Origin of the sequence: Streptomyces sp. NPDC096323, from assembly GCF_040302845.1 — a bacterium.
Classification (GTDB): domain Bacteria; phylum Actinomycetota; class Actinomycetes; order Streptomycetales; family Streptomycetaceae; genus Streptomyces.
The window spans coordinates 502,294-558,595 of record NZ_JBEOSI010000005.1 but is presented as its reverse complement, the minus strand read 5'-3'; the positions used below and the strand labels follow the sequence as shown (position 1 = coordinate 558,595).

General features: G+C 72.0%; 49 protein-coding genes and 3 pseudogenes (2 of these 52 running past the window's edge). 29 read left to right on the top strand and 23 right to left on the bottom strand.

The genetic code is table 11. The features are described 5' to 3' along the window. A protein-coding gene (locus tag ABTX18_RS17490; protein WP_352123556.1) for a zf-HC2 domain-containing protein crosses the window boundary here: on the bottom strand, positions 1 to 1,260 show its 5' portion. 135 nt of this gene lie to the left of the window's left edge; 1,260 of the gene's 1,395 nt are visible here — the first part of the coding sequence; it begins with the start codon at positions 1,258 to 1,260; the stop codon falls past the left edge of the window. Further along, complete coding sequence (locus tag ABTX18_RS17485; RefSeq protein WP_352123555.1) at positions 1,257 to 1,826, bottom strand: RNA polymerase sigma factor; 570 nt, start codon at positions 1,824 to 1,826, stop codon at positions 1,257 to 1,259. Before ABTX18_RS17485 ends, ABTX18_RS17490 begins: the two co-directional genes overlap by 4 nt. 313 nt (positions 1,827 to 2,139) lie before the next feature. Between ABTX18_RS17485 and ABTX18_RS17480 the strand changes: the two genes are divergently transcribed. Next, the gene (locus tag ABTX18_RS17480) at positions 2,140 to 2,514 is read left to right on the top strand and encodes an STAS domain-containing protein (protein ID WP_352123554.1); all 375 of its coding nucleotides are present in this window, start codon (positions 2,140 to 2,142) and stop codon (positions 2,512 to 2,514) included. Between the two features lie 71 nt (positions 2,515 to 2,585). Continuing rightward, positions 2,586 to 3,110 carry an EF-hand domain-containing protein gene (locus ABTX18_RS17475; protein WP_352123553.1) on the top strand — a complete coding sequence of 175 codons (525 nt, stop codon included), beginning with the start codon at positions 2,586 to 2,588 and terminating at the stop codon, positions 3,108 to 3,110. Between the two features lie 509 nt (positions 3,111 to 3,619). Here ABTX18_RS17475 and ABTX18_RS17470 read toward each other — a convergent pair. Further along, on the bottom strand, positions 3,620 to 5,146 hold the full coding sequence (locus ABTX18_RS17470) for a class I adenylate-forming enzyme family protein (protein ID WP_352123552.1): 1,527 nt from the start codon (positions 5,144 to 5,146) through the stop codon (positions 3,620 to 3,622). Positions 5,147 to 5,281: 135 nt separating this feature from the next. Between ABTX18_RS17470 and ABTX18_RS17465 the strand changes: the two genes are divergently transcribed. The 4 genes from ABTX18_RS17465 to ABTX18_RS17450 all read left to right on the top strand — a co-directional run bounded on the left by ABTX18_RS17465 (position 5,282) and on the right by ABTX18_RS17450 (position 9,597). Further along, on the top strand, positions 5,282 to 6,475 hold the full coding sequence (locus tag ABTX18_RS17465) for an amidohydrolase family protein (protein WP_352123551.1): 1,194 nt from the start codon (positions 5,282 to 5,284) through the stop codon (positions 6,473 to 6,475). A gap of 11 nt (positions 6,476 to 6,486) precedes the next feature. Next, positions 6,487 to 7,644 carry an acyl-CoA dehydrogenase gene (locus tag ABTX18_RS17460; protein WP_352123550.1) on the top strand — a complete coding sequence of 386 codons (1,158 nt, stop codon included), beginning with the start codon at positions 6,487 to 6,489 and terminating at the stop codon, positions 7,642 to 7,644. Between the two features lie 7 nt (positions 7,645 to 7,651). Then, positions 7,652 to 8,599, top strand: coding sequence for an acyl-CoA dehydrogenase family protein (locus tag ABTX18_RS17455; RefSeq protein WP_352123549.1), 948 nt, complete (start codon positions 7,652 to 7,654; stop codon positions 8,597 to 8,599). Positions 8,600 to 9,084: 485 nt separating this feature from the next. Then, positions 9,085 to 9,597 (top strand): ATP-binding protein, encoded by a 513-nt coding sequence (locus ABTX18_RS17450; protein WP_352123548.1) that lies wholly within the window; start codon positions 9,085 to 9,087, stop codon positions 9,595 to 9,597. Positions 9,598 to 9,669: 72 nt separating this feature from the next. Here the strand turns inward: ABTX18_RS17450 and ABTX18_RS17445 are convergent, their stop codons facing one another. Beyond that, on the bottom strand, positions 9,670 to 10,596 hold the full coding sequence (locus ABTX18_RS17445; protein WP_352123547.1) for a cyclase family protein: 927 nt from the start codon (positions 10,594 to 10,596) through the stop codon (positions 9,670 to 9,672). Positions 10,597 to 10,679: 83 nt separating this feature from the next. Here ABTX18_RS17445 and ABTX18_RS17440 point away from each other — a divergent pair, with 83 nt between their 5' ends. Both ABTX18_RS17440 and ABTX18_RS17435 read left to right on the top strand, forming a co-directional pair. Next, complete coding sequence (locus tag ABTX18_RS17440; RefSeq protein WP_352123546.1) at positions 10,680 to 11,597, top strand: SDR family oxidoreductase; 918 nt, start codon at positions 10,680 to 10,682, stop codon at positions 11,595 to 11,597. A 197-nt stretch (positions 11,598 to 11,794) separates the two neighbouring features. Then, entirely contained in the window at positions 11,795 to 12,844 is a 1,050-nt protein-coding gene (locus ABTX18_RS17435) for a Zn-dependent alcohol dehydrogenase (RefSeq protein ID WP_352123545.1), read from the top strand. On the opposite strand, the gene ABTX18_RS17430 is transcribed toward ABTX18_RS17435, so the two are convergent. Further along, positions 12,841 to 13,839: a GlxA family transcriptional regulator gene (locus tag ABTX18_RS17430; protein ID WP_352123544.1), complete on the bottom strand. Its 999-nt coding sequence runs from the start codon at positions 13,837 to 13,839 to the stop codon at positions 12,841 to 12,843. The genes ABTX18_RS17435 and ABTX18_RS17430 overlap by 4 nt on opposite strands. 260 nt (positions 13,840 to 14,099) lie before the next feature. Between ABTX18_RS17430 and ABTX18_RS17425 the strand changes: the two genes are divergently transcribed. Further along, entirely contained in the window at positions 14,100 to 15,425 is a 1,326-nt protein-coding gene (locus ABTX18_RS17425) for an MFS transporter (RefSeq protein ID WP_352123543.1), read from the top strand. Between the two features lie 5 nt (positions 15,426 to 15,430). On the opposite strand, the gene ABTX18_RS17420 is transcribed toward ABTX18_RS17425, so the two are convergent. Next, positions 15,431 to 16,045, bottom strand: coding sequence for a flavin reductase family protein (locus ABTX18_RS17420; protein WP_352123542.1), 615 nt, complete (start codon positions 16,043 to 16,045; stop codon positions 15,431 to 15,433). A gap of 147 nt (positions 16,046 to 16,192) precedes the next feature. On the opposite strand from ABTX18_RS17420, the gene ABTX18_RS17415 reads away from it, so the two are divergent. After that, complete coding sequence (locus ABTX18_RS17415; RefSeq protein WP_503061161.1) at positions 16,193 to 16,954, top strand: phosphatase PAP2 family protein; 762 nt, start codon at positions 16,193 to 16,195, stop codon at positions 16,952 to 16,954. 53 nt (positions 16,955 to 17,007) lie between these two features. On the opposite strand, the gene ABTX18_RS17410 is transcribed toward ABTX18_RS17415, so the two are convergent. From ABTX18_RS17410 to ABTX18_RS17395, 4 genes are all read right to left on the bottom strand, one after another. Next, positions 17,008 to 17,538, bottom strand: a complete 531-nt coding sequence (locus ABTX18_RS17410) for a hypothetical protein (protein ID WP_352123540.1) — start codon at positions 17,536 to 17,538, stop codon at positions 17,008 to 17,010. A 183-nt stretch (positions 17,539 to 17,721) separates the two neighbouring features. Further along, positions 17,722 to 18,204, bottom strand: a complete 483-nt coding sequence (locus tag ABTX18_RS17405) for a DinB family protein (RefSeq protein ID WP_352123539.1) — start codon at positions 18,202 to 18,204, stop codon at positions 17,722 to 17,724. Positions 18,205 to 18,450: 246 nt separating this feature from the next. Continuing rightward, positions 18,451 to 19,134 carry a response regulator gene (locus tag ABTX18_RS17400; protein WP_352123538.1) on the bottom strand — a complete coding sequence of 228 codons (684 nt, stop codon included), beginning with the start codon at positions 19,132 to 19,134 and terminating at the stop codon, positions 18,451 to 18,453. A gap of 40 nt (positions 19,135 to 19,174) precedes the next feature. After that, a complete protein-coding gene (locus ABTX18_RS17395) occupies positions 19,175 to 20,623 on the bottom strand; it encodes a sensor histidine kinase (protein WP_352123537.1) in 1,449 nt (482 codons plus the stop codon). Positions 20,624 to 20,780: 157 nt separating this feature from the next. On the opposite strand from ABTX18_RS17395, the gene ABTX18_RS17390 reads away from it, so the two are divergent. Further along, positions 20,781 to 21,344, top strand: coding sequence for a Uma2 family endonuclease (locus ABTX18_RS17390; protein ID WP_352123536.1), 564 nt, complete (start codon positions 20,781 to 20,783; stop codon positions 21,342 to 21,344). Positions 21,345 to 21,353: 9 nt separating this feature from the next. Here ABTX18_RS17390 and ABTX18_RS17385 read toward each other — a convergent pair whose 3' ends face one another. From ABTX18_RS17385 to ABTX18_RS17375, 3 genes are all read right to left on the bottom strand, one after another. Further along, the gene (locus ABTX18_RS17385) at positions 21,354 to 22,184 is read right to left on the bottom strand and encodes an enoyl-CoA hydratase/isomerase family protein (RefSeq protein WP_352123535.1); all 831 of its coding nucleotides are present in this window, start codon (positions 22,182 to 22,184) and stop codon (positions 21,354 to 21,356) included. 58 nt (positions 22,185 to 22,242) lie between these two features. Continuing rightward, positions 22,243 to 24,471, bottom strand: a complete 2,229-nt coding sequence (locus tag ABTX18_RS17380) for an acetate--CoA ligase family protein (RefSeq protein WP_352123534.1) — start codon at positions 24,469 to 24,471, stop codon at positions 22,243 to 22,245. Positions 24,472 to 25,017: 546 nt separating this feature from the next. After that, entirely contained in the window at positions 25,018 to 26,208 is a 1,191-nt protein-coding gene (locus ABTX18_RS17375) for a flavin-containing monooxygenase (RefSeq protein WP_352123533.1), read from the bottom strand. 151 nt (positions 26,209 to 26,359) lie between these two features. Here ABTX18_RS17375 and ABTX18_RS17370 point away from each other — a divergent pair, with 151 nt between their 5' ends. Both ABTX18_RS17370 and ABTX18_RS17365 read left to right on the top strand, forming a co-directional pair. Next, positions 26,360 to 26,812 (top strand): DoxX family protein, encoded by a 453-nt coding sequence (locus ABTX18_RS17370; protein WP_352123532.1) that lies wholly within the window; start codon positions 26,360 to 26,362, stop codon positions 26,810 to 26,812. After that, entirely contained in the window at positions 26,809 to 27,252 is a 444-nt protein-coding gene (locus ABTX18_RS17365) for a Zn-ribbon domain-containing OB-fold protein (protein WP_352123531.1), read from the top strand. The genes ABTX18_RS17370 and ABTX18_RS17365 overlap by 4 nt, the downstream gene beginning before the upstream one ends. Before the next feature lie 64 nt (positions 27,253 to 27,316). Here the strand turns inward: ABTX18_RS17365 and ABTX18_RS17360 are convergent, their stop codons facing one another. The 6 genes from ABTX18_RS17360 to ABTX18_RS17335 all read right to left on the bottom strand — a co-directional run bounded on the left by ABTX18_RS17360 (position 27,317) and on the right by ABTX18_RS17335 (position 35,957). Then, positions 27,317 to 27,838 carry a hypothetical protein gene (locus ABTX18_RS17360; RefSeq protein WP_352123530.1) on the bottom strand — a complete coding sequence of 174 codons (522 nt, stop codon included), beginning with the start codon at positions 27,836 to 27,838 and terminating at the stop codon, positions 27,317 to 27,319. Positions 27,839 to 28,019: 181 nt separating this feature from the next. Further along, positions 28,020 to 28,610 (bottom strand): DUF1707 SHOCT-like domain-containing protein, encoded by a 591-nt coding sequence (locus ABTX18_RS17355; RefSeq protein WP_352123529.1) that lies wholly within the window; start codon positions 28,608 to 28,610, stop codon positions 28,020 to 28,022. Positions 28,611 to 28,671: 61 nt separating this feature from the next. Then, positions 28,672 to 30,939 (bottom strand): ATP-binding protein, encoded by a 2,268-nt coding sequence (locus tag ABTX18_RS17350; RefSeq protein ID WP_352123618.1) that lies wholly within the window; start codon positions 30,937 to 30,939, stop codon positions 28,672 to 28,674. A 5-nt stretch (positions 30,940 to 30,944) separates the two neighbouring features. Next, positions 30,945 to 31,703, bottom strand: coding sequence for a Pvc16 family protein (locus tag ABTX18_RS17345; RefSeq protein WP_352123528.1), 759 nt, complete (start codon positions 31,701 to 31,703; stop codon positions 30,945 to 30,947). Next, a complete protein-coding gene (locus ABTX18_RS17340; RefSeq protein ID WP_352123527.1) occupies positions 31,700 to 34,942 on the bottom strand; it encodes a hypothetical protein in 3,243 nt (1,080 codons plus the stop codon). Before ABTX18_RS17340 ends, ABTX18_RS17345 begins: the two co-directional genes overlap by 4 nt. Positions 34,943 to 35,225: 283 nt before the next feature. Then, complete coding sequence (locus tag ABTX18_RS17335) at positions 35,226 to 35,957, bottom strand: helix-turn-helix transcriptional regulator (protein ID WP_503061160.1); 732 nt, start codon at positions 35,955 to 35,957, stop codon at positions 35,226 to 35,228. A gap of 227 nt (positions 35,958 to 36,184) precedes the next feature. On the opposite strand from ABTX18_RS17335, the gene ABTX18_RS17330 reads away from it, so the two are divergent. The 5 genes from ABTX18_RS17330 to ABTX18_RS17310 all read left to right on the top strand — a co-directional run bounded on the left by ABTX18_RS17330 (position 36,185) and on the right by ABTX18_RS17310 (position 40,712). Further along, entirely contained in the window at positions 36,185 to 37,489 is a 1,305-nt protein-coding gene (locus ABTX18_RS17330; RefSeq protein WP_352123616.1) for a COG1470 family protein, read from the top strand. A 530-nt stretch (positions 37,490 to 38,019) separates the two neighbouring features. Beyond that, a complete protein-coding gene (locus tag ABTX18_RS17325) occupies positions 38,020 to 39,546 on the top strand; it encodes a phage tail sheath family protein (protein WP_352123526.1) in 1,527 nt (508 codons plus the stop codon). Positions 39,547 to 39,622: 76 nt separating this feature from the next. Continuing rightward, positions 39,623 to 40,063 carry a phage tail protein gene (locus tag ABTX18_RS17320; protein ID WP_124720830.1) on the top strand — a complete coding sequence of 147 codons (441 nt, stop codon included), beginning with the start codon at positions 39,623 to 39,625 and terminating at the stop codon, positions 40,061 to 40,063. Further along, positions 40,060 to 40,557 (top strand): hypothetical protein, encoded by a 498-nt coding sequence (locus tag ABTX18_RS17315; protein ID WP_352123525.1) that lies wholly within the window; start codon positions 40,060 to 40,062, stop codon positions 40,555 to 40,557. Before ABTX18_RS17320 ends, ABTX18_RS17315 begins: the two co-directional genes overlap by 4 nt. After that, the gene (locus ABTX18_RS17310; RefSeq protein ID WP_167535327.1) at positions 40,554 to 40,712 is read left to right on the top strand and encodes a DUF6760 family protein; all 159 of its coding nucleotides are present in this window, start codon (positions 40,554 to 40,556) and stop codon (positions 40,710 to 40,712) included. Before ABTX18_RS17315 ends, ABTX18_RS17310 begins: the two co-directional genes overlap by 4 nt. Positions 40,713 to 40,796: 84 nt before the next feature. Here the strand turns inward: ABTX18_RS17310 and ABTX18_RS17305 are convergent, their stop codons facing one another. After that, positions 40,797 to 41,030, bottom strand: a complete 234-nt coding sequence (locus tag ABTX18_RS17305; protein WP_352123524.1) for a hypothetical protein — start codon at positions 41,028 to 41,030, stop codon at positions 40,797 to 40,799. Positions 41,031 to 41,322: 292 nt separating this feature from the next. On the opposite strand from ABTX18_RS17305, the gene ABTX18_RS17300 reads away from it, so the two are divergent. The 10 genes and pseudogenes from ABTX18_RS17300 to ABTX18_RS17255 all read left to right on the top strand — a co-directional run. Next, entirely contained in the window at positions 41,323 to 43,683 is a 2,361-nt protein-coding gene (locus ABTX18_RS17300; protein ID WP_352123523.1) for a hypothetical protein, read from the top strand. Between the two features lie 55 nt (positions 43,684 to 43,738). After that, positions 43,739 to 44,164 (top strand): phage tail protein, encoded by a 426-nt coding sequence (locus tag ABTX18_RS17295; RefSeq protein WP_136328865.1) that lies wholly within the window; start codon positions 43,739 to 43,741, stop codon positions 44,162 to 44,164. A gap of 103 nt (positions 44,165 to 44,267) precedes the next feature. After that, entirely contained in the window at positions 44,268 to 44,942 is a 675-nt protein-coding gene (locus tag ABTX18_RS17290; RefSeq protein WP_503061164.1) for a CIS tube protein, read from the top strand. Then, the gene (locus ABTX18_RS17285; protein ID WP_352123521.1) at positions 44,939 to 46,711 is read left to right on the top strand and encodes a VgrG-related protein; all 1,773 of its coding nucleotides are present in this window, start codon (positions 44,939 to 44,941) and stop codon (positions 46,709 to 46,711) included. The genes ABTX18_RS17290 and ABTX18_RS17285 overlap by 4 nt, the downstream gene beginning before the upstream one ends. Before the next feature lie 58 nt (positions 46,712 to 46,769). Continuing rightward, the gene (locus ABTX18_RS17280; protein ID WP_352123520.1) at positions 46,770 to 47,087 is read left to right on the top strand and encodes a PAAR domain-containing protein; all 318 of its coding nucleotides are present in this window, start codon (positions 46,770 to 46,772) and stop codon (positions 47,085 to 47,087) included. Then, positions 47,084 to 47,524, top strand: a complete 441-nt coding sequence (locus tag ABTX18_RS17275; protein ID WP_352123519.1) for a GPW/gp25 family protein — start codon at positions 47,084 to 47,086, stop codon at positions 47,522 to 47,524. The genes ABTX18_RS17280 and ABTX18_RS17275 overlap by 4 nt, the downstream gene beginning before the upstream one ends. Next, positions 47,524 to 49,485, top strand: a complete 1,962-nt coding sequence (locus ABTX18_RS17270; protein WP_352123518.1) for a putative baseplate assembly protein — start codon at positions 47,524 to 47,526, stop codon at positions 49,483 to 49,485. The genes ABTX18_RS17275 and ABTX18_RS17270 overlap by 1 nt, the downstream gene beginning before the upstream one ends. Beyond that, positions 49,482 to 50,045 carry a phage tail protein gene (locus ABTX18_RS17265; RefSeq protein WP_352123517.1) on the top strand — a complete coding sequence of 188 codons (564 nt, stop codon included), beginning with the start codon at positions 49,482 to 49,484 and terminating at the stop codon, positions 50,043 to 50,045. Before ABTX18_RS17270 ends, ABTX18_RS17265 begins: the two co-directional genes overlap by 4 nt. Positions 50,046 to 50,433: 388 nt before the next feature. After that, positions 50,434 to 51,204: an NADase-type glycan-binding domain-containing protein gene (locus ABTX18_RS17260; protein WP_352123516.1), complete on the top strand. Its 771-nt coding sequence runs from the start codon at positions 50,434 to 50,436 to the stop codon at positions 51,202 to 51,204. Between the two features lie 70 nt (positions 51,205 to 51,274). Further along, positions 51,275 to 51,391, top strand: a pseudogene (locus tag ABTX18_RS17255) (glycosyltransferase family 2 protein); the annotation flags it as partial. A gap of 789 nt (positions 51,392 to 52,180) precedes the next feature. Here ABTX18_RS17255 and ABTX18_RS17250 read toward each other — a convergent pair. Continuing rightward, positions 52,181 to 52,276: pseudogene (locus ABTX18_RS17250) on the bottom strand (HNH endonuclease); the annotation flags it as partial. Positions 52,277 to 52,514: 238 nt separating this feature from the next. Here ABTX18_RS17250 and ABTX18_RS17245 point away from each other — a divergent pair. Next, a pseudogene (locus ABTX18_RS17245) lies at positions 52,515 to 53,352 on the top strand (tyrosine-type recombinase/integrase); the annotation flags it as partial. A gap of 177 nt (positions 53,353 to 53,529) precedes the next feature. On the opposite strand, the gene ABTX18_RS17240 reads toward ABTX18_RS17245, so the two are convergent. Further along, positions 53,530 to 54,051, bottom strand: coding sequence for a DUF4259 domain-containing protein (locus ABTX18_RS17240; protein WP_352123515.1), 522 nt, complete (start codon positions 54,049 to 54,051; stop codon positions 53,530 to 53,532). Between the two features lie 6 nt (positions 54,052 to 54,057). After that, a protein-coding gene (locus ABTX18_RS17235) for a polymorphic toxin-type HINT domain-containing protein (RefSeq protein ID WP_352123514.1) crosses the window boundary here: on the bottom strand, positions 54,058 to 56,302 show its end. 4,496 nt of this gene lie beyond the right edge of the window; the window shows 2,245 of its 6,741 coding nt (coding positions 4,497–6,741); the start codon falls outside the window, past its right edge; the stop codon is at positions 54,058 to 54,060.

The following is a 56,302-nucleotide window of genomic DNA, read 5'->3' as shown; positions in this document are numbered from 1 at the left end:
GACCTGCGCCACCGTGTGCTCGGCGGAGCCGAGAGCGGCGGGGGAGTCCAGCGCGATGTACCAGTTGCCGCCGCCCGAACCCTCGACCTCCAGATGGAGCGAACGCCCCGGGGACCCGGCCGTCACCAGCTGCCGGGCCGGACCGGCGAGCCCCGCCCGGCGGCGCACGGCCAGGGCGGCCGGCAGGAGGCGCGCGGCCAGGTCGATCATCCGGTGCAGATGGGCGGCGGAGGGCGGCTCGTACGGATAGTCGACCGCGTCGGCGATGTCACCGGCGTGCACCCAGCACTCGAAGGCGCGGTCCAGCAGCGCGTCCTGCAGCGGCAGGGCGAAGTCCCCGTAGGAGACGGACAGCTCCGAGACATCGCGCCCCGCGAAGGACACGGTCCGCACCAGGGTGTGGCTCTGGTCGCGCCACGGCTCGCGGATGCCGCGGGTCAGCGGACGCCGGGCGGCCGACCAGTACGTCTCGGTGCGCCGGGTGGGCGCGAGCGGCAGCCCGCAGCCCCGGCGCGGCGTGCCGGGAACGCTCTCGGCCAGCGGGTCGTCGAGCCCGAGCGCGGCGCTGACCAGGCCGTCCACGGTCATCAGATGACCGATGACGCCGGCGACCGTCGTCTTGCGGTTCACCCCGCGCTCGGCCTCGAACCACTTCAGCCGCACCGGCGCGTGCCACTCCGAGTCGCCGATGTCGCGCAGCAGCGCGTCCAGCCGCGCCGTCTCCGCGTCGTACGGGGCGGCCCACTCCGGAATCGGAATCCTGGCCGGCCGGCGGTTCAGGCAGTTCTCCAGCACCCGGGTCCTGAGCATCGGATCCAGGTCCAGGCTGCGGTCGGTGTGCAGCAGGCCCACCGCGTCGCGCAGCCGCAGCGCCTCGTCCGCGCAGGGGGCGCACTCCGTCAGGTGCGCCTCGACGGCCTCGGTCTCCGCGGCCGAGCACGCGGTCAGCGCCCAGGCGCCGAGAAGGGCCTTCAGCACGCGGTGCGGGAGGACGAGGGCGGGCGGGCCGTCCGCGTCGTCGGGCCGCGCCCGTTCCTGCCGTTCCGCCGTGGGCTCCGGCGCTTCCGCCGTGGGCTCCGGCGCTTCCTCCGCGCTCTCCGGCCCTTCCTCCGCGCTCTCCGGTTCCCGGACGGGCGGCATCACGAACCGGCTCGGGTCGAAGTCGTCCGCGGCGGCCCGTGGGCCCGGTATGCGCCGGGCGCCCCGCACCTCGTCGTCCCGTCCCTCGCCCTCGTCACGGCCGCTGGTGTCATCGCTCACAGCGGCCGCCCGTATCCGGGCGGCGGGGAGCCCTCCAGCGGGCGCGTGTGGGCCGTGGACAGCAACTGCAGCCCGAGCCGCAGCCGGCGCCGCGCCTCGTCCTCGGTGACACCGAGATCGGTCGCCGTCTGCCGGTAGTCCCGGCGCTGGATGTAGGCGAGCTCCAGCGCGGCCCGCAGTGGTGCGGGCATGGACGCGACGATGTAGTCGGCCCGCGCCGCGGCGGTCGCCCGCCGCACCCGCTCCTCCAGGCCGGTCCCCTCGCACCCCTCGTCCTCCCCGTGCGCCCTGCGCAGCCGCTGCACGGATTCGCGGTGCGTGAGCCGGGCGACCCAGGAGCGCATTGAGCCCTGCTTGGGGTCGTACGCGTCGGGGTTCTCCCACACGTAGCGGAACACCTCGCGGGTGACGAGGTCGGCGGCGCTCTCGTCGTCGAGCATCCGGTTGGCCTGGCTGTGCACGAGGGAGGCGAACCGGTCGTAGAGCTCGCCGAGGGCCGCCGCCTCGCCGCGCGCCAGCCGCTGCTGCATCCTGCGGTCCCAGCGGGGTGGTGCGTTTTTGGCCATCCGACCCCCAGCCCTGTGCTGTCAGGGCCGCTCGCCCTGTACCCCTCGTCACACCGAATGTAGTCGGCCGGGCTGACCGAGCACGCCCCTTTACAGCAAGTACGTCCCCGCGATCGCCCTGGATGGTAGGGAATGCGGCACCCCGCAGCAGCCGAATCGGACCTGAAGTGATCATTTCTGCCCGAAAGTGTTATGGGCCTTCCTGCGTGGGGCGGTGTTTCGTGGGCAGTACACCGGGGCAGCCGCGAGGAGGAACGCAAACTTCCGGATCACTGGAATCCCCCGGGATCCCCGGAGCGAGAGGCCCAGTCGCGTGACACTCAAAGTGGCCGAGACCGAACGGGGCGCCTGGACCGTTCTGCACATGCACGGCGAGCTGGACCTGGTGACCTCACCCGTCATCCGACAGTCCGTCCACGACGCGGTGGCCGTCGGCTGCCACGACGTCGTGCTCGACCTCTCCGAGGTCTTCTTCTGCGACTCCAGCGGCGTCAGCGTCCTGATCGCCTCCCGCCGTCTGATGCGTTCCTGCGGGGGCCGGCTGCGGCTGATCCTGCCCTCCCGCGGCGCCGAGGACGGCTCCCACGTCAACCGGGTGCTCGGCGCGCTCGGCGTCCGCCGCCTGTTCGAGGTGTACCCCGACTGGGACTCGGCCGTCGACGACGAGGCCCAGCCCCTCTCGGCCTGAGAGGCCACGTTGTCACACCGGTGACGCGCGTAAGTGACACGGGACGCCCGCAGGCGTCGTACGCTCCCCGCATGGACAGCGCAGAGTATGAGCGCAAGATCGCCTTCCGCTTCGCCGCCTTCGACCAGGACGGCAACGGATACATCGATCGCGCGGATTTCAACGCGGCCGCGGCCCGTCTGCTCACCGAATTCGGTACGACGGCCCGCTGCGACAAGGGCCAGGCGCTCTACACCGGGGCCGAGGCGTTCTGGCAGGGCATGGCTGGCATCGCCGACGTGGACGGGGACCAGCGGGTCACCCGCGAGGAATTCGTGGGCGGTGCGGTGAAACGGCTCCGCGACAGCCCCGAACGCTTCGCGGAGATCGCCCGCCCCTTCCTCCGGGCGGCGATCGCGGTCGCCGACCCGGACAACGACGGCGCGGCGGCGGTCACGGCGGTGGAACGGGCCCTGCGCGTCCTCGGCGCGAGCCCGGACGCGGCGGCGTTCGCCGCGCAGAGCCTGGACGCGGACCGCGACGGGCGCATCGCTGAGGCGGACGCGGTGGCGGCGTTCGCCGCGTATTTCACCGTGATCGAGCCGGACGCCCCTTAAGGGGGCGGTGGTGCGGGTCCCCTTGCGGGGTGCGGGTCCCCCTTGGTGCGGGGTTCCGTCCTCAAACGCCGGACGGGCTTGAGATGTGCGGGTTGCCCCGTGGGGCGCGCCTTGGCCCCAGGGTCAGGGCCCGGAGTCCCTCCGGGGCGTCTCCTCAAACGACGAACGTTCCGCCGGTACGCAGTCGCACCCGGGTCGATGTTCGTCGTCCTGCGGGGACTCCCCTGCACGCCCCCGGACCCGGCCGCCCTGCGTCTGCGGCAGTCGATCCACCGGGCGTACAGACGCCGGACGGCCGGGTGGGGGCGTGCAGGGGAGTCCCCGCAGGAAATGGCGTACGACTCGGGTCCCTTTCCCACCGGGTCGCACACGCCATTTCTGAGGAGTCTCCCCGGAGGGACCCCACCCCCACCCACCGGACAGAGGCGCGCCCGCAGCCTGCGGAGAACCCGCACAAATCAAGCCCGTCCGGCGTTTGAGGACGGAACCCCGCCACCCCCGCCGCCCCGTCAAACGGCGAACCGCTCGCGGAGTCGATACTTCAGGACCTTGCGGAGCGCCTGGTTCCGGGGCAACGCGTCGACCAGTTCCAGTTGCTCCGGGAGCTTGTGGACCGAGAGGCCCTCGCCGCGCAGGTAGGCCGTGAGTTCGGGGAGGGTGAGCGCGGGGGTGCCGGGGGGCTGTTCCACCACCGCGCAGACGCGCTCGCCGCGCGCCGCGTCGGGGAGGCCGATCACCGCCGCGTCGCCCACACGAGGGTGGCGGGCCAGGAGGTCCTCTATCTCCTTCGCCGAGATGTTCTCGCCCTTGCGGATAATGACGTCCTTCAGCCGCCCCGTGAGCACCAGGTGCCCGCTCGGCCGGATGTGCCCGAGGTCGCCCGTGATCAGGAAGCCGTCCTCGTCGAAGGGCGGGGCAGCCCCTAGGTAGCCCTGGCAGACCGCCTCGCCCCGGAGGCGGACCTCGCCGTCCGTCCCCGGCGGCACACGCTTGCCGTCCGGGTCGGTGACGCGGATCTCCATGCCTTCGGGCGGACGGCCCTCCGTCTCGGCGAGGTGTTCCACCGTGTCGTCGGGGGCGCCCATCGTGATCATGGGGACCTCGGTCATGCCGTAGCCGTGAGTGAGCTGGACGCCCATCTCGCGTACGACGGCGTGGTAGAGCTCGGGGGGTTTGGGGGCGCCGCCGCCGGCCAGCAGGCGGAGGGTGGGGACGACCGGCCGGGCCGGGTCCTTGCGCTGTTCGGTCAGGAACATGGAGTAGAACGCGGTGGAGCCGCCCGCGACCGTCACCCCGTGGCGCCGGTAGTCCGCGAGGGCGTCCGGCAGTGCGAAGTGCTCGAACAGCACCGCGGGGAAGCCGTACAGGAGCAGCATCACCGCGTAGTCCGGGCCCCCGACATGGGCGAACGGGAAGGCCACCGAGCCGACGTCGTCCGCCGACAGGCGCAGCGCGTGAGCCAGGCAGGAGCCGCCCGCGATCAGGCTGCGGTCGGTGTGCAGGACCCCCTTGGGGTCGGAGGTGGTGCCCGAGGTCCAGTAGATCCAGCGGACCGCGGCGCCGTCGGACGGTGGCGGCGGCAGGGTCGCGGGGTCGCCGTCCGGCAGGGTGTCGTACGCCTCGAAGACCACGAGGTCCGGTGCCACGCGGGCGGCCATCGCCGTGTGGTCGAAGCCGCGCCAGGTGCCCGGCACCGCGAAGAACTCGGCCTCGGCCTGGCGCAGGGCGAAGCCGGCCTCGCGGTCGCGGTAGAAGGGGATGAGGGGCGTCTGCACCGCGCCGAGCCTCGTCAGGGCGAAGGACAGCAGGACTGTTTCCAGCCGGGTCGGCAGTTGCCAGGCGACGACGGTGCCGGGGCGCACACCCCGCGCGTACAGGCCCGCCGCCACGCGTTCGGTCCGGGTGCGCAGGTCGCCGAAGGTGAGCGTGCGGTCGTCCTGGATCAGGAAGGCGCGGTCCGGCGTCAGGGCGGCCCGGCGTTCGATGAGCTCCCAGAAGGTCCCGGATGTGCCCAGGGCGTGTGCGGTCTCGTTCACGGCGAACCCCTCACAGCTGACGGGTAGTCAGATCGTGCGGAGAGCGTAGAGCGCTGCGCCTTGTCGGTCCAGGGGTGCGGGGCTAGCCTGTGTCGATCTGACGGGTCATCAGAAATGCGCGCCGAAGGGGACACCATGACGGAACTGCCTCGGATCGTCAGCGTCGACGACCACGTGATCGAGCCGCCGCACCTCTTCTCGACCTGGCTGCCTGCCAAGTACCGCGAACGCGGGCCGCAGCCCCTGACGGCGGGCATCGGCGAGCTGGCCTATACGGGTGGGAAATACGTCATCACGATGGATCCGGACGGGCCGCCGACCGATTGGTGGATCTACGAGGACCTGAAGTTCCCGTACAAGCGGAACATCGCGGCGGTGGGGTTCGACCGTGACGACATGACGCTGGAGGGGATCACGCGGGCCGAGATGCGGCCCGGGTGCTGGGATCCCGTCGAGCGGCTCAAGGACATGGACCTCAACCATGTCGAGGCGAGCCTCTGCTTCCCCACCTTCCCGCGCTTCTGCGGGCAGACCTTCGCCGAAGCGCACGACAAGGAGGTCGCGCTCGCCTGTGTGCGCGCGTACAACGACTGGATGGTCGAGGAGTGGTGCGGGGACAGTGGCGGCCGGCTGATCCCGCTGTGCGTCATCCCGCTCTGGGACATCGATCTCGCTGTCCGGGAGATCAGGCGGAACGCCGCGCGGGGGGTGCGCGCGGTGACCTTCTCGGAGATTCCGACGTATCTGGGGCTGCCGTCGATCCACACCGGGTACTGGGACCCGTTCTTCGCGGTCTGCCAGGAGACCGGCACGGTCGTGAACATGCACATCGGGTCCAGCTCGCAGATGCCCGCGGCCTCGCCGGACGCCCCGCCCGCCGTCCAGGCCTCGCTCTCGTTCAACAACGCGATGGCCTCGATGATGGACTTCCTGTTCAGCGGGGTGCTGGTGAAGTTCCCGCGGCTCAAGCTGGCGTACAGCGAGGGGCAGATGGGCTGGATTCCGTACGCCCTGGAGCGCGCCGACGACGTCTGGGAGGAGCACCGGGCCTGGGGCGGGGTGCGCGATCTGATCCCCGAGCCGCCGTCCACCTACTACTACCGGCAGATGTTCTGCTGCTTCTTCCGCGACAAGCACGGAGTGGCGTCGCTGGATGTCGTCGGACGGGACAACGCGACGTTCGAGACGGACTATCCGCACGTCGACTCGACCTTCCCGCACACCAAGGAGGTCGCGCTCGATCACGTCAAGGGACTGGACGAGGAGACCGTCTACAAACTGATGCGCGGGAACGCGATCCGGATGCTCGGTCTCGACCTCGACAGGTAGGCGCGTGCGTCATGGACCTCGCGTACACGGAGGAAGAGGAAGCCTTCCGGGCGCGGCTGCGGGAGTGGCTGGCGGCCGTGCTTCCCGGGCTGCCGGCGAAGCCTGATCCGGGGGACTGGCCGGGGCGGCGCGCGTACGACGCCGGGTGGCAGAAGGCGTTGTACGAGGCCGGGTACGCGGGCCTGCACTGGCCCGCCGACGCCGGCGGCCGGGGCGCCACCCCCACGCAGCACCTGATCTTCCTGGAGGAGACCGAGCGGGCCGGGGCGCCGTATGTCGGGGCCAACTTCGTCGGGCTGCTGCACGCCGGGCCCACCATCGCCGCCGAGGGCACCGCTGAGCAGCGGGCGCGCTGGCTGCCGCCGGTGCTGCGGGGTGAGGAGATGTGGTGCCAGGGGTTCAGTGAGCCGGAGGCCGGATCGGACCTGGCCTCGCTGCGGACCCGGGCCGTGCGCGACGGTGACGACTACGTGGTGAGCGGGCAGAAGATCTGGACCTCGCACGCGGAGGTCGCCGACTGGTGCGAGCTGTTGGTGCGGACGGATGCAAAGGCGCCGAAGCACCGGGGGATCAGCTGGCTCGCGATGCGGATGGACAGCCCCGGCGTCACCGTCCGGCCGCTGCGGACGCTCGCCGGGTCCACCGAGTTCGCCGAGATGTTCCTGGACGAGGTGCGGGTGCCCGTCGCCCACCGGGTCGGGGCGGAGAACGACGGCTGGCGGGTCACCATGGTCACGCTTTCCTTTGAGCGGGGCACGGCCTTCGTGGGAGAGGTCGTCGCCTGCCGGCGGACGCTGGACGCGCTGGCCGCCGAGGCGCGCAGGAGCGGGCGGTGGGACGACGCGGTGCTGCGGCGGCGGCTGGGCAGGCTCAACGCCGAGTTCCGGGCGCTGTGGCGGCTCACCCAGTGGAACGTCAGCGAGGCGCAGGCCAGTGGGGGAGTGCCGGGGGTCGGCGGCTCGGTCTTCAAGCTGAGGTACTCGCACGCCCGCCAGGAGCTGTACGAGGCGGCGGCCGAGGTGCTCGGTGCGGGCGAGGACCTGGATCTGGACCGGGAGTGGGTGCTGGACCGGCTGTCCTCGCTCTCGTACACGATCGCCGCCGGTACGTCGCAGATCCAGCGGAACATCGTCGCCGAGCGCATCCTCGGCCTGCCGAAGGGGCGGTGAGCGGGGGGTGGACTTTCAGCTTTCGGAGGACCAGAGGGCCCTGCGGGCGGGGATACGGGAACTGCTCGCCGGGCGGTTCGGCAGGGACGGGACGCGGGCGGCGCACGAGCGGGGCGGTGGCGTGGACCGGGCGCTGTGGAAGGAGCTCGGCGAGGCCGGGTTCTTCGCGCTGCGGCTGCCGGAGGCGGCGGGCGGGGTCGGTCTCGGCCTGGCTGAATCCGTACTGCTGTTCGAGGAGGTGGGGCGGGCTCTGCTGCCCGGGCCGCTGGCCGCCACTCAGCTCGCCGCGGGGGTGGTGAAGGGGGCGGCCGAGGGGGAGGCCGTGGTGGCCCTGGCAGAGGCGGGCCGGCCCGTGGGGCATCTGGAGGGCGCCGATGCGTTGCTGGTCCTGGACGGGGGCGGGGCGAGGGTGGTGAGTGGTGGGGCGCTGCGGCGGCTGGTGGGTGAGGCCCGGCCCGTGCGGTCGGTCGATCCCGGTACGCCGCTGTGGCGGGTTCCGGATCTGTCCGTGTACGAGGGCGAGGTGCTGCCCGACGGGGCGCGGCTGCGGTGCGAGGGAGCGCTGCTGGCCGCGGCCGAGCAGCTCGGCAATGCCGCCCGCAGCCTGGAGGCGGCCGTCCAACACGCCGGTGAGCGGGAACAGTTCGGAGCGCCCATCGGGGCGTTCCAGGCGGTCAAGCACCTGTGCGCCGGCATGCTCGTGCGGACCGAACCGGCCCGCGGTGCCGTCTACGCGGCGGCTGTCACGGCGGACCCGGTGGAGGCCGCCGGAGCCAAGCTGCTCGCCGACGGGGCCGCCGTCGAGAACGCCCGGGACTGCCTCCAGGTGTACGGCGGCATGGGCTTCACCTGGGAGGCGGACGTCCATCTGCGCCTCAAGCGGTCCTGGGTGCGGGCCGGGGAGTGGCTGACGGCGGCGGACGCGGAGGAGGCGCTGGCGGCCGACCTGGGCTGAACGGCGCGCATGGGTGGGGAGCGCACGCATGTGACGCTGTGGACCCCTGAGCTTCACGCTGCGGAGTGACGCACCGCAGTCGGTATGTGTCGATACCGGCTTGTGTCCTTTGCGTGATTCGTCACGGGGTGGAGTCGGCGCCGGGCTCGGGTACGCTCCGTGGGATGCGAGTGTTTCTGGAACCTGGCGATCCGGATGTGGCCTGTGCGGCGACTCCGGTCCGCGAGAGGTGCCCTGCTCGTGATCCACACAGAAGCGCCGGGCCTGCCGGGGAAGCGGTTCCCCCGACTGTGACGCGCCTCTGTTCGACTTCCCGCAGCGTGCGTCGCACAGTATGCACCACGCGTACTCCTTCGCGTTGGAATATGCCCGAAGCGCTTGTTGCGGTGACTGTACGTCAACCATGCTGTCTCGTAAGGGAATCACGTTCCGTGACCCTGAGGAGGCGCGAGGCGATGTGTCCGCCGGTTCGGATGGTGTGAGCGGTGCAGGTGCTTCAGGTTCAGTTGGAGGTCGGGCCCGACCCCGCGGAGGTCGGACGGGCCCGCAGATGGGCGCGTTCGAGGCTCGTCGGGTCCGGGATAGGAGACGACGAGCCGCTGGCCGAGACGCTCATCCTGCTCATCTCGGAGCTCGTCACGAACGCGGTCGTGCACACCGGCTGTCCGGCCGTGCTGCGCATGCTGTTCGGCTCGGCGGGGGCCCAGGGTGATGCCGGGACCGTCCGTGTGGAGGTGGCCGACACCAGCTGCCGCCCGCCGCAGCAGCGGCACGCGGAGGGCGAGGACACCGGCGGCCGCGGTCTGGAACTGGTCGACGGCCTGGCCGACCGCTGGGGCTGGCAGCCCGAGGGTGCGGGCAAGCGCATCTGGTGCGAGGTCGACCGGTCCGTCCCGCTGATCCAGGTGCAGCTGCAGCCGGGCTCCTGCGGAGTGGGCGCGCAGGCCCCCTCTGAGCGTGACGGCGCGGGCGTCGTCGCGGGCACCCCGCGCGCGTAGCGCCGCAGCCGCGCACGGGGGCGCCCGTCGGGCGACGGGCCCCCGGCGCGCGGCGGGGGCTCAGGTGGGTGCTCAGAGGATGGCGACCGGGGCGACCGGTGTGCCGGTCGCGCCGGTGAAGGGTTCCGGCATGGCCGAGAGCAGGAACGCGTAACGCCCCGCGTCCGCACAGGCTGTGGACAAGCCCTCCAGGTTCCAGTTCTGGCCCTGGAGCATGCCCATCTCGACGAGATCGAGCGCGTGGACGCCCAGCCAGAGGTCCTCGATCTCCGGCGGGAAGATCTCGAAGGTCAGCGTGTCATTGGCGACCGCGGCCGCGTCGCGGGCCCGGAACCACTCCGGCGTGCGGATCGACAGACCCGGTGACGGATACCCGTAGGCGTTCTTGTCCCCGGAGAGATACACCTGCACCTGCCCTGTCCGTACGAGAAGGATGTCCCCGGACCGCACCCGGACCCCGGCCAGCTCCTCGGCCGCCTCCAGGTCCTCGGGGGTGACCGCGTGGCCGCCCGGCAGCCGGTCCACGCCGTGGGCGCGGGCCACATCCAGCAGGACCCCGCGCGAGACGATGTGCGGCGCCTTCTCGATGCCGCTGAACTGCGCGCCGCCGTGGGCGGTGATGGTGGCGGCGGGCCGGCCGTTGTAGATCTTCCCCGAGTGCGAGGCGTGGGTGAGCGCGTCCCAGTGGGTGGCGGTCTGCAGGCTCATGACCACGCTGTCGTCGCTGGTGGCGACGGTGCCGGGGCCGAAGAGCTCCTGGTTGATCTGGACCATGGTGTGCAGCGGATTGACCCGCCCCGGGATCAGCCCGTTCTGTACGCCGTCCTGCTGCAGCGGGAGCGCGAGGGGGACGCGCAGGCCGGATCGGACCGTGGCCGCGGCCTCGCGGACGACCTCGTCGGTGATGAGGTTGAGCGTCCCGATCTCGTCGTCGGCGCCCCAGCGGCCCCAGTTGTTCACGCGCTTGGCGAGGTCGTGGAACGCGTCCGGCAAAGACATGGCGCCTCCTGGGGCTTGTGCCGGTGGACCTGATGGCCCATAGAATCTAACGGACCGTCAGAAACCGCGGGAAGGGGCCGGGCATGGGGAACTTCTTGGCAGGCAAGGTGGTGGCCGTGACGGGTGCCGGACGCGGCATCGGGCGTGCCGTCGCACTCGCCGCGGCGGCCGAGGGGGCGCGGGTCGTCGTCAACGACTACGGCGTCTCCGTCGAGGGCGGCGAACCCGCCAGTGGGATAGCCGAGTCCGTCGTCAAGGAGATCGTGGCGGCGGGCGGCGAGGCGGTCGCGGTGGCGGACGACATCTCCACCATGGCCGGAGGGCAGCGGGTCGTGGACACCGCACTCGCGGAGTTCGGCCGGATCGACGGTGTCGTCTGCGTGGCCGGCATCCTGCGGGAACGGATGCTCTTCAACATGTCCGAGGCGGAGTGGGACCCCGTGGTCGCCACCCACCTCAAGGGCACGTTCACCGTCTTCCGGGCGGCCTCGGCGGTCATGCGCAAGCAGGAGGGCGCCGGCACGCTGATCGGCTTCACGAGCGGCAATCACCAGGGCAGCGTCGCCCAGGCGAACTACAGCGCGGCCAAGGGCGGCATCATCTCGCTGGTCCGCAGCGCGGCGCTCGGCCTCCACAAGTACGGCGTCACGGCGAACGCGGTCGCGCCGGTGGCGCGTACCCGGATGTCCGCGAACGTCCCCATGGAACTCAAGGAGATCGGCGAGCCGGAGGACGTGGCCGCGCTCGTCGTCTACCTGCTCAGCGAGCGGGCCCGCGAGGAGAAGATCACCGGCCAGGTCTACACGATCGCGGGCCCGAAGATCGCGGTCTGGGCCCAGCCGAGGGAATTGCGCGCGGGGTACGCGGAGGGGGCGGCGTGGACACCGGAACGCATCGCGGACTTCCTGCCGGGGACGGTGGGCACGGACCCGATGCCGATGCTGGCGCGACTGGAGGAGATGGCGGCGGCGGCGAAGGCGGCGGCGCGGCCGAACGCGTAGCCCGCGGCCGCGGGGTGGGGTGCGCCAACTCGGAGCCCCCGGGTGGGGCCGAGCCCCGGTTGCAGGGTGCGGGCGCGTCGCCGGGGCGCCGCCGCGGACCCCGGTCCTCAATCGCCGGACGGCTTGAGTGGGCCGGGGCCCTGGGATCACGGAACACCACCGCCGAGCGCACCGCTCGGCCTACCGAAGGAGCCCCCATGAGAGGCGTCGTCTTCGACGGCAAACGGACCGAGGTCGTCGACGACCTGGAGATACGCGACCCCGGCCCCGGCGAGGTGCTGGTCGCCGTCACCGCCGCCGGGCTCTGTCACAGCGATCTGTCGGTGATCGACGGGACGATCCCCTTCCCCCTGCCGGTCGTGCTCGGCCACGAGGGCGCCGGCATCGTGGAGGCAGTCGGCGCCGGCGTGAGCCATGTCGCGCCGGGCGACCACGTGGCCCTGTCCACGCTCGCCAGCTGCGGCGCCTGCGCACAGTGCGACCGGGGCAGGCCCACCATGTGCCGGAAGGCGATCGGGATGCCCGGCCAGCCGTTCTCGCGCGGCGGCGCCCCGCTGTACCAGTTCGCGTCCAACTCGGCCTTCGCCGAACGGACCCTCGTCAAGGCCGTGCAGGCGGTGAAGATCCCTGCCGACCTCCCCCTGACCTCCGCGGCCCTGATCGGCTGCGGAGTGCTGACGGGAGTCGGAGCCGTACTGAACCGGGCCAAGGTCGACCGCGGCGAGAGCGTTGTCGTGATCGGCACCGGCGGCATCGGGCTCAACGTCATCCAGGGCGCGCGGATCGCCGGTGCGCTGACGATCGTCGCGGTCGACTCCAATCCCGGCAAGGAAGCCGTGGCCCGGCAGTTCGGCGCGACGCACTTTCTGACCTCGGCGGAGGGGGTCAAGGAGATCCTGCCGACGGGCGCCGACCACGCCTTCGAATGCGTCGGCCGCACCGAACTGATCCGTACCGCGATCGACCTGCTCGACCGGCACGGACAGGCGATCCTTCTGGGTGTGCCGGCGGCGACGGCCGAGGCGTCGTTCCTCGTCTCGTCGATGTACCTGGACAAGTCGATCCTCGGCTGCCGCTACGGCTCCTCCCGCCCGCAGCGCGACATCGCGTTGTACGCCGACCTGTACCGGGAGGGCCGGCTGCTGCTGGACGAACTGGTCACCGAGACCTACCCGGTGGAGGACTTCGCCAAGGCGGCGGACGACGCGCACCACGGGCGGGTGGCCCGCGGGGTGCTGGTCTTCTAGCGTCCCGGGGCCCCGGCCGGCGTCGACCGGAACGTCCGCCGGTACGCCGTCGGCGACACCCCCAGCGCCGCCTGAAGATGCTGCCGGAGCGATGTGGCGGTGCCGAAGCCGGCGTCCCGTGCGATGCGGTCGACCGACAGGTCGGTGGACTCCAGCAGCCGGCGGGCCAGCTCCACCCGCTGCTGCGTCAGCCACTGGACCGGGCTGATCCCCGCCTCCTCGCGGAACCGTCGGGTGAACGTCCGCACGCTCATCGACTCCTGCTGCGCCATGTCGCGCAGCAGGATCGGCGACTCCAGCCGCGCGAGCGCCCAGGCGCGGGCGGTGGTCGTGGCCGAGGAGCCCGCGTCGGGGACCGGGCGCTGGATGTACTGCGCCTGGCCGCCGTCGCGGTGCGGCGGTACGACCGTGCGCCGCGCGACGTCGTTGGCGACGGCGGCCCCGTGATCGCGGCGCACGATGTGCAGACAGAGGTCGATGCCGGCGGCCACCCCTGCGGACGTCAGGACGTCGCCGTCGTCGATGAACAGCACGTCGGGGTCGACCCGGACGGCGGGGAACAGCTGCTGGAAGTGGTCGGCCGAGGACCAGTGGGTGGTGGCCGGGCGCCCGTCGAGATATCCGGCCGCGGCGAGGACGTAACTGCCGGTGCAGATGGAGACCATGCGCGTGCCCGGCCGGATGTACGCGAATGCGGCGGCGAGTTCGTCGGTCAGCCGGCCCTCGGTGTAGACGGGGCCGAGCTCGTAGCTGGCCGGGATCACCACGGTGTCGGCCGTGGCGAGGGCCTCCGGGCCGTTCTCGACGGTGATCGTGAAGTCCGCGTCGGTGCTGACCGGGCCCGGCGGGCGGATCGAGCAGGTCACGACTTCGTACAGTTTCCGGCCCCGGTTGAGCGGCTCGGAGCCGATCGAGCGGCCGAAGATCCTTTGCGGTATACCCAGTTCGAAGGGGAGCAGCCCATCGAGGGCGAGCACGACGACCCGGTGCGGCACGGTACGGACTTCCCTTCGCACTAGCTGGTGCAGACACATCCCTGGTCTTCGCAGGGATGGAAGTGCTGGCGTTCGACCCACTGCACGAGAAGCCCCCGGTGACTGGAAAAGAAGCGGCGTGGGCGCGTACGCGGACACTCGCCGATCGATGCAAATCGTACGTGCATACGGATCGCGGCTCCGGGGCCTCATCGCAGGCGTGGCCCGATCCTTGCGAACCATGTCCCCCGGGCCACTCGTGGGTGAGGGCGCCGGACGGGATGCTGAGTGACGTGACCCAGACAACCGAACCCGCCGCTCGCGACCACAGCCCGCGCAACGGCCCCGAGGCGCCCCGCCGCCGCGTCCACCGTGCCTGGATCGTCGCCGCCGTCACCTTCGTGACGATCATCGGCGGCGCGGCCTTCAACGCCCTGCCCGGACTCCTGATCGACCCCCTCCACGCGGAGTTCCACTGGTCACGCGGGGAGATCGGCCTCGCCGTCTCCATCGACATGGCGCTGTACGGGCTCACCGCGCCGTTCGCCGCGGCGCTGATGGACCGGTTCGGCATCCGCCGGGTGGTGGTCGTGGCCCTCAGCGCGGTCGCGGCCGGTGCGCTGGCCAGCGTCTGGATGACCGCCGCCTGGCAGCTGATGATCTATTGGGGGCTGCTCGTCGGCCTCGGTACCGGCGCGATGGCGATGTCGTTCTCCGCGACGGTCACCAACCGCTGGTTCGTCGCCCGCCGCGGCCTGGTCACCGGCATCCTCACCGCGGCCGGCGCCTCGGGGCAGCTCGTCTTCCTGCCCCTGTGCGCCTGGATCGTCGACCGGCACGGCTGGCGGCCCGCCTCGGTGACCGTCGCCCTGGCGGCCCTGGCCGTCGTGCCGTTCGTCTGGTTCCTGATGCGCGACCACCCCGCCGACGTGGGCCTCTCCCCGTACGGCGGGGAGTACGTGGACAAGCCCGCGCCCGCGCGTGGGGCGGCGAGCCGGACCGTACGCGTCCTCTTCGACGCGGCCCGCACCGGACCGTTCTGGCTGCTCGCCGGGTCGTTCGCGATCTGCGGCGCCTCGACCAACGGCCTGATCCGCACCCACTTCGTGCCCTCGGCGCACGACCACCACATGCCCATCACCGCCGCGGCCTCACTGCTCGCCGTCATCGGGATCTTCGACATCATCGGCACGGTCTTCTCGGGCTGGCTCACCGACCGCTTCGACGCCCGCCGCCTGCTGGCCGCGTACTACGCGCTCCGCGGGGTCTCGCTGCTGTTCCTGCCTGTCCTGATGGCGCCGTCGGTGCACCCGCCGATGGTCTTCTTCATCGTGTTCTACGGACTCGACTGGGTCGCCACCGTCCCGCCGACACTGGCCCTGTGCCGGGAGCAGTACGGCGACGACAGCGCGATCGTCTTCGGCTGGGTCCTCGCCTCCCACCAGGTGGGTGCGGCCCTGGTGGCGTTCCTCGGCGGGGTGGCGCGCGACCACTTCGGTTCGTACGACATGGTCTGGTACGCCGCCGGGGCGCTGTGCGCGATGGCGGCGCTGATGGCCCTGATGATCCGCCGGGCCGGGGAGCCGGTGGACGCCGTCGTGAAGTGAGCCGTTCAGCCGCTGAAGCGGCCGAACACTCCTCGGTGGAAGAGCAGGGGGCCGGGCCCGTCCCCTTCGGCGGTCGCGCCCAGCGCCTCCACCCGGCCGACCACGATCAGATGGTCGCCGCCCGTGTGGACGGCCTGGACGCGGCAGTCGACCCAGGCCGGCACGCCGTCCAGCAGGGGCGAACCGGTGGCGGGGGCGGGGGAGTGGGCCACCCCGGCGAACTTGTCGGCGCCGCTGACGGCGAAGCCCCGGCACAGCGCACCCTGGTCCGCGCCCAGGATGTTGACGCAGAAGACCCCGGCTCGGGCGATGCGCGGCCAGGTCGTCGACGTACGGGCGACCATGAAGGTGACCAGCGGCGGATCCAGCGAGAGTGAGGCGAACGACTGGCATGCGAAGCCGGCCGGGCCGCCTTCGCTGTCTGACGCGTGTGCGGTGACGACGGTGACACCACTCGCGAAGTGCCCCAGCACGCGGCGGAACTCGCCCCGGCCGAGTGGCAGTCGCTCGTCGTCGGCGACGGCCCGCAGGGCGGGGCGCGGCATGGAGTCGACCGGCACCGGGCCGGTGGCCGTCGGAGCGCCGACGGACCTGAGGTAGCGGACGGCGGTTGCGGCCATGCCTGCGTGTCCCATCACCCTTCGATTAGAACTGACGCTGCGTCAGATTGGAAGGGCGGGGGCGAGGCGACCCCCGACCTTCGTCAGGGGTCGCTCCTGCCATTCGGTCCGGGACCTTCGCCTCCGCCGCTCCTAGATTCGGCTTCCATGAGAAACGAGACCCAAAACGAAACCGGAAGCGGAACCGGAGGCGTAACCCGAACCGCGCGGCCCCTGCTTGCCTGCGTCGTCCTGGGTACGGGCGCGGCCGCCGTCGCAGGCCTCGCCCCGGGGGGCCTGGGGACGAAACACGCCGTGGAGGTGACGGACGGCCCGTCGGCGTCCGCCTACCGCTCGGTGACCGGGACGGTGGCCGACGCGCCCTCCTGGGCGGGCTCGCTGCTGGAGGCGGCCTGTGACGGGGCGCTGGTGGTCCTCGGGATGCTGCTGGTGTGGGTCTGGTGGAGCGCCGTACGCCGGGCGGACACCCGGGTCTCGGCCGGGGCCGTGCTCACCGGGATCGGCACCGCGCTCGCCTACGCGGCCAGCGAGGCCGTGAAACTCGTCATCGACGAGGAACGCCCTTGCCGGGTCCTGCTCCGCAGTGCCGCGACGCTCGCCCCCTGCCCGCCGCCCGGCGACTGGTCCTTCCCGAGCAACCACGCCACCCTCGCGGCGGGCCTGGGTGTGGGCCTGGCCCTGCTGAGGCCGCGCCTCGCCGCCGTCGCGCTGCCGCTGGCCGGGGCGGAGGCGCTGCTGCGGGTGGTGGTGGGCGCGCACTATCCGCACGACGTGCTGGCCGGAGCGGTGCTCGGCGGGTCGGTCGTCGCCGCTCTGCTGCTCGCGTTCCTGTCCCTTGCCAGGGCGGCGGTGTCAGCGCTCTCACCGACTTGTGAAACGCGGAGCGCTGATCTGCCCGACGCTCCCTGAGCTGAGGGAACAGCCGATGCTCGGAGAAGAGGGCCGGACAGTTGACGACGGACTCAGTCGGTGACGTACCAATTGTCCTTGAGGTATTCCAGAGTGCTGTTGCCGAGCTCGCTCTCGGAGAACGTGACGGAGGCCCTGATCGCGGCGGTCGGAATCTCGACCTTCGCGGGGGTCGGCTCATCGACGCGCTGTGGGTCGACCGTCGCGGTTCGCAGGGCCTTCTTCTGTGCGGGTGAGATCATCTGAAACGTGACGACGAACGTCGACGTGCATGGTCCGAACCCCTGGTCCTCGGCCTGCTTCGCCGCCGGCCCGGCCACTTCGCAGACCGTGGCGATGTCCTCACGCCCCACAGCTTGGAGGTACTGCTCGTACCTCTGGATCGCGCCCTCCTTCGTCTTGGGCGCGGACCCGTTACCGGTCGGCTCGGCTGACGGCTTCTCGGTCCGCGGTGACGCGGACGGTTCTTCGGACCGCGGCCGCTGGGACGATTGCGAAGGCTTCGCGGCCGGGGACGTGTCTTCTCCCGGCTTCTCCGGACCGCACGCGCTCGCCCCCAGCACCACGCACGTCGATACCGCCATGCCCACCAGCGTCCGAACTCGCATCCCGGCCCCTCAATAACAGTCGGCAACAAAGGAGCGGACGCAGGATCCGGGGGAACCGTTCCCGGGTTCGTCCGGAGGGGGTGACGGCCTGCTTCCGGTGACCTGGAACACCGGCCGCCGGTTCACCCAGTGGATCCGCCGCGGGGCCGCCCTCCGTACTCAGCCGGCCGCGAGCAGCTGCTCGCGCAGGATGTCGGCGTGCCCGCAGTGGTGGGCCAGCTCGCGCAGGACCTGCAAGTACACCCAGCGCAGCGTGCGCGGTCCGGCCCGGTGGCCGGTCACGACGGTGTCCAGTGGCAGTCCGGTCACCACTGTCCGGGCCGTTGCGCAGGCGTCCCGGTGGGCTGCCGTGACGGAGGCGACGGTGTCGTCGTCGGTCAGCCGGAAGGACGCGTCAGGGCTCTGGACCAAGCCGAGATCACGCCGGGGTGTGCCGCCGACGCACTCCTCGAACCAGACACGCTGCATCCAGGTGACGTGCTTCAGCAGCCCGAGCAGCGTAGTCGCCGACGGGACGAGCCGACGGCGGGCCTGCTCCTCGGTGAGGCCGTCGAGGGCTGCCTCGATGGCGCTCCGATACTCCGTCACGAACGCGTCGAGCTGTGTGCGTTCGTCGTCCAACGGCACGTCGAACGAGCCCATCAAGGTCTCCCGTCACACTGTCGCCCGAGGGCGCATCACCTCGTGCGAGCGGCGGCCCACGGCATCGTCACCATCCTAGGAGGACCTGACAACGCGGGACCGTGTCGTTCGGTGATGCGGCAGGCGGCGAGTCGGAGGAAGGCGCCGCCTGCGGCTTCGCCGGCGGCGTGAGGTGGAGCCGGTCCCGGCCGCCGGCCTTGGTCCGGGCCACAAGCCGACGCCGGCACGCTCGGCCCTGAGGGGCAGTCAGACGGCAGGTGGATCCGCCGGGGCGACGATTCCGGCCTCGTGGGCGACGACCGCAGCGGCGGCCCGGTTGTCCACGGCCAGCCGGGCCAGGATCGAGCTCACGTGGGCCTTGACCGTCCCCTCGACCAGGTGGAGCCGGCGCGCGATCTGCCCGTTGGACAGCCCGCTGCCGAGGAAGGCCAGCACGTCGCGTTCCCGGGCGGTGAGCATGCGGACCCGTTCCCGGGCGGCGGTACGACGGCCGGCCAGGGCGCCCGCGCCCGTGGCCGAGAGGTGGGCGACGACCCGGGCAGCGACCTTCGGTGACAGGTAGGCGGCGCCGTCGGCCACCGCGCGGACCCCCGCGATCAGCTCCTCGGGCTCGCCCGACTTGATCAGGAACCCGGCGGCGCCGCCTCCGAGCGCCTGGAGGATGTAGTCGTCCTCGCCGAAGGTCGTCAGCATCACGACGCCGGTCGCCGGCACGGTGCGCCGGATCTCGACGGCCGCCTCGATGCCGTTGGCGCCGGGCATGCGGATGTCGAGCACGGCCACGTCCGGACGGTGGCGGTGCACCAGTTCCACCGCTTCGTGCCCGTCGCCCGCCTCGGCGACGATCTCGATGCCCGGGTCGGTGGACAGCACCGCGCGCACCCCGGCGCGGATCATCGGCTCGTCGTCGGCCACGAGGACCCTGATCATGAGGAGCACTCCTTCTTGGTCCTGGACAGGCAGCGGGCGTTCACGGGGTGAGCGCCTCCTTCGACATCAGCCGGCCGTCCCGGAAGCAGAGCCGGTACGCGTCCCCGGACCGGTCGTCGAAGCGGTCCGCCGTCATCGCGTAGTACGCACACGTGATGCCCGCCCCCTCGGGTGCGCCCGCCACCGGCCGCTGCGTGGTCTCGCGCTCGGGCAGCGTGCGCTCGACCGAGCCCCGGTCCTGGCCCACCCGCAGCCGGGCGAAGTCGCCGGGGTGCAGGACCGACTGCCGGGCCGAGTGGATGTCCCAGCCCATGAGCGCGGCGCTCAGTACCGCCCACGCCACCAGCGGGATCACCACGGCCAGGATCAGGGCCTGACGGACACGGCCGCGGGCGCGCCGGTGCTCCGGCGGCAGGGCCTCACGGACGAGCCGGGGAGCGGCGGCCGGGAGGCGGTCGGGCGGGGTGTGCGGGAGACGCGCGACGACCGCGAAGCCGTCGTCGTACGGGCCATGGGCGAAGGTGCCGCCCGCCAGTCGTACGCGTTCGTCCAGCCCGATCAGCCCCAGTCCGGTGCCGGTGCCGGTGCCGGTGCCGGTGCCGGGGGCGTCCGGCCGGCCCGCCGGTACGGACGCCGGCCCGTTCTCGACCCGGACCGTCGTCACCCCGTCCGTGTGCGCCAGCCGCACGTCCACCCGGGCGTGCGGGGCGTGCTTGGCCGCGTTGGTCAGGGACTCCTGGACGACGCGGTGGGCGGCCCGCGCGGCCGGCGGGGGCATCGCGCCGGCATCGCCCTCCACGTGGAGGGCGACGGGGAGACCGGCGGCTGCGGCCTCCGCGACGAGCCGCGGGATTCCGGTACCCGGCGGTCCGGGCGGCGCGTCGTCGGCCTCCTCGCGCAGGAGGCCGATCACCTCCCCGAGCCGCTCGACGGAGGCCGCCGCCCGGGCCCTGATCTCCCCGGCCGCGGCCCGGTGCGCCTCGTCCAGGCCGGGGGCGAGCTTGAGGGCGCCCGCCGACAGGGCGATGAGGCTGAGGTCGTGCCCGAGGAGGTCGTGCATGTCCTGCGCGATCCGGGCCCGTTCGCGGGAGCGGGCCTGCTCCGCGACGAGCTGCTGCTCCCGCTCCAGCCGCCCCGCCCGCTCCCAGCCGGCCCGTACGAGCTCCTGGTACTGACGCCAGAAGCGCCCCGCGAACCACGGCAGCATCGCGGCCACCACGACCACCGCGACGAACCGCCCCGCGAGCAGCAGCCACCAGGGCACCAGCGCCACCGCCACCACCCCACCGGCCACGACCGCGACGAGCACGAGGAGGGTGGGCCCGGTCCTGCCCGGCTCCCGGCCGGCGAGGAAGGCGGTCACCGCGGCGGGCAGCGCCCACCACAGACTGACCGTGCTCAGCGCGGCACACGCGGCGGCGGCCACGGCCAGCAGGTTCCCCGGCGCGACGGCCCGCCGGACCGCGCCACTGATCAACGTTCTCTCCACCCGGTCGACGGTACGCACCGCGGCGCCGCACCGGCACTGCCGAAAGTCAGGGATGCGGACGCTGCAGGGGTGGAGGGCTCCCCGCTTTCCGGCGACACCAAGTGCTACGGCGGATACTCTGAGTCGTCACAGGTGGTGGAGCGAGGGGAGACGCGAGATGCCCAGCGCACCCGACTACGGGCAGGGCATCGACTCCGAACGTGCCCTGAAGTTCGCCGTGCAGCGTATCCGTGGCGATCGCGCCCAGATCATCGAGGGGATCATCGAGCCCGTGTCACCCACCTGGGACCACGAACGCGCCGCCCGGCTGATCCGTCGGCAGATCGAGGACCGGGTCGACGAGATCGGGTGCGTCGAGGGCTCGGGAAACCTGGACCTTCCCGGCTCGTCGAACTGGTACGTGCCCGACATCGCGGTCGTGCCCGAGGCGCTCGCCAAGGGCGGCGGCGCCCTGCTCCCGGACCAGACACTTCTCGTCGTGGAAGTCACGTCCGAGTCGAACGCGGAAACCGGCCGGGTCGTGAAACGCCGCCGGTACGCCGAGTACCGAGCCCCTCTCTACCTCCTGGTCGACCGGATCGAAGGCAGCGTGACCCTGTTCTCCGAGCCCGGCGACCTCGGCTACACCCGTGCGGACGGCCCGCACCCGTTCGGCGTGGTTCTGCGGCTGCCGGACCCGTTCGGCCTGGACCTGGACACCGGCGGGCTGTCACCCGCCTGAGCTCTCCCCTCACACCCCCCGGTACTCCGGCACCCGCCGTTCCACGAAGCTCGCCACGCCCTCGTTGGCGTCCTGCGTCGTCATGTTGATCTCCTGGGCCATGGCCTCGGCGGCGAACGCCGCGACCCGGTCCGCGTCCATCGACGCGTTGACGAGCTGCTTCGTCAGGGCGATCGCGCGGGTCGGCCCCTCGGCCAGGCGCTGGGCCCAGGCCCGTGCCGTCCGTGCCAGCTCCTCGTCCGGGACCGTCCGGTTGACCAGGCCCAGGCGTTCCGCGTCCGCCGCAGACAGCGCGTCGCCGAAGAACATCAACTCCTTGGCGCGTTGCGGACCGATCAGGCGCGGCAGCAGGTAGGCGCCGCCCCCGTCCGGTACGAGCCCGCGGCGCACGAAGACCTCGATGAACTTCGCCGACTGGGCCGCCAGCACCAGATCGCACGCGAACGCGAGGTGTGCGCCGATCCCGGCCGCCGTGCCGTTGACCGCGGCCAGGACGGGCTTCTCGCAGTCCAGGACCGCGGCGATCAGACGCTGCGCGCCGAGCCGGATCGTCCGGGCCACATCGCCCGGCACCCGGTCGCCGGTCGCCGGGGCGCCGCGCAGGTCGGCTCCGGCGCAGAAGCCGCGGCCGGTGGCGGTGAGGACGACGGCCCGGACGGCGGGGTCGGCGGATGCCTCGCCGAGCAGCGCGATGATGCGTTCGCGCTGGTCCCGGGTGACCGCGTTCATCGCGCCGGGGCGGTTGAGCGTGATCCAGGAGACCCCGTTGTCAGTGGCGTGGAGTATCAATGATTCAGGCGATCCGGACGGGTCGGCGATGTCTTCGGGGGAGGACGGCATGAGGCAGCTCCTGGGCAGGTGGCAGGCGCGATGGCGGGCGCGGCGACGGGGTGGCGGGTCAGCGGCAGACGGCGAGCGCGTCCAGGGCCACCGCGCCCTGTCCGCGGCTCAGCACCATCAGCGGGTTGATGTCGAGTTCGCACAGGTCGTCCCCGAGTTCCAGGGCCATCCGCTGCACCCGCAGGACGACTTCGACGAGCGCGTCCACGTCCACCGGCAGGCCGCCCCGCACCCCTTCCAGCAGGGCCCGGCCGCGGAGTTCGCCGAGCATCGCCCGCGCCTCGTCCTCGCCGAACGGCGGCACCCGCACCGCCGCATCGTGCAGCACCTCGACGAGTACGCCACCGAGCCCGACCGTCACCGTCGGCCCGAACAGGGCGTCCTGCGTGACGCCGACCATCATCTCGACGCCTCGTTCCACCATCTGGCAGACCAGGATGCCGTCCAGCTCGACGCTCTCGTAGCGCGCGATGTCGGTGAGCTCCCGATAGGCGTCCCGCACCTGGCTGGCCGAGGTGAGCCCGACCTTGACCAGCCCCAGCTCCGTCTTGTGCGCCAGCCGCGACCCGGACGCCTTCATGACGACGGGGTAGCCGACGAGCCCCGCCGCCCGGACGGACGCCGCGGCGCTGGTCACCAACTGCTCACGCGCCACCCGGATTCCGTACGCCCGCAGGAGCTGCTTCGCCGCGTGCTCGCTCAGCTGGTGTCCCGGGCGCATCAGTGCCTGCGCCTTGCGGAACGAGGGGGAAGGGGTGCGCGGCGCCTCGTCGAACGGGGAGCGGTAGGAGGCGGCGAACCGGTGGTGGTCCAGATAGGCCTTCACCGCGGTGATGCAGTTGCCGAACGTACGGAAGGTGGCGACGCGGGACGAGCCGAGAAGCGTCGTACGGTAGGCGTCCTCGGTGCCGACCGGCGACCCCCAGACCACGCACACCAGCTTGTCCGTGGCCTCCGCCGCGTCCACCAGGTCCTGCGCGAGCCTGTCGCTCATCGGCGGGAAGGGGCCGGTGATCGGACAGATCAGCACCCCCACCTCCGGGTCGGCGAGGATGGCGTCGATGATCTTCCGGCCGCGCCAGTCGCCGACCGGGTGGCCGCCGTTGTCGACCGGGTTGGCCACGTTCAGATAGCCGGGGATCCAGGTGTGCAGCTCGGCCTGCTTCTCCTCGGACAGCACCGGCAGGCAGAGCCCCGCCGCGGTCGCCAGGTCCGAGAAGTGCGCGCCCGTGCCACCCGAGATCGAATACACCACGACGCCGTCGGCCAGCGGCTTGCGGGCCCGGGCCAGGAGGGCGGCGGTGTCCTGGAGTTCGTCGAGGCCGTCCACCCGGATCACGCCGAACTGCCGCATCGCCGCGTCGACGACCTGGTCGGCGCCGGTCAGCTTGCCGGTGTGTGACGCGGCCATCCTGGCCCCCGTCTCCGTACGCCCCACCTTCACCGCCACCACCGGGACACCGGCGCGGGCGGCCCGGTCCGCGGCGAGCAGGAAGGAGCGCCCGTCCTTGAGCCCTTCGACGTAGCAGGCGATGGCCCCGACCTCGGGGCGCTGGGAGAAGTACGCGATGAAGTCGGCGGTCTCCAGATCCGCCTCGTTGCCCGTGGGAGCCCAGTGCGAGAGCCGCACGCCCAGCTCCTGGAGCGTGTAGACGGGGCGCCCCTGGTGGCCGGACTGGGTGATCAGCGCGATCGCCGGCCCGTCCAGGTCGTCGCGGAACTCCTCGAAGGCGTTGAGGTTGGTGTTCGGGCCGAGCAGCCGCAGCCCCGACCGCTCCACGGCGGCGGCCAGCCGGGCCTGCGCGGCCGCGCCCTCCGCACCGGTCTCCGCGAAGCCCGAGGCGAACGCGACGGCGAACTTCACCTTGGCCTGCGCGAGCTCCTCGATGACGGGGAGCGGGTCGCCGACCAGCAGCACCGCCAGGTCCACCTGTTCCGGCAGCGCGGCGACGGAAGGAGAGCACGGCCGCCCGAAGACGGATTCCCGCGTGGGGTGCACCGGATACAGCCGCGCCCCGACCCGCTCGGCCCAGGCGACCAGCTGACGGGTGATCCCCGTGTTGGGCCGCCCCTCGGTGTCGGAGGCGCCGATGACGGCGACGGACTCCGGCCGGAAGAACCGGTCCAGATCCGGCACGGGCGCGTGCAGCGGACGCCCGCTGACATCGAGGTCGCCCTCCGCGGCGGCGGCCGCCATGCTGTGGACGGCGGCATGAGGCTCCTCGCCGCAGGCCACCACCCGGGCGCGGAAGTCGGTAGTGAGGGTGCCGTGAGTCGATCCAAGCATCGTTCCGCCCACTCCTGCTCGAAAATCCGTCGGCACGCGGGGTGCCCGGCCGGCGTCCGCAGCGAACCTGACGCTCTGTCAGGTTACTGAACTGACGCCCCGTCAGGAATAACCGTGCAAGCAAAGGCTGCCCCGCACGGCGCCCCCGAATCCGGTCTACCCCACGCCGGAGCGGCCCCGTACGACGCATGACGGCCGGCCCGGGGGCGTGCAGGAGAGTCCCCGCAGGGCGCCGAACAAGTACCCGGGTTCTTCGCGTACCGGCGGAACGTTCGGCGACCGAGGAGACGCCCCGGGGGGCCCCGGGCTACCCCCCACGGGTGCGCACACGGGGCCGGGCCACCCTTTCAAGCCCGCCCGGCGATTGAGGGCGGCCCGCACCGGGTGTCCCTGCACCACCGCGGCCCGCACCGGGTGTCCCTGCACCACCGCGGCCCGCACCGGGTGTCCCTGCACCACCGCGGCCCGCACCGGGTGGCCCCGCACCCGAGCCGACCCGCACCACCGCGGCCCGCACCGGGTGGCCCCGCACCCGGTGACCCCCACTCACGCCGTCCCGGCCACCCGCTTTGCGATCCTCCGCGCGTCCAGCGCCATCTCCCGGAGCATCCCGCTGATCGGGTTCGTGAACCCGGTGAAGTACAGCCCGGGCGCCTGCTTCGGCGTACGCCCGCCGTGCACCACCGGCCGGCCCCGCGCGTCCAGCACCCCCAGGTGGCCGACCAGCGGCTCCAGGGCCCGGACGTAGCCGGTCGCGGCGATCACCGCGTCCGGGGTGACCCGGGTCCCGTCCGCCAGCACCACCGCGTCCTCGTCGAACGACGCGACGGCTGCCACCGGCGCCACCCGGCCGCCCTTCACCGCGTCGATCAGCCCCACGTCCTGGACCGGGATCGCCCCGTCCTTGACCCGGGAGTACAGGCCCGTGTCCGGCCGGGGCAGACCGTGTCCGGAGAGGTCGGGCACGGCGACGCGGGCCATCAGGCCGCCGGCCCGGTCGACGAGCGCGACGGGCAGCCGGCGCACCAGGATGCCGGTCGCCTGCGCGGGCCAGCCCGCAGTGGAGCGGCGCACGATGTGGGGAACGGTGCGTATGGCGAGCCGTACGCGGGATGCCCCGCCCTCCACCAGGTCGACGGCGATCTCCGCGCCCGTGTTGCCGATGCCCACGACGAGGACGTCCTTGCCCGCGTACGGGGCCGGGTTGCGGTAGTCGGAGGCGTGCAGCAGTTCGCCGGTGAAGGTGTCGCGCCCGGGCCAGTCGGGGATGCGCGGGGTGTGGTTGTAGCCGGTGGCCACGACGACGGCGCGGCCGGTCAGTTCACGCCCGCCGGTGGCGGTCAGCCGCCACCCCGTGCCGTCCGCCGCCGGGTCGATGCGGGAGACCTCGACGCCCGTCACCACTTCCAGCCCGTGGTGCTCGACGTACTTCTCCAGGTAGCGCACCACGTCGTCCCGGGAGACCCAGCGGCCGAACCGGCGGGGCATGGGCAGCCCGGGGAGAGCGGACCAGCGCCGGGTGGTGTGCAGATGCAGCCGGTCGTAGTGGCGCCGCCAGGACGCGCCGACGTCCCCGGACTTCTCCAGGACGACGGCGCGGACCCCCTGCTCGCGCAGGGCCGCGGCGGCGGCGAGCCCGCCGGGGCCGCCGCCGATGACGTAGACGGGGCGGTCCTCGGTGATGTCGGTGGGGGCCGGGGTGTTGGAGCTACCGGAGGTAGACGTGCTGTCGGACATGGTTCGGAGCGTAATCGCGCACACCCTTGATGGGTCTCGGTCAAGACCGGAATCGATTGCGAAATGATCACGGGTGCACGCCCCTTGCGCAGCCTGTCGCCATCGGGTGAACTGACGTACCGTCAGTTTCCGTGACAGGAGGAGGGGCCCCATGCGAACGATCTGGCTCGACGGAGCGCAGTGGCTCGCCGTGCTCCGCATAGGCCTCGGCCTGTGGTGGCTGGAGAGCTGGCGCCACAAGGACAAGAAGGGCTGGTTCGAACGCGGCACAGGCATCGCTTGGGCGGCGGACGTGGCCGGCAAGCACCGCTGGCCGGTGATCGGGGCCGGCTTCCGGACGATCGTCGCCCCGCGCCCGAAGGCCATGGCCTACGTCGTCGTGTACGCGGAACTCGCCCTCGGCCTCGGCCTGGTGTCGGGATTCCTGACCCCGGTCGCGCTAGTGGCCGGACTCCTGCTCAATCTGCTCTACCTGGTCCTGATGATCCACGACTGGGCCGAGCAGGGGCAGAACGCGATGATGGCGCTCATCTCGCTCGTCGCCCTGTTCGCGATGTCCTGGCAGACCTGGTCCCTCGACCACGCGATCGGACTGTTCCTGTGACGACCCCGCGCCCCGCCACACCGGCCCCCACCCCCGCTCCATCCCCCCGCTACGACCTCCCCGAGCCCGATGCGTTCACCCGCCCCTACTGGGACGCCGCCGCCGAGGGACACCTGCTGCTGCGCCGCTGCCGGGCCTGCGACCGGGCGCACCACTATCCGCGCGAGTTCTGCCCGCACTGCTGGAGCGAGGACGTCGACTGGGAGCGGGCGAGCGGCCGGGCCACGCTGTACACCTGGTCCGTCGTCCACCGCAACGACCTGCCGCCGTTCGGCGCCCGCGTTCCGTACGTCGCAGCGGTCGTCGACCTGGCGGAGGGACCGCGAATGATGACGGAGGTCGTGGAGTGCGAGGAGAGCGCGCTCGCTGTCGGTATGGAGCTGGAGGTGACGTTCCGGCGGGAAGAAGGCTGGGAGGCCGTCGCGGTGTTCCGGCCCTGAACGGGCGCGGCGGGGACTCCACCGCCGCCCGGCCGCCGGCCACCGCCCGGCCGCTTACGAACGATCAGGGCGCCTCGGCGAAGACGGCGGACGGCTCCTCCCCGTTCTGGGCCTGCCGGGCACGTATGGTGACCATGTCGGCGATGCCGTAGAGGACCGACGGCTCGAGCTCTTCGTAGCCGCCACCGTAAGCGACCCGGATCACCACGGTTCCGACACGGACGACCGAGGCCATCGAGTACTTGTACGTTGAGCCGGTGTACTCCTCCCGGGAGAACGCGGCGCTCACGTCGCCGATCCGGTCCAGGGACATCGACGAGACACCGTCCCCCGAGCCCGTGTTGCGGGCGCGCCAGCCCGTGGTCGCCGCGTCGGCCGACTCGTACGCCTCGAACAGGATCGACGCCAGGTCGGACGTTCCGGAGGCCGCGTACGTCACCTCGCCCTCGCTGAGCAGCCCGCCGCAGTCGTCGTCGCAGTTGTCCGGAGTCATCTCCCGGGTGTCGGCCTGTTCGGACAGGGACCATCCCGACGGCATGCTGCGGAGATCGGGGAGGATGCCCTTCGCGAGCCGGAAGTCCCTCACGGGCTCGCTTTTCCATGGAGGCGCCGGCTCGGGCGTCTCTTTCCGGCCGCCTTGTATCGAAGGCGCCCGGGGGCCGGCCTCACCGCGCACGGGCTGGTGCCCCGTCTCCGTCCCGCCCGCCCAGGCTCTCCGTCCCGTCCGCCCCGGCCGTGCGGCGCTGACGACCCCGCCCGCGCCACGATCAGCGTGACAACTCCTTGCGCTGCTTTCGGCGTTCCCGGAGGTTCGCGTAGCGGATGACCACGCCGCCCGCGCCGCACGATCCTGTCACCCGGAGCACCGGTGTGCCCGGCAGGCGTTCGCCCGAGGTCTTGTCCTTGAGGCCGCCGAAGCCGAGATCCAGCGCGTCCGTGTCCGCCCGCCAGCCCGCCGGGAGCACGAAGACCACCCCGGCCATCTGCGCGTCGACCTCCACCTCGATCTCGCGCAGCCGGCACTCGGCCTGCGTGAAGTCGAGGCGTACGCCGCCCATTCCGCCGTACGCGACAATGCGCGGCGGCACCTTCCAGCGGCCCGTTCGCTGGGCGCCGTGGATGCCGCCCTTCAGGGTCAGCGGCTCACCGGAGTCGATGACGGCCGGGCCCAGGTCCTCGGTGAGCGGCGCGAGTTCGGCGTGGGTCTTGGCCGTGAGCGCCTGCTCCAGGCGCTCGTCCAGCTCTTCGAGATCGATGCGGCCCTCGGCCGCCGCCTCCCGCAACTGTTCCACGACCGCCTCGCGGTCGGCGTCGGAGGCGCGCATACGGCCGGCGGATCGCGTGGGCTCTGCAGTCATGCGTCAGATGATACGGACGCCGCGACGCGGGGCCAGGGCTTGTGCGCCCCGGCCCGTCCGGTCAGCCGCCGCGCCGGGACCGCTCCAGCCACGGCCCGAACTCGCTGTCCAGGACCAGCCGTCCGAGCTTGCGGTACTCGGCGAGGACGGCCGCGACGAGCTGCTCCGTGTCCAGCGGGCGGCCCGACTCCGCCGCCTGGTACGCGGCGGTGACCGTGCAGGCGCGGATGGACCCTCCCGTCAGCTCGAACCGCTCCGCGCAGGTCCGCAGATCGAGGCCGGGCGCGCGGGGGATCTCCGTGCCCAGGCAGCGCTCCCACAGGGCCAGCCGCTGCTCCGCGTCCGGTACGGGGAAGTCGGCGACCACGTCGAGGCGGCGGGTGAAGGCCTCGTCGAGGTTGGCCCGCAGATTGGTGGTGAGGACGGCGATGCCGTCGAAGGACTCGATCCGCTGGAGGAGATAGGCCGACTCCACGTTGGCGTGCCGGTCCTGCGCGTCCTTGACCTGCGAGCGCTTCCCGAAGACGGCGTCCGCCTCGTCGAAGAGCAGCACCGCGTTGACGTCGGAGGCCTCGACGAAGATCCTCTCCAGGTTCTTCTCGGTCTCCCCGATGTACTTGTCCACCACGGAGGACAGGTCCACGACGTACAGCTCCATGCCGAGGTCGGCCGCGACGACCTCCGCCGACATGGTCTTCCCGGTGCCGGACTCCCCGGCGAACAGCGCGACGATGCCCCGGCCCCGGCCGCCGCCCGGCCGCATCCGCCACCGTCCGAGTACCTGCTCCCGGTGGCGGGCGCGCAGGGCCAGGTCGGAGAGCTGCTGATGGGTCGACGGGGGCAGCACGAGGTCGTCCCAGCCGACGGCGGGCTCGATGCGGCGGGCGAGCCGTGCCAGGCCCGCCCCGTTCTGGGCCCGGACAGCGGTCCGCAGGTCCTGGGCCTCCACCGGGCGCCCCTCGAGCCCGGCCAGCCGGGTGGCGACGGCGGCGGCCCGGCGGATCTGGCCGGAGTCGAGCCGGTAGGCGCGGATGGCGTCGGCGAGCCGCGCGTCGGCCCCCGCGGTCCCGGCGGCGAGGCCTTCCGGGGCGCCGGCGGCCAGGCCCTCATGCGCACCGGCGGCGACGCCTTCCGCAGCACCCGCGGCGACGCCTTCCGCAGCACCCGCGGCGAGGCCTTCCGCAGCACCGGCGGGCAGGCCCTCCGCAGCACCCGCCCCGATGAGTGCTCGGCGCCATCGCCGTGCCGTGTCCGCCGGGTCCGCGGGCAGGACGTGGACCGTCACCGGGCTCTCGCCCGCCCACAACGGGTCCCAGTGCTTCTTCCCGTACATGACCAGCGGGGAGCCGCCGCCGACCGCCTCGCAGAGCCCGTCGATCAGTCGGGCGCCCTTGACCTGCTCGGGGACGAGCGCTTCCAGCGGGCCGACGACGAGACCGCCGCCGGTCAGCCGTGCCTCGGTGGCCAGGATCCGCGCGGTCCGAACCGGCTCCGGGGCGGCGGCCAGTGCCGCGACGTCCACCACCAGCGGGCGACGCCCCGCCGCGAGGAGCGCGTCGGCCGCGAGGCGGCCCGGGTCGCCGCCCCGGTCCAGCAGATGCACCAGGCCGCTGCCGGTGCCCAGCGCCGCCGCGACCCGCAGCGTCGTCGGGCACGGGTCGTGTTCCTCCTCGGACCCGGCCACCCCCCGGAGGAGACCGTGCAGCCTCCCGTCCACGCCGTCGTCGCCGAGCAGATGGGCGGTGACCCGGTCCGGCACGCGCAACACCCGGGAGAGCAGCGGACGGTCGGCCTCCAGCACCTCGACGAGACCGGCCGCGACCAGCGGGGCGGACGGCGAGAAGCGGAAGCGGCCGGGGCCGGCGGCGGGCAGCCCGCACAGTTCGAGGGCCAGGCCGATCGTGGCTCTGCGCCGGGTGAGGTCGTCGTTGAGGTAGCCGTACAGCCGCTCGAACCGTGCGTCGATGTCCGGGGCCATCGCGACGAGCAGGAGATCGACGTCCGGCGCGACCAGCCCGAACCGCTCCGCGAGCGCGGCGATGCGGCCCGCGGCCGGGGATCCCGCCAGGGCGTCGGAGTCGTACGGCGCGTCGGCCCCGTACGCCGGAACGGGCCGGAACGCGTCGCGGGAGTCCAGGATCAGCTCGGCCGCGGCCGGGGTGAGGTACTGCCCCCGGTACGGGTCGTTGAGGTCCGGGTCGGTCTCCTGGCGCAGCGCGACCGCGTGCCGTACCCGCCGCTCGATGTGGCCCAGCCGTTCCCAGAGGTCCTCGACGTCCGTCGACGGGGCGCCGGCCGGCTCGCGGAAGCCGGTCGGCCTCTCGTGCACCGTGGTCACCGCGCCGGACCTCCACGCCTGCGCCTGCCCGGCGGCAGCCCGCCGGCCTCCGACGCCCCGTCGTACCGCAGTCGCTGCCCCGGCGGCAGTTGCCGTTCGCGCTCCGCGGCGAAGCCCTCCCCGCGGACCTCCGAGGCCCCGTCGTACCGCAGCCGACGGCCCGGTTCCGGGGACTCGCCGGCCCGTCCGGGGGCCGTCCGCACCAGCAGGCCCTCGGTGACCGGCGGTCCGGCGGGCGTCAGCTCGCCGGCCAGCGGGGCCCACACCCGCAGGTCGATCGCGGCCTTCAGCTCGCCGCCGAGCGCGGACCACACGTCCACGGTGGACGGGCGGTCCCCGGAACCCGCGGACGCCGCCTCCATCTCCACCGTCATCCCGAGCTCGGCCAGGCTGCCGGTGAGCATCCGGGCGGGAAGGACGTCCGTGTGGATCAGGCAGCGCAACACCTCGGACAACAGGCGGTGTTCGTCCTGCGGGCGGTTGGTCCACGCGGTCAGCAGATAGGTCAGTTCGAACCAGCGCGGCGGTGTCCGCCGCCCGGTGACCACGCCCTCGGCGTCGTACTCGTCGGTCGTGCCGCTGCGGCGGCGGGTGGCGTCCTCGCGGATGCCGTACAGGAAGACGCTGACCGTGGGAGCGTTGCGCCGCGCGGACCAGTCCCGGGTCGGGGCGTCGAAGACCAGGTCGACGCCGCTCTCCTCGAGGCCGGCGTCGACGAGCAGCAGCCGCAGCCCTTCGTCGACTTCGTGGATCACCTGCGGCCCACCTCGTCCGGCGGGACGATGGTGCCGCTGACCACGAGGAACGGGGTGGTCACCGGGCTGAACCCGGGCCCCGACGCGGAGATGGTGCGCGGGCCCGTCCGGTCCTTCACCAGGATCAGCAGCTGGGCGATGAAGGTGCCGTCGGCGCCCGGGCGGGTGGGCGCCGCGGTCGCGGTGATGCCGGGCTTCCACGTGAGCTTGACCGGAACGCCGGGCGGGAAGTCCTTGCCGCGCACCGAGGTGACGAAGCCGGGCTTGCCGACCGCGGGCACCGAGACGATGCGGGGCTGGAGGATGCGCAGCGGGATCCGGGAGACGTTGTCACCGCGGTCGGCGTCGGTGCCGGTCGTGGACAGCTTCCCGGTGACGGACGTCCTCAGCGCCCGGTCCGGGGCGAGGACGACGCGCAGGACCGAGGCGGTTCCCGGCGCGAGGTCGGGCAGCTCGCACACCCCGGCTGCACAGCCCGGCGGGAGGGTGTCCACCGGGATGCCGGCGGGCAGCCCGAGCCGGAGCCGCAGGCCGGTGGCGAGCGCGTTCTTCCCGTTGCGCACGGTGTACGTCACGACGACCCGGCCGCCGACGTACCCGGGGCTGGGCTGGGCTTGCACGACGACGGCGGGGCCTGCCTCGGGCGCGGGCGGCAGCGGGGCGGGCGGCTGCGCCGGCGGTGCCGGAGCGGGCGGTGCCGGAGCGGGCGGCGGGGAAGAGGTGTGCGGCGCGGAGGGGCTGGGCGCGGAAGGCGTCGGGTCGGGCAGCTCGGGGGTGGCGCGGACCCGGACGGCCGTCCCGGTGTCGTTGTTGTCAAGGGCCGGGTCGATGACGGCTCCGGTGACCGACCAGGCGATCTGCCAGGGCCCCGCCGTGACACCGGTCAGCCGTGCGGTGACCTCCACCTCGTCGCCCGGTCGCAGGATGCCCAGGCCGCAGCTCGGCGAACCGGCGCCGCAGGAGCCGGCTTCGGTGGTGAGCTCCTCCAGGCGTACGCCCGGCGGGGTGACGGCGATGAGCGTGGTGTCCGGGGAGGGGGCGGGTCCGCGGTTGGTGACGGTGACCGTCACCGCGGTGGAGGACCCGGCCTCCACCGACGGGCCGACGGGCGGCGCGGTCACCGTCAGGTCGGCCTGCGGCTGGAAGGCAGGTTCCTTCTGCCGGCCCGGCAGCTTCGCGGTCAGGGAGGTCAGGGTGCCCGTGGCGAGGTCGAGTTCGGACAGCTGCTCGGGGGAGTTCGGTGCACGGTCCCGGCGGTGGCTGAGCACCAGCCGGGCGGCGTCCGGCGACCAGGCCACGTCGCGTGGCTGGTAGGGGCCGGTCGCCGACACGTCCGGGATCTGCGCCGCGCACGCCTCGGGATCGCCGCGCCGGTCGGACGGCAGGACGACCCGGCAGTTCTCGCCGTCCGGCGAGGTGACGACGATGCTCGCCCGCTGGTTGATCTGGTCGGCGCGGTCCTTGCGGTTGAAGGCGATCGCCGTGCCCTCGGGGGAGAAGGCGGGACTGTCGTCGATGACCTTGCAATCGACGGGGCAACCGGTGGTGCTGAGGTCTCGCTGCTGAGTGAGGGCTTTCACCGGGGCGGTCCACACGTGCTTGATCCCGCCGAGGCCCCGGACCACCTGGTTGCGGGTGAAGGCGAGCGTGGTGCCGTCCGGGGACCAGGCGGGCTGGGCGTCGCCGCCCACCAGCTCTCCCGTGGGCGGGACCACTTCGCCGATGACCTTCTTCGTGGCGACGTCGGCGACGAGCACCCGGCTCGTCCGCGCCGCACCGTCGCCGCCGGCGGGAGACGTCCGGGTGAACGCCAGTCTGGTGCCGTCCGGGGAGAAGGAGGGGTCGGTGTCCCAGTCCTGGGCGCCCCGTCCCTCCAGGTCCATGACCTTCTCGTTCGTTCCGTTGGTGTCGGCCAGCCAGATCCGCTGGATCCGTACGCCGTCCACGGTCTCGAAGCGGGTCACGGCGATGTTCCGGCCGTTCGGCGTGTAGGTCTGCCGCTCGGTCCAGGGGTCGTAGCCGGTGGACGGGTGGAACAGCGGGTCCTTGGCGGGATCGTCACTCGTGTTCGTCCGGGCCTTCGGGTCCTCACGCAGTACGTCGAGCCGGAGGTCCCGGGGGTCCGAACCGTCCTGCCGCATGTCCTGGAGCGTGACCAGGTCGGCGTCCTTGGTGGTCCTGCGGCTGACGACCACCGACCAGACGTCCACCGGTCCGAGCACGGCCGGTGTCTCCACCTGACGGTCCTCGGACAGCACCATCGCCGGCTTCTGGTTCTCCAGGGAGCCGGCCCGGTACACGTGGTCATAGACGGAGCAGCCGCAGTCCGTGTTGGGGCTGAGGAAGACCAGGTCGTCGCCGCCCGGGAGCCAGGCGGCCGAGCGGGTGCCCCAGCCGGCGAACGTGCCGGTGATCAGGGGGCGGGCGGTTCCCCGTCCTTCGCTGATCCGCAGCCGGTCCCCGGTGTCCGTCTCCGATTCGGGGGTCTGGTGCAGGGTGTAGACGACGCGCTTGCCGTGGTCGTCGTCGTTCACCGGGTTCCACTCCGGCTCCCGCGCGTCGCCCTCCGCCGGGTTGCTGATGCAAGTGACCGCTCCGCCGGACAGGTCCCGCGCGTAGATCTGCGTGCCCGGCTCGGGGCCTCCGTCACTCGCGTACGCGATCCGCTCGCCGTCCGGGGAGAGCGTCGGGTGGGTCTCGTCGGCGGACGGCGTGTTCGTCAGCCGCTGCGGACGACCGGAGCCGTCGACGCCGACCGACCAGAGGTCGCGCTGGGTGGACCCCCCGGCCCCGGCGCCCGGTTCGGCCGAGTCGAAGACCACGGTCCGGCCGTCCACGGAGAGTTCGGGGTGCGCGGCGTCACGGCCGGTGGTGAGCTTGCGTACGTCGCCGTCCGCGTCGCGCACATAGACCTGTGGCCGCGCCTCGTCACGGAGGCTGGTGAAGACCAGCGTGTCACCGCGCCCGAAGGCGTCCTGGTCGTAATGCGCGGGACCGTCGCCGAACAGGTCCTGGGCGGCCCCCGTTCCGTACGGAACCTGCGCGAGGCTGCGATGCCCCGTACCGGCGAAGGCGATCCGTCCGGCGTCCGCCGGCGCCGCTTCGGACGCGGCGACCGCTTCCGTCGCGCCCAGCGGAGCGGATACGGAACCCGCCACCAGCAGCGGTGTCAGCAGCACCGCGACACCGATCAGCCGGCGCAACCGGGTACGGCGTTCCGGGCCAGCAGGACCGCCCACGGTCCACCTCACAGTCTGGTCGATGGTTCTCCACCCTCAGCATCGTGCGTACGAGGGGAGTGCGGGCAGAGGCCCAAGTACCCGGAGCGGGGGAAGACATGGTGCCCTTTGCGGCCCCCGGGCGCCTTCCCGCGGCGTGCGGGACCTCCCGCCCGGTCACCCCCGCGCCGGTCCGCCGCCCGAAGCGGGGGACCGGGCGGCCCGCCACGGGACCCCGGCGAGCCGCGGGGGCAACGCCCGTTGCCCCCACGGGCCACCGCGCCAAGTGAGCCGAGGCGGCACCTCAGATGAGCCCGTGCCGCATGGCATAGCCCACCGCATGGGCCCGGTTGCGCAGGTCGAGGCGCGTCGCCACCTCGTGCAGCACGTTCTTGACGGTCCGTTCGGAGTACGACGTCTTCTGCGCGATCTCCGCGGTGCCGTACCCCTCCGACACCAGCCTGATCATCTCCGCCTCCCGTGCCGTGAGGGTGGAGAGCGAGAGCCCGCGCGGGTCCAGCACCGTGCGGTGGAGGCTGCTGACGTGGTCGAGGAGCTTGCCCAGGAGGTCGCCCGGCAGCACCCCCTCGCCCTTCGCGATCGCGGTGACGAGGTGGACGAGACGGTTCTGGTCGGCCTCCCCGCGCCTCAGCACGGCGGCGACGCCGTACTCGATCAGAGTCTGGAGCGCGCTCGCCTCGAAGGAGCCGACGACGAGGCCGACGCGGGTGGAGGTGTTGCGCTGGAGGCGGTGCAGGAGCTGGACGGTGGCCTCGTTCACCAGGTCCACCACGACCAGGGAGACCTGGGCGCGGTCCGCCTCCTCCTCCGGTATCAGTTCTATCTCCGGCCGCAGGCGCAACTGCTGCGCCATGCCGGTCTGCAGGATCAGGTCCTCCGCGTACACCGCTACGGAGACCCGGCCTCCCCGGGGCGCATGCGGGTGCCGCGCCGTGGGCTGCTCGGGTATGGAAGGCCTGCGGCCGTGGTCGGCCGCCGCCCTCGTCTTCGTCATATCCGTCGTGGTCATGGTCATGTGCTCGTCCTTCTCAGCTACTTCCGCCGATACCCCGTAAGCCCCTCGTCCCGCGCGCACTCGTTCCGCCCCGGGCAAGGAGACCTGGCCCTGGGCCGGGGGGCGGGGTGACGCCGCGGGTGTGCCGCCAGGGCACCGGCCCTGCCCGCACGTTGCCCTCCCGCCTCTGCTGCCGGGACCGGCGCGCGGCCTAACGTCGCAGCGTGACCACATCTGCCGAATTCGACATACCCACGGTGACGGTGTCGCCGGGCGCCGAAGCGACGACCACGCTGACCGTGCGCAACGACGGCGACATCGTCGAGGCGTACGCCCTCGACGTGGTCGGTGACTGTGCGGCATGGGCGACGGTGGAACCGGCACGGGTCTCCCTCTACCCCGGCACCTCCGAGACCGTCATGGTGCGGCTCGCGCCGCCCCGGTCCCACGAGGTCAAGGCCGGCGAAGTCCCCCTGGGCGTACGCGTACTGCCGACGGAGCACCCCGAGTCGGTGGCCGTTCCCGAGACGACGGTGGTCGTGGAGCCCTTCCACGAGCTCCGCGCGAAGCTGGAGCCGGGCCGGCGCAGGGGCTGGCTGGGCGCCCGGTTCCGTACCTCGGTGCAGAACCGGGGGAACACCCCCGTCGACGTCGTGTTCACCGGGAAGCAGGAGGGCGAGGAACTCCGCCTCGCGTTCACGCCGGAGCGCCGGAGCCTGCAGCCGGGCGAGTCCGCGGAGGTGGGCCTGCGCGTGCGGGCCCGGAAGCTGATCTGGTTCGGCGCCCCGGCCACCTGGCCGTTCGAGGTCCGTGCCGCGGAGAGCGAGGGCGCGGACACCGAGGCCGGGCAGCCCGGCCGTCCGGAGCCGCTGCCAGGCGAGTTCGCACAGCTGCCGCTGCTGCCCAAGTGGCTGCTGATCGTCCTGGCGGCGCTGCTCGCGCTGCTCGTGGCGTGGTTCGCCCTGGTACGGCCCGCTGTCCGCAGCACCGCGAAGGAGGCGGGGGCCAAGGCGGCGCAGGAGGAGAACCGGGAGCGGCCGCAGGGCGGTGCCGCGACCGGCGGCACCACGGGAGGCGACCCGGCCGGCGGGCAGGGACAGGAACAGGGCAAGGCGACCGGGACGGGGACGGACGGAGCCGGCGGCGCCGGCACGGGCGGCTCCGGTGCGACCGGCGGCGTCGGCGCGGCGAACTCCCAGCAGAGTTCGGAGACCATCGACGTGGAGACCGGCGCCGGAGCCAAGAAGGACGGGACGTACCGGGTTCCGAAGGGGAAGGTCTTCGGCGTCACCGACATCGTGGTGGCGAACTTCCAGGGTGACGAAGGGGTGCTGACGATCTCCTTCGGCGAGCGGAAGATCACCACGATCGCGCTGGAGACGTTCCGCAACCAGGACTATCACTGGGTCACCCCCATTCGTATTCAGGAGAATGCCACGGTCACCGCTTCCGTGACCTGTTCCAAACCTGGGACGCCGGCGACCGGGACGCAGGCCTCCGGGTGCCACCAAGTACTCAATGTCAGTGGTGTGCTGAGCGATATCGCACCGTAGAAACGATAGCCCCGGTTTCCTGCCCGTCCGTTCCGCCGGTGTGAACAAACGGGGTCCCTGCCAGCGGAAACGTCCAACCGCTCGTTCACCTGGGTGTGGTTCTTCACACACCGGCCGGAATCGGGAACGAAATCTTGAACAGGGCACTCGCGCGGGCGAATACCGGTCTTTCGGGGGTGAACTCGGGCTTTCGCGGGCGGAGGTCACCGCTTCGAACTGCTGGCGTTCCGGCGGCCGGAACGGACCGAAATGTTTCGGTACGGGGTGCGGACCATGGAATTCCGGCCGCTGCGGCCCGGCGGCCCCGGTAGTTTCTGGCTCAAATTAATCCCTCGTGGCGTGCCTGGGCGCCCTGCTGCCGTGCCGTCAGGCCGGCGGCGCCACGGGCGGGGAGCCGGTCCCGGGCGGCCACGGGGTGCCCCGGGAAGGCAGCGGCCCTGCCCCGGGGCCGGGACTTTGAGGCCTACTGCCCGCAGACATCTCCGGGCAAGACTGAACACGCGAACGACTGACCACCCGAAGGAGCGAGCATGCCGTCGTACCTCACCCCAGGTGTTTACGTGGAGGAGGTGCAGTCCGGAGCACGTCCCATCGAGGGAGTCGGCACCGCGGTCGCCGCCTTCGTCGGGTTCGCGGAGACTGGCCCCTTCCACCGGCCGACGCTGGTGACCAGCTGGGACCAGTACGTCCAGACCTTCGGCACGTTCACCCCCGACACCTACCTGACGCTGGCCGTCCACGGGTACTTCAGCAACGGCGGCGGCGCCGCGTACATCGTGCGCATCGGCGGCCCGGCCGAGGACGCGGCACAGAGCCCCGCAGTCGCGGCGGCCCCGCCCGTCGCCCTCGGCGGCTTCCTGATCTCCGCACGTCCGGGCGCCGGTGACGGCCTGTCCGTCGAGGCCGCCGACCCCGAGGGCGAGAACCCTCCGGAGGACCGGTTCCGGTTGCTGGTGCGTCAGGGCGGCAAGGTGGTGGAGACGTACGACACCTCCGTACGCAAGAACGTCAAGGGCTACCTCGTCACCCAGGCCCGTCAGTCCAAGTTCATCGAGGTCACCGAGCAGCCCGGTGCGGCGCAGACCCGCCCCGAGAAGCAGAGCGTCTCCCTCGCGCCCGCCGCCCCGGACGCGGGCGGCGCCGCCCGCTCAGGACCGAGCGAGTACGTGGGCGACGCCTCGGCCCGTACGGGCATCGCGGCCCTCGAGGCGATCGACGAGATCACCATGGTCGCCGTCCCGGACCTGATGAGCGCCCACCGGCGCGGAGACATCGACGCCGAGGGCGTACGCGCCGTGCAGCTGGCCGTCATCGCGCACTGCGAGCAGATGGGCGACCGGGTCGCCGTCCTGGACACCCCGCCGGGCATGAACGCCCAGCGCGTCCGCACCTGGCGCAACGAGGACGCCGGCTACGACTCGCGCTACGCGACCGTGTACTACCCGTGGCTCAACGTCCTCGACCCGGCGACCGGCCGCCCGACCCTCATCCCGCCGAGCGGCCACGTCGCCGGCGTCTGGGCGCGCAGCGACGCCGAGCGCGGGGTGCACAAGGCACCCGCCAACGAGGTCATCCGTGGCGCGCTGGACCTGGAACTCCGCCTGAGCAAGGGCGAGCAGGACCTGCTCAACCCGATCGGCGTCAACTGCGTCCGCGCCTTCCCCGGCCGCGGCATCCGCATCTGGGGCGCACGGACCCTCTCGTCCGACCCGGCCTGGCGCTACCTCAACGTGCGCCGGCTCTTCAACTACCTGGAGGAGTCCATCCTCCTGGGCACCCAGTGGGTGGTCTTCGAGCCGAACGACGACCGGCTCTGGTCGAGCATCCGGCGCAACGTCACCGCGTTCCTCACCGAGGAATGGCGCCGGGGAGCGCTCTTCGGCCGGACGGCGGAAGAGGCGTTCTACGTCAAGTGCGACCGGGACAACAACCCGCAGGAGTCCATCGACCTCGGCCAGGTCGTGTGCGAGATCGGCGTCGCCCCGGTGAAGCCCGCGGAGTTCGTCATCTTCCGCCTCTCGCAGTTCTCCGACAGCACCAGCCTCGTCGACGAGTGACCCTTCCTCGTCGAGGAGTGACCCCGCAGGCCGCACAGGCCCCCCAGGCAACGAACGGAACAGGTGACCAGTAGTCATGGCAGAGGGCGATGCTCTTTCCACCCACGTCTTCGGCGTGCAGCTCGGCGGCTATCTCGTGGAGTCGATCCAGGAGATCAGCGGGCTGACCGTCGAGGAGGAAGTCGTCGAGGTCCGTCAGGTGACCGCCGAGGGCAAGCAGATCATCCGCAAGCAGCCCGGCGCGCGGCAGGCCGGCGAGGTGACGATCACCCGCGGGCTCGACAAGAGCAGCGAGTTCACCAAGTGGATCAAGGAGACGCTCAACAACGGAGCCGTCGACACCGCGCGGCAGAACCTCACCATCGAGATCAAGGACTCGAAGGGTGAGACCGTCCGCCGCATCCAGCTGATGCAGGGCTGGGCCAGCAAGTGGGAGGGCCCCTCGCTGAAGGCCGGCGAGTCCAGCGCGGCCACCGAGACGGTCACCATCACCTTCGAGGAGATCGTCGTCGAATGAGGCGCAGGACCGTTTCCGGCGGCGGCCTCGACGAGGTCCTCGACAGCCTCGCCGCCGCCGCGCCCGCCCCGCGCGAGGAGGCGGCCCCGACCCCTCCTCCCGCCCGGGAGAGGGAACGCCAGGACCTGCGTACGGAGTTCGAGTTCGAGCTCCCGCGCGGGTACGTCGACGACGAGGGCCAGGTCCACCGGAGCGGGTCGATGCGGCTCGCCACGGCCCGGGACGAGCTGCGCCCGCAGATCGACCTGAGGGTCAAGGAGAACCCCGCGTACCTGAGCGTGGTGCTGCTCAGCCAGGTGATCACCCGGCTCGGCACCGTCACCGATGTGCACGCCGGGGTGGTGGAGCGGATGTACGCCACCGACGTGGCGTTCCTCCAGGACTTCTACCGCCGCATCAACAGCGAGGGCCACACCCACGCCGCGGTGACGTGCCCGCTGTGCCACGGGTCGTTCGAGGTGGACCTCTCGGGTGAACGCCTGGGGGAATCGTGACGTACGCGCCTTCCCGGCTGCGGGAGGAGCTCGCGTACATCGCCTACCACTTCCACTGGCAGCGTGAGGACATCCTCGACCTCACCCATGGTGAGCGGCAGGAGTGGGTGAGGGAGATAGCGCGGATCAACACCCGCGTCAACGAGAGCGGGTGAGGGCGTGGAGTTCAGCAACTGGTTCCGTACGGGGAGCCGGCGGCAGGCCGGCACCCCCGCCCCGGGCGTGACCTCGGCGGAGGCTCAGGCCCCGGAGCCGGCGCCCGTTCCGGACGACGCCCGGCCCGGGCGTCGTCCGGACGCCGACTGGGACGGCGGCTGGCGGCGGGTCGCGCCGCCCACCGTGACCGTCGCCAGGTCCTCGATCGGGGTGAGCGACGGACTGCGCTTCCGCTCCGGGCTCGCGTCGTGGCAGAACGTCTCGTACGGAGGCGAGCTCGGCCACGCCGTGCTGCCGTCCGCACCTGTGGGCCTCATCCACGCGGTGGCGCGGCCGGGCGTAGCCCGCCCCGCTGCCGCCGCAGGACCGCCCCTTCTTCTGCGTGCGGTCGGGGGGCGGGAGGAGCCGGGGCAGCCTGCGACGTCGGGGGCCACGGTGCAACGTGCGCCGTCCGATGCTCCGGTACGGCCCGCGCCGTCCGCCGCTCCCGCGCAGCAGCCTGCGTCGTCCGTAGCCCCGGCTCGTGTGACCGGCAGGCCACGGACTCTTGCCGTTGTCCAGCGTGCGCGAGGTGGACAGGCGGGTCGGCGACCCGTTGGGCAGCCCGGCGTGGACGCCCCGGCCGACGCGCGGCCGTCCGTCGCCCCGGAGGCCCGCGCGTCGGCGGACACGGGAGCCGCTGCGGCCGTGCGGCCGGTCGCTGTCCGTCCTCGTCGGACCGCACCGCCCCTGACCGTCGCCCGGCGGCCGGTGGCGGGCCTGCGGAAGCTGCGGGCCACGGTGCCTGCGGGGAGCGTTGAGGGCCCGGCGGGTTCCGGCGGTGCGGGTGCGGGCGTCTCCGCGCCGCAGGACCCGGGACTGCCCGCCGCTCCTCCTGTACGTCCCGGTCTGGGCAAGCCGTTGCGGGAAATGCCGCCCGGGGCGGCGCCCTTCGGCGGCCTGCCCGGCGGGGACGGCGTCGCACGCGCGGGTTCGTCCGAGCCGCAGGGCCCGGCGCTGCCCGTGGTCCAGCGGCAGACGCCGGACGCGGCCGCTCCCGCTGCGGCCCCCTCCGCTCAGGTGACCCCGTCACCGGGGCGCGCCCGGCAGCAGGGACAGAGCCCGGCCGCGCAGACCTCGGCGGGCCGGCCTCAGGGGCGGCCGGAGGCCGAGCGCGCCCGGCCGGAGCGGCAGCGTCCCGTACCCGGATCTGCCGCCACCCGGGCCGACGCACCAGGCTCCCCGCCGTCCGTCCAGCGCGCATCCGCACCCGTATCCCCGACGCGCCGCACGGCAACCTCCGCACCCGACGACGGCCCCGCTTCCGCGCCCCCGTCGCCCCTCTCCGCGCCCGGCGGACCGGACTCCCGGGCGCGTACCCGGGGTGGACTCGGCGCGCCTCTCTCCGCGCTGCCGCCGACCGCCGGGGCCCCGGGCGACGCCCCGCTGCTGGGCGACGCCCGTCGGGCGCGGCCGGGAAAGACGGGCCCGCTGCTGGCCGGTCCGTTCCCGGCCGGCCCACTGACGGGCGAGCCGCCGACGTCCGCGCCCGCCCAGGCCTCCGCGCCCGCCCAGGCCGCCGCGCCCGCCATGCCGCTGCGTTCGGGAGCCCGCTCCGAGGCCGGGCCCGTGTCCGGCCCCCCGCAGCCGGCGGCCGTCCAGCGCGCGGCGGTCCCCACTGAGCCGTCCACCCCGTCCACCCCGTCCGCCCCGGTACGTGTCCGGCGGATTGCCCCGCGCGGCCCCGGCGGGCAGGTGCAGGCGCCCGTCCGGGAGACGGGAACGACCCCCGTGCCGGCGGTGGTTCAGCGGTCACGCGCGCTGCTCACCGAGCGGACGCTCTCCGTGAGTACGGGTGCCGCCGAGGGCTTCACCGCGCCGGTGACGGCTGCCACCAGCCGGCACGTCGTGGCGGCGACCTGGCGGCGGGACGCCCCTCGCCTGGGCTCGGATGGGCAGCCGGGCACCCGCGACGCTCGTGCGGAGGGCCGGTCGGGCCCCCGAGTCACCCCGGCCGACCGCTCCGCCGTCCGGCGGGGCGCCGCCGCCACCCCCGCCCCGCCGCGCCAAGCGCCCCAAGCGGTCCAGCGATCCGTATCCGCACCCGCCACCCCCTCGAGCGGCCTCCCGCAGGCCCACGAGCCCGCCGCCAGAGCCCGGATGACCCCCCGTACCGCCCCGCGAGGAAGCGCACCGGACGCCCGCCCGGAAGCCGGGAGCAGCAGGGAAGACCGGCGTGCCGGTCGCAGTCGCACCGCCACCGTCCGGTCCGGCCGGCCCTCCGTGGGTGGCTCCCTCGTACGGCTGGTCCAGCGCTCGGCGCGCGGCGCCACCCCATCCGCGCCGGCCTCGGCAGGCACCCCCTCGCCCGCCCGGAAGCCGGCCGGGAACCCCACGGCGCGCCCCACCGAAGCCCCGCAGCCCGCCCCGCCCACCCGATCCGTGCCGCCTGCCCGATCCGCCCCGTCCGCCGTCCCCGTGGTGCGCCCGCATCCCCCCGGGTCCACGCCGACCGGGCACACCGCCCCCGTCCCGGTGCAGCGCCTCTCGATGCCGGTGGCTCCGGAGACCGGCCTCCCCGCCGCGGGACCGGCACCGGCGGGCGACGCCCCGTACGCCGCACCGCGCGAGCTCACCGTGCGCGCATCCCGCCCCGCACCTGCCCTGCCCACCACGGCCCAGGGAGCCCCCGCGCCCCGGAGCCCCGCCCACGGCAAGTCCGCCCCGGGCTCCCGGGAACAGGCGATCCAGCGGGCCGTGGACGAGGCGGGGCTCGCCGGAGTCCCCGTACGAGTGGTGCAGGCGAAGACCGCCCGTACCCCTGCCGCAGCCGCACCGGACACCGCCGCCAAGCCCCCGACGAACGAGGTCCCCGGCCTGGACATCGAGGAGCTCGCCCGGCGGCTGCTCGACCCGGTCAGCAGGCTGATCCGGGCGGACCTGCGCAGAGGGCGGGAACGCTCCGGACGGCCGTACGACGGCCGCCGCTGAAACCCGCGCACCGACCGCCCCGCCACCCACGGACAGCAGAGAAGAAGAGACGCACATGACGGACAACATCTTCGCGACGAGCGTGTTCTTCAAGCTCGCCATCGGGGGAAGCGATCTCGGGGCGTTCCACACCTGTTCGGGTCTGGGTGCCGAGGTGGAGCTGGAGCAGTACGCCGAGGGCGGCAACAACGGCTTCACCTGGCAGCTGCCCGGGCGGATCACCTGGACCAACATCACGCTGACCCGTCCCGTCACCACCGACACGCTGAAGATCGCGCGATGGCTGAACGAGACGACCCAGCGGGTGGAGCGCAAGGACGGCGAGATCGTCGCCCTCCGGCCGAACCTGACCCGGATCATCAGCTGGCAGATCCAGGGCATCGTGCCGGTGCGCTGGCAGGGGCCGTCGTTCGACCCGTCCAGTTCCGAGGCGGCGATCGAGACGCTGGAGATCGCGCACGAGGGCCTGGTGCCGTCCTGATGGCCCGCACCCTCAACCGAGTTGGCGACACAGACGCGCAGGAAGGAGGAACACCGTGGCCGCAGCCGCCCGCACGAGCCGTGCCCGTGCCCAGCTGACCATCATGGAGCCGCCCGCGGACGTGGGCGGCAAGCCGTCCGGCACCCTCGCCCGGCTCACCCTCCAGTTCAATCCGGCGACGCTCTCCCTGACCAAGAGCACCGAGTGGCGGCGGACTCCCTCCCGTACGGCGGGCGAGTCCGCGCTGCCCGAGTTCGTCGGCAGCGGGCCCCGCTCTCTGTCCCTCGATGTCTTCCTCGACGCCACCGCCACCCACGACAACTCGGTGGAGAGGGCGGTCGAGCAGCTGATGACCGCCTGTGTGCCCACCCCGAGCAGCCTCGGCCGCAAGAAGCCGTCGAGCCCCTGGGTGCGCTTCGACTGGGGGACGTCGAAGACGACGTCGTTCGACGGGGTGCTCTCCAGCCTCTCCGTCTCGTACACGCTGTTCGACGTCGACGGGAAGCCGCTGCGCGCCACCTGCTCCCTCTCGATCGAGGAGGCGAGCGTCGATCCGGCCGGGCAGAACCCCACGTCCGGATCGAAGGAGGCGCGCCGAACCCACCGGGTCGTCGCCGGTGACAGCCTGCCGCTGCTCGCCTGGCGCGAGTACGGCGATGCCACCGCATGGCGCACGATCGCCGAGGCCAACGACATCGACGACCCCATGCGGCTGACCCCGGGCACGGAACTCCTCGTGCCCGCGCTGGAGGACCACGCCTCGGAGGCCGCCCGGTGAGCGCACCCGCCCGTTCCTTCGCCGCCGACCCGATCGTCGAAGCCCCCGCCGAGCTCCCTCAGGCCTGGGCGTCCCAGCTGGTGAGCTGCGCGGTCGACGAGAACGTCGGCCTGCCCGACACCGCCGTGCTGACGTACCGCGACCCCTACCACACGCTGCTCACCGCCACCGGGATCACGATCGGCACCCCGCTCAAGATCTCGGTGGTCACCGTCCAGGAGCGGGCCCGCGAGCGGCTGTTCACCGGTGAGGTCACCGCGCTGGAACTCGACAGCGACACCACCGGCTCGTTCACCGTCGTCCGCGCCTTCTCCAAGGCGCACCGGCTCCAGCGCGGGCGGAAGGTGGTGGCCTTCCGCAACATGAAGGCCACCGACATCGTCCGTAAGGTCGCCGCCGGGGCCGGGCTGAGCTGCGGGAAGGTCGAGGCGGCCCCCGTCATGTACAAGCAGCTCACCCAGCCCAACATCTCGGACTGGGACTTCCTCCAGTACCTCGCGGCCGAGAGCGGCGCGCACGTACGAGTGGACGAGAAGGGTCTGCTGCAGTTCGTGAAGCCGAAGCCCGCCGCCTCGGCGCCCTCCCCTTCCACCTCCGCCACCCGCAATCCGATGGTGCTGGAGTACGGGCGCAATCTGCTGGCCCTGCGCGCGGTGCTCACCGGCGCGGACGGGGCGGACAGCGTCGAGGTGCGCGGCTGGAACGTGGACACCAAGACGCGGCTGGTGGCACGCCAGCAGTCCGTCCGCAGCACCACCGTGGTCCCGGGCATGAGCCCGTCCGCCGCGGCCGGGGCGTTCGGCCCGAACGCCCGGATGACGGTCGCCGACACCCCGTACCGGACCCAGGCCGAAGCCGTCGCGGCCGCGGGATCGGTGGCCGCGCAGGTCAGCGCGGGCTTCGGGGAGATCGAGGCGGTCGCCGAGGGCAACCCCCGGCTGCGGGCCGGTGAACCCGTCGCCCTCGGCAACGTCGGACCCGCGTTCGCCGGCCGCTACACGGCGACGGCGGCCCACCACGTCCTCGACCCGCACGGCGGCTACCGCACGACCGTGCTCGTCAGCACCTCCCCCGACCGCTCCCTGAGCGGCCTCACCGGCGGCGGCGCCCCGTCCTCGCACGGCCCCCGCATCCCGGGCCTCGCGATCGGAGTGGTCACCGACATCCGGGAGGGGAAGGGCAAGGGCGAACGCGGCTCGGTCCGCCTCAAGTTCCCCTGGCTCGACGACACCTACGTGTCCGACTGGGTCCGTACGGTGCAGTGGGGCGGCCAGGGCGGCGGCGGGGTGTTCAGCCCCGAGGTCAACGACGAGGTGCTGGTCGGCTTCGAACAGGGCCTGCTGGACAGCCCGTACGTGCTGGGCGGCCTCTACAACGGCGTCGACAAACCGTCTCCCCACGACGTGCCGCTCGTCGACCCGACCAGCGGCAAGGTCAACCGCCGGTCCCTGGTGTCCCGTTCGGGCAACCGCATCGAGCTGCTCGACGCGCCGCGCGGCCCGTCCGGCGTGCGACTGGCCACCGGCGACAAGCAGTTGGAGGTCACCCTGGACGAGCGGAAGGGCGAGATCGCGCTGAAGGTGTTCGCCCGCGGCACCTCCCGCGTGCTGAGCTCCCTCTCCCTCGGCCGGTCGGGGATCACGCTCGACGCCGGTACGGGAAAGGTCGAGGTGAAGGGAGCCTCGGTGACCATCAACGGCAAGACCGGAGTCACCGTGGACGGCGGACTGCTCGCCGTGCTCAAGGCCAGGCTCATCCGGATCAACTGACCCCCGCGCCCGCTCCGGCATCACCCGAAGCCCCGATTCAGCAAGGAGAACAGCAGCCATGCCCCCCGCAGCCCGCACAGGCGACCCCACCGTCCACGGAGGCGTCGTCGGCACCCCGCCACCGGGTGCGGTGGCCGTCGCCACCGTGCTGATCGGCGGCAGGCCGGCCGCCGTCACCGGCAGCCTGCACGTGTGCGTCATCCCGCCGCACGCCCTGCTCGGACCGGGCAACGTCATCATGCCGAACCCGGCCGCCGCGGTCGGCGGCATGGTCCTGATCGGCGGACTGCCGGCCGCCCGCATGGGGGACACCACCAGCTGCGGTGCCAAGATCATCATGGGTGCGCCGAACGTCCTCATCGGAGGCCCCGTATGAGCGGGAACGGATTCATCGGGCGCGGCTGGGGCTTCCCGCTGCGGGTCGGCGCCACGGGCGGCATCGGCATGGTCGAGCGCGACCAGGAGATCGAGGAGGCCATCGGCCTGGTGCTCGGCACCGCGCCGGGGGAGCGGCCGATGCGGCCCGAGTTCGGCTGCGGCATCCACGACTACGTCTTCGCGCCCGGCGACGGCGCCACCGCCGGCCGCATCGGCCATGAGGTGCGTACGTCACTGGAGCGCTGGGAACCCCGCATCGAGGTGCGGGACGTGGTGGTCGCCTTCGACACCGTCGACGAGGGAACCCTCTACATCGACGTGCACTACACCGTGCGGTCCACCAACGACCTGCGCAACCTCGTCTTCCCCTTCTACACGATCCCGTCCTCCGAGAGTCCCGAGAGTCCCGAGAGTCCCGAAGCGGGAGCGGCCTGATGTCCCTGCCCTCACCCAACCTGGACGACCGGCGCTTCCAGCAACTCGTCGACGAGGCCAAGCGGTACGTCCAGCAGCGCTCTCCCGAATGGACCGACCACAACGTGTCGGACCCCGGGGTCACGCTCATCGAGACGTTCGCGTACATGGTCGACCAGCTGCTGTACCGGCTGAACCGGGTGCCCGACCGGAACTACTCGGCCTTCCTCGACCTGCTCGGTGTGCAACTCTTCCCGCCGACGGTCGCCCGCGCGGATGTCGACTTCTGGCTGTCCGCCCCGCAGCCGGACACCGTGCGGCTGCCGGCCGGCACGGAGGTCGCCACCGCGCGCGGTGAGACCGAGGAGGCGGTGGTCTTCACGACCGCAGAGGACCTGGCGATCGTCCCGAGTTCCCTGGTCAGGCTCGTCACCGCGCCCGTGTCCGGGGACCAGACGGACCGCACCGCGCCGCTCGGCGCGGGCAAGGACATCCCCTGCTTCCAGTCCCGTCCGGAGCCGGGCGACGCCCTGCTCTTCGGGCTGCCCACCGCCGTACCCCGCTGCATCGTCGCCGTACGTCTCGACAGCCGGGTGGAGGGCGTCGGCGTCGACCCCCGGCAGCCCCCGCTGGTGTGGGAGGCGTGGGACGGCGCCCGCTGGGTGACCTGCGAGACGGGGACCGACAGCACCGGCGGGCTCAACAAGCCCGGCGAGATCACCGTGTTCGTGCCCGCTGGGCACACGGCCTCCGTGACGGCCGGAATCCGGGCCGGATGGCTGCGCTGCCGGGTCACCGCGCCCGAACAGGGGCAGCCGTTCTATTCGGAGTCGCCGACGATCCGCGAGGCCGAGGTGTTCACCGTCGGTGGCACCACCGGTGTCGAACACGCGGAGGCCGTCCTCGACGTGCCGCTCGGCGTCTCCGAGGGCGTCGCCGGCCAGACCTTCACCGTGCCCAGGGTGCCGCTCCTGCTGGACGGGGAGCCGCCCGTCGTCCAGGTGTCCTCCGCCGACGGCTGGCACGTGTGGACACCGGTGGAGCACTTCGGCGCCTCGTCGCCGGACGACCGGCATGTGCGGATCGACGCCGTCAACGGCGTGTTCGCCTTCCCGCCCGAGGTACGCGAGGCGGACGGCACGATGCGCGTGTACGGGGCGGTGCCCCCAAAGGGCGCCCGACTCCGCGTTCCCCGCTACCGCACGGGCGGCGGGGCGGCCGGGAACGTGGCCCGAGGCGCCATCCGTGTGCTGCGCAGCTCGGTGCCGTACGTCGCCGGGGTCGACAACCGCGAGGCGGCCCGGGGCGGGGTCGACGGCGAGACCGTGGAGAACGCGAAGGTGCGCGCGCCCCAGATCCTGCGGGTCCAGGAGCGGGCGGTCACGGCCGAGGACTACGAGGTCATCGCGCGCGAGACGGCGCCCTCGCTGCGCAGGGTCCGCTGCCTGCCCGCCGTCACGGGCGAGGCCGGCGCGGTGCGCGTCCTGGTGGTGCCCGACGCGGTGCCGGACGAGGGCGGCCGGCTGCGGTTCGAGCAGCTGATCCCGCCGGACTCGGTGCTGTCGGCGGTCGCCGGGCGGCTCGACGAACGGCGCCTCGTCGGCACCCGGCTGGTCGTGGAACCCCCCGCCTACCAGGGCGTCACCGTCGTCGCCGAACTGGTCGCGGCCGACGGCGACGTGGACCGCGTCCGCGCCGAGGCGCTCGAGGCGCTGTTCCGTCACATCGACCCGCTGCGGGGCGGCGCGGACGGCGCCGGCTGGGCCTTCGGCAGGCCCGTGCAGTACGGCGAGATCTTCGCCGTCCTGCAGAACGTGCCCGGGGTCCGCCTGGTCGACGCGGTACGGCTGTTCCCCGCCGACCCGCTCACGGGACGCCGGGGAGCGGCGGCGGAACGGATCGACGTCGCCGCGAACGCCCTCGTCTTCTCCCACCAGCACCAGGTCGTCGTCACCGCGGGCGGGGTCGGTGAGCGCTCATGACCAGGGCCGCGGTCCCCGGGCTCCCCAGCCGCTACCCGATCGGCGGCCTGCTGCCCGCCCTGTACGCGGACGACGACCTCGCCCAGCGGTTCACGGCGGGCCTCGACACGGTCCTGGCCCCCGTCCTGTCCACGCTCGACAACCTCCCGGCCTACTTCGACCCGGCACTGACCCCGGACGACTTCCTGCCCTGGCTCTCCTCCTGGGTCGGCGCCGACCTCGACCCCGCATGGCCGGAAGAGCTGCGCCGGGCCGTCGTCGCACGCGCCGTCGAACTCCACCGGTGGCGCGGAACCCGCCGCGGCCTCACGGAACACCTGCGGCTGTGCTTCGGCGTGGAGGCGTACGTCCACGACGGCGGCGGCGCCACCTGGTCCCGGGAGCCGGGAGCGGAACTGCCCCCGCCGCCGACCGGGGAACTGCTGGTACGCGTCCGGGCGGCCGACGGGGGCCCGGTGGACGCGGCCCGCGTCCTGCGCGTCGTCGAGGCCTCGTGCCCGGCGCACCTCACCTGCCGGGTGGAGATCCTGCCCGGCACACCGGACGAGACGGGAGACTGACGTGACGCGCTCGTGCCCGGCGTGCGGCACCGCCAACGGCGAGGACGAGGACTTCTGCGGAAGCTGCGGTACGTACCTGGGCTGGTCGTCCAGCCGCGCCCGCCCCGCCCGCCCGGAACCGGCCGCGCCGGACCCGGAGACCCCGGCGCCGGCTCCCACTCACGCTCCAGCCCCGGTTCCGACCCCGGTTCCGGCCCCGACCCCGGTTCCGGCCCCGACCGCGGAGCCCGCAGCGCCCGCGCCGGAGCCCGAGGCGGATGACACACCCCCGCCGACGCCCGCACCCACGCCCGCATCAACTCCCGTACCCCCAGCTGCCATACGGCCGACCCCCCCGACCCCGCCGGCCCCCGTCCGCCCCGGACCGCCGGCCGAGGGCGAGCCAGTGGTGGCGGTGCAGCCCGGCGTGCCGGTCGCCGCGCGCCCCGTCGTCAGGCCGGTCGCGGCGAGCGCCGAGCCGGGCGGTGTGCCGTGCCCGTCGTGCGGGGCGTCCAACCGGCCGGAACGCCGCTTCTGCCGCAGCTGCGCGGCGCCCCTGAGGCCGGGCGAGCAGGCTGAACCGCTGCCCTGGTGGCGTACCAGATGGCCCTTCGACCGCAAGGTCCGGGCAGGGTCGGGACGGCTGCTGCGGGCGAGCGTGCTGGCCCTGGTGATCGTCGGCCTCCTGGTCGCGGGCTTCCTGCTCGTACCGGCGGGGCGCTATGTCGTAGAGGACGTACGGGACAAGCTCGGCGGAACGGGCGAGATCAGCCCCACCGACGTCTCCGCGAGCGCGGCCGCCCCCGGACACCCGGCGAAGCTGGCCACGGACGGGCTGACGAACACGTACTGGGGCACCCCGAAGACGGGCGCCTCGCTGACCGCGGAGTTCGAGAAGCCGTTCCGGCTGGTCGGCGTGACGGTCCACACGGGCGTGTCGACGAAGGCCGAGGCGTTCCGGAAGGGCGCCAGGCCGACACGGGCGGACCTCCGCATCACGACGAAGGACGGCACGATCCACGACAAGGCCTGGACCCTCACCGACAAGCCGGGCGAGCAGACGATACGGACGGGCATCAGCGACGTCGTATCCATCCGCCTCATCGTGCGGGAGGCGGCAGGACAGGAGACCGGCCGGCCGATCGCCCTGGGGGAGATCGAGTACTTCAAGCGGACGTGAGGAGAGGGGGCGGCCGGTTCGGGCCAACGTACTAGCCTCGGGGCTCCACCGACCGCTGGAGTTCACCGCCATGCCTTTGCCGCGTATCGGAGTCGTCATCGTCACCATGGGGACACGCCCTCGGGAAGTGGCGGCTCTGCTCGCTTCGGTGGAGAGGCAGGACGCACCTTCGGCGCGCGTGATCCTGGAGCGGGCGGCGGCAGCCCCGCCGGGCCGGGCACGCGCGGGCCGCGCCAGCGGGCCGCCTTGAACAAGTAAAGAAACTCTGAACAGCTCACCCGCTGGTCAAGCTGCCCGGCGAATGGTCAGGGCCGCTGTTTCCTACCCTTCTTCGATTCGGCCAGTGCGGTGTTGAGCTTCTCGCTCGGGGGTGGCAGGAACAGGCCGCTCCGGCTCTTCTCTCGCTTGACCTTCCTGCGCTTGCTGAAGAGTCCCTGATGCTGCTGCCACTACGTCCCATCGCTGGTCCAGCCCTGCTTCCCGCGCCAGCGGCTCCTCGTCGCTCAGGTCGGCGAACTCCGTGGCGGCTGCGCACGCCTCGCGGGCGATCTCTTCCCGCAGCACGTAGTTCGTTATCAACCCCGATCACCATCTTCATTCTTCACCATATTCAAACCGATCGATTTGTCATGGTTCACCCACGGAAGGTCTGAATGCAACATGCCCAATCGGAAGGGAAGTGAGTTCTGCAATCGCTGGATCTTGGTCAGCAAGGTGGGCGATATGAAACAGTACCGAATCGCCATTTGGGTCACTGATGCCATCCGAGACGAGCCAGCCATTCTCATCATCGTGGATCACTGCAAGCGCTGGCTTTTCCCATTCGCTACCGAACGCTGAACCATTGCGCCGAGTTCAGGGGGAAATCGGTCGAATTCGAACGGGAATGGAGCGTTGTGAATCAAGTCGGACACTTCTGACTCCAATTGAGGCATGCGTCCGGCGCGGCAGTGATACCGCGCCGGACGTATAACTTCTAATGCTTGTGCACTACGTTACATTCCCTGTAAAGCAGTTGCCCATTTTCCGGAGTTCCGGACCCTCCATCCTCTCTCCGGATCGCGTGGTCGACATGACCTTCATCCTGAGGGGGTGTTACACCTTTTTACTCTGCTGCTGAGGCTTTATTACGGGCTCCCCACAGCCTTCACCGTTCCGAGTGTCGCAGGTCGGCGTTCCGTAGTTGTCCTCGTTTTCCTCCCATACGTCCTTCTTTCCCTTACGTGTGAAGGCCTTGTATGGCCGAGTCCCAGGTCCACACTGTTGGGCATTGTGGACGAGTACCGGGCTGTCTCCAGCAAGCACATAGTCCTCGTTGCTGCGCCGTCGGATCGTGCTGCTCCAAGCGGCTCTCTCCGCTGACGCTGGCCTACATCCACTCCGTGCTCAAGTCCGCCCTGGAGCACGCCGTGCGCGAGGAGGAAATCCCGCGCAACGTGGCCCGTAACGTCCGCACCGGCACACCCCGGCCCCGACGCTTCGAACCCCTTACCGCAGACGAAGCCCGCCAGTTCCTCACAGTTACGCGCGGACACCGGCTCCATGCCCTGTTCGAACTCGCGCTCCACACCGGACTCCGCAAAGGCGAACTCCTCGGCCTCCGCTGGGAAGACCTCGACCTCGACCGGGGCGCCGCTGCCGTCCGCCGCACATTGCAGCGCACCCGAACCGGCGGCCTCACCCACCTTCCCATCAAGACCCGAGCGTCCGAACGCCGCATCGCCCTCCCGACGGAATGCCTCCACTCCCTCAAGAAGCACCAGGAACAGCAGAACAGGGAGCAGGGAGCAGGGAGAGGCCGGGGTGGGATGGAAGGACAGCGGCCTCGTCTTCACCACCCCGACCGGCAGACCGCTCGACCCAGCCAACCTCACCCGCCGATTCCGCAACTTCCTCAACCGGGCCGGTCTCCGCCGCATCCGCTTCCACGACCTACGGCACTCGACCGCCACCCTGCTCCTGGAGCAAGGCGTCGACCTCGTCGTCATCAAGGAACTCCTCGGGCACGCCCACATCGGCGTCACCGCCGGCGTCTATGCCCACGTCCGACTCCGCCTCCAACGCCAAGCCATCGACACACTCAGCAACGCGCTCAGCCCCACCGGCAACGACCCCGACGACCCACCCGCCACAGCCGTCGTCCGCTGACGTTGCCGTCACCGTTGCCGTCAAACGACCCGAGGGCCCCCTCCGCGCTGAAGCGCGGAGGGGGCCCTCGCATTTGCCGGGCTACCGAATTCTCCATGATCAGATGACGTGACGAAGTCACGGCTCACGCCTTCATGACCCTTCATTCAGTTGATTCAGATAGCCACCTTGAAGGCATTACCAAAGACCTTCCTGGATGGATTCATCCTCATGCGCAGCTCGTCTAGCCCTCTGTGGCCCTTGCTTTTGACCTTCGGCGCCTGGAGCGGAGAGGGGAACCCCTGCAGCACTTTCTCTGTCAAGCACTGCTTTCAGCCTTCGGAGCATTGCAAGCCATTCAGCGCCTTCCTCCTCCACGCTCCAGTCGTCCCGCAAGTCATTGCTTGTGGCGAGTAGGCGAGAAATCGCTTCGAGCGCCAGGGGTACCAGCTCTTTCGGGATCTGCGGAATCTCACCATTCGGCCCCCACGTCGCAGATTGAAATTCATCGCCGCCCTCAACCCCTCGGACTGTCAACGCAGCGGCAGCGAGTGCCAGCTCTGCTCTACCACCATCGATATGCGGGCTGTCGTCGCCCGCCACCGAGGCGAGGGCAGCTCGGATCGCCTGAATCCGCCTAGAGAGCGGAGTGGCATCCAAATCGCCAGCAAAGTCCGCCGCGCCATCGTTATCGAATGGCCCGTATCCCCATTTCCCCATATCGCCCTACTCGAACGGGAGCTCAGGCTGAGTCGCCTGGCGCTTGTTGTAGAGGTTTCGACCAAACCCCTCAATGCCGCTACTGAGCTTAAAGCCCATTTTTTCGAACTGAACCTTCATGATGTGCTCTCGGATTCTGAGAGCCGTGTCATCTCCGCACACATGGATGCAAATGACAGGCCCATCCTTGTCTCGCCTGCCCAAGTCTGCATGCTTGTTCAGTCGAACGTTAAAGTTGTTGGTCTTGCCGATATACACGTGGCCAGGCTTCGACTTATCGTCGAATATATAGACGCCTTGATTCTTGTTGCAATTGTGAACCAAGACCGGCGTAGCCCCCGCCAGCACATAGTACGTGTGGAGGTCGCTGACAGTCAGGTTATGGACTGTTGCCGAAGCTTGCGTCCAGCGCTGGACCTCGTCGATCTTTACCTGGGCACCACTGCTCGTACGGAGACGTTTCCCTGCCTTGAGGTCGGTGGCATCGACCCAGGCGCCCAGTTCGGTCACCCAGAAGGGGTGGCCGTCTGTTGCGGTGACAGATGCGGTGTGGTTCCCCTTGCCGCCGTCCGTGTCGATGGAGACCTTGACGAGGTGCTTGAGGCCTTGGCCCTTGATTTCAGCCGTGACCTTTTGAGCCTTGGTCTTTCCCGTTTCGGGATCTGTGGCCAGGACCTTGTCACCGATCTTGACCTTCTCGATCGGTTTCGAGGTGCCGTCGGCCATCAAGACTCTGGTGCCCGGGGTGAAGCTGTTGCCCGGGAGAGAACAGGAACCGCCTTCGCCGAGCTTCCTGGCCAGCTTCGACTTGCTGTACCAGTCCTTGATTCCGCTGATCAGCTTGTCGCCGAGCTTCCAGAGGCGCTTGCCGAGGTCCGCGGCCTTCTTCCACTTCCAGGGGAGGCCGTATTTCTTGGCCAGTTTGCCGACGATTCCGCCGACCGCGCTGGAGATGACGTTGACGGCGGTCGCCCCGCACGCCCCGAGCGAGCCTGTGGTGAAGCAGTCCAGGGCGTCGGTGATACCGAGTTCGTCGGCCGCGATCTTGGCCAGTTCCTTGGCCGCGGCGATCGCGCGTTGCTTCGCGATGTCGGCCGAGGTCTGGGCTCTGCGGGCCTTGTACGTCGCCGTCGTCTCCTTCGGAGCCTGGACGCCGTAGAAGGTGTAGTACTGCTGGGTGGCCTTGACGTCCCAGCCACCGTTGCCGGTCGGTTTACAGGTGATCCCAACCTCGATGCAGTCGGCTGGCATCAAGCCGTCCGGGTCGGAGAACGTGACCGGGTTGTTGAGGCTGTAGGCGTAGCCGTTGATCTGCTGCGGGTCGGTGTAGTCGATGATCGGGTCGGCGGAGATGAACCGGCCCGTCGAGTTGTCGTACTCGCGTGCTCCGAGTGTTGTGAGGCCTGTGACCTCCTGAACTGTTCCGCCCACGAAGCCCTTGTCGTCGACCCAGTCCGTCGAGGACCGCTCGCGTTCGGCACCGAACGGGTCCATGCGGCGGCGCTGGGTGGCGCCGGTGGCCGCGTTCACGGCGAGTTGTGCGGTGCCGTGGTGGTCGGAGGCGAGGAAGGTGACGCCGCTGTTGTCCCGGACTGCGACGGTCTCGCCGCCCAGGCCGTAGTAGCGGGAGGCCGTCACCGCACCGGTGGACTTGTTCAGGTGCAGCTCCATGCCGGGCAGGTAGAACGTCGTCTCCGCCGCCGTCTTGCTCAGCATCCGGCTGCCGGCTGCGTCATAGACGTAGTCGGTGGTCGCACCGTCCGCGTTGGTGACCTTGGTCAGCTCGCCCTGCTTGTCCCAGAGGAACTTCTGTGTATCGCCGTTGAGGACTCGCTGCCCGGTGTTGCCGGTGTTGTCGTAGGAGTAGGTGTTGGACAGCTTGACCGCGGGTGTGGTCGAAGTGGCGGTGGTGTCCACGACCTCGGTGGTCAGCTGGTGCGGGCCCTCGCCGTTCTCGCCGTAGACGTACGACTTCGTCGAGGTCGCCGAACCGTTCACGCCGTAGTCGGTCTTCGACGTCCGGTTGCCCAGCGTGTCGAACCCGTACTTCGACCAGTACGGAGCCTTCCCGCCCACCGTCGTCGCCGAGGGCGCGGACGCGCATGCGGCATCGGTCGAGCCGGTGCCGACCGCCTTGTTCGGGGCGACTTTCGACGTCCAGGCATCTGTCATCTGCCGCAGGCCGTCGTACCGGAAGCACTGCACATCCGCGGTGCCGCCGGTCGGGGTGTCCGCGATGGACTGGACGTTG

What these genes read in the sequence shown, in the direction of transcription:
- ABTX18_RS17485 (WP_352123555.1), bottom strand. Translation starts at nt 1,826, where the DNA reads ATGGCCAAAAACGCACCACCCCGCTGGGACCGCAGGATGCAGCAGCGG.
- ABTX18_RS17475 (WP_352123553.1), top strand. Translation starts at nt 2,586, where the DNA reads ATGGACAGCGCAGAGTATGAGCGCAAGATCGCCTTCCGCTTCGCCGCC.
- ABTX18_RS17465 (WP_352123551.1), top strand. Translation starts at nt 5,282, where the DNA reads ATGACGGAACTGCCTCGGATCGTCAGCGTCGACGACCACGTGATCGAG.
- ABTX18_RS17460 (WP_352123550.1), top strand. Translation starts at nt 6,487, where the DNA reads ATGGACCTCGCGTACACGGAGGAAGAGGAAGCCTTCCGGGCGCGGCTG.
- ABTX18_RS17445 (WP_352123547.1), bottom strand. Translation starts at nt 10,596, where the DNA reads ATGTCTTTGCCGGACGCGTTCCACGACCTCGCCAAGCGCGTGAACAAC.
- ABTX18_RS17440 (WP_352123546.1), top strand. Translation starts at nt 10,680, where the DNA reads ATGGGGAACTTCTTGGCAGGCAAGGTGGTGGCCGTGACGGGTGCCGGA.
- ABTX18_RS17435 (WP_352123545.1), top strand. Translation starts at nt 11,795, where the DNA reads ATGAGAGGCGTCGTCTTCGACGGCAAACGGACCGAGGTCGTCGACGAC.
- ABTX18_RS17425 (WP_352123543.1), top strand. Translation starts at nt 14,100, where the DNA reads ATGCTGAGTGACGTGACCCAGACAACCGAACCCGCCGCTCGCGACCAC.
- ABTX18_RS17420 (WP_352123542.1), bottom strand. Translation starts at nt 16,045, where the DNA reads ATGGCCGCAACCGCCGTCCGCTACCTCAGGTCCGTCGGCGCTCCGACG.
- ABTX18_RS17415 (WP_503061161.1), top strand. Translation starts at nt 16,193, where the DNA reads ATGAGAAACGAGACCCAAAACGAAACCGGAAGCGGAACCGGAGGCGTA.
- ABTX18_RS17410 (WP_352123540.1), bottom strand. Translation starts at nt 17,538, where the DNA reads ATGGCGGTATCGACGTGCGTGGTGCTGGGGGCGAGCGCGTGCGGTCCG.
- ABTX18_RS17405 (WP_352123539.1), bottom strand. Translation starts at nt 18,204, where the DNA reads ATGGGCTCGTTCGACGTGCCGTTGGACGACGAACGCACACAGCTCGAC.
- ABTX18_RS17400 (WP_352123538.1), bottom strand. Translation starts at nt 19,134, where the DNA reads ATGATCAGGGTCCTCGTGGCCGACGACGAGCCGATGATCCGCGCCGGG.
- ABTX18_RS17390 (WP_352123536.1), top strand. Translation starts at nt 20,781, where the DNA reads ATGCCCAGCGCACCCGACTACGGGCAGGGCATCGACTCCGAACGTGCC.
- ABTX18_RS17385 (WP_352123535.1), bottom strand. Translation starts at nt 22,184, where the DNA reads ATGCCGTCCTCCCCCGAAGACATCGCCGACCCGTCCGGATCGCCTGAA.
- ABTX18_RS17380 (WP_352123534.1), bottom strand. Translation starts at nt 24,471, where the DNA reads ATGCTTGGATCGACTCACGGCACCCTCACTACCGACTTCCGCGCCCGG.
- ABTX18_RS17375 (WP_352123533.1), bottom strand. Translation starts at nt 26,208, where the DNA reads ATGTCCGACAGCACGTCTACCTCCGGTAGCTCCAACACCCCGGCCCCC.
- ABTX18_RS17370 (WP_352123532.1), top strand. Translation starts at nt 26,360, where the DNA reads ATGCGAACGATCTGGCTCGACGGAGCGCAGTGGCTCGCCGTGCTCCGC.
- ABTX18_RS17355 (WP_352123529.1), bottom strand. Translation starts at nt 28,610, where the DNA reads ATGACTGCAGAGCCCACGCGATCCGCCGGCCGTATGCGCGCCTCCGAC.
- ABTX18_RS17335 (WP_503061160.1), bottom strand. Translation starts at nt 35,957, where the DNA reads ATGACCATGACCACGACGGATATGACGAAGACGAGGGCGGCGGCCGAC.
- ABTX18_RS17325 (WP_352123526.1), top strand. Translation starts at nt 38,020, where the DNA reads ATGCCGTCGTACCTCACCCCAGGTGTTTACGTGGAGGAGGTGCAGTCC.
- ABTX18_RS17320 (WP_124720830.1), top strand. Translation starts at nt 39,623, where the DNA reads ATGGCAGAGGGCGATGCTCTTTCCACCCACGTCTTCGGCGTGCAGCTC.
- ABTX18_RS17315 (WP_352123525.1), top strand. Translation starts at nt 40,060, where the DNA reads ATGAGGCGCAGGACCGTTTCCGGCGGCGGCCTCGACGAGGTCCTCGAC.
- ABTX18_RS17305 (WP_352123524.1), bottom strand. Translation starts at nt 41,030, where the DNA reads ATGAGGCCCACAGGTGCGGACGGCAGCACGGCGTGGCCGAGCTCGCCT.
- ABTX18_RS17295 (WP_136328865.1), top strand. Translation starts at nt 43,739, where the DNA reads ATGACGGACAACATCTTCGCGACGAGCGTGTTCTTCAAGCTCGCCATC.
- ABTX18_RS17290 (WP_503061164.1), top strand. Translation starts at nt 44,268, where the DNA reads ATGGAGCCGCCCGCGGACGTGGGCGGCAAGCCGTCCGGCACCCTCGCC.
- ABTX18_RS17280 (WP_352123520.1), top strand. Translation starts at nt 46,770, where the DNA reads ATGCCCCCCGCAGCCCGCACAGGCGACCCCACCGTCCACGGAGGCGTC.
- ABTX18_RS17275 (WP_352123519.1), top strand. Translation starts at nt 47,084, where the DNA reads ATGAGCGGGAACGGATTCATCGGGCGCGGCTGGGGCTTCCCGCTGCGG.
- ABTX18_RS17270 (WP_352123518.1), top strand. Translation starts at nt 47,524, where the DNA reads ATGTCCCTGCCCTCACCCAACCTGGACGACCGGCGCTTCCAGCAACTC.
- ABTX18_RS17265 (WP_352123517.1), top strand. Translation starts at nt 49,482, where the DNA reads ATGACCAGGGCCGCGGTCCCCGGGCTCCCCAGCCGCTACCCGATCGGC.
- ABTX18_RS17240 (WP_352123515.1), bottom strand. Translation starts at nt 54,051, where the DNA reads ATGGGGAAATGGGGATACGGGCCATTCGATAACGATGGCGCGGCGGAC.